The organism is Streptomyces sp. A 4/2 (assembly GCF_940670765.1).
Classification (GTDB): Bacteria; Actinomycetota; Actinomycetes; order Streptomycetales; family Streptomycetaceae; genus Streptomyces.
In genome coordinates this window covers 114,284-170,264 of the sequence record NZ_CALNVW010000001.1, presented here as the reverse complement: position 1 = coordinate 170,264, position 55,981 = coordinate 114,284, and the positions used below count along the sequence as shown (strand labels likewise).

The following is a 55,981-nucleotide window of genomic DNA, read 5'->3' as shown; positions in this document are numbered from 1 at the left end:
CTTCATGGTCCGTGAGACCTCCCAGATGTTCATCACCGGACCGGACGTGGTCCGCGCGGTGACCGGTGAGGAGATCACCCAGAACGGGCTCGGTGGCGCCGACGTGCACGCCGAGACCTCCGGCGTCGCGCACTTCGCGTACGACGACGAGGAGACCTGCATCGCCGAGGTCCGCTACCTCATCTCGATGCTCCCCTCGAACAACCGTGAGAACCCGCCGTCGCACCCCAGCGAGGACCCGGCCGACCGGCGTTCCGAGGTCCTGCTCGACCTGGTGCCCGCGGACGGCAACCGCCCGTACGACATGCACAAGGTCATCGAGGAGCTCGTCGACGACGGCGACTACCTGGAGATCCACGAGCGCTGGGCCCGCAACATCATCTGCGCCCTCGCCCGGATGGACGGACAGGTCGTCGGCATCGTCGCCAACCAGCCGCAGTCCCTGGCGGGTGTGCTGGACATCGAGGCGTCCGAGAAGGCCGCGCGCTTCGTGCAGATGTGTGACGCTTTCAATATCCCGATCATCACGCTGCTCGACGTGCCCGGCTTCCTGCCGGGTGTGGACCAGGAGCACGGTGGCATCATCCGGCACGGGGCGAAGCTGCTCTACGCGTACTGCAACGCGACCGTGCCGCGGATCTCGCTGATCCTGCGCAAGGCCTACGGGGGTGCGTACATCGTCATGGACTCCCAGTCCATCGGCGCCGACCTCACCTACGCCTGGCCCACCAACGAGATCGCGGTGATGGGCGCCGAGGGCGCGGCCAACGTCATCTTCCGCAAGCAGATCGCCGAGGCCGAGGACCCCGACGCCATGCGTGCCCGCATGGTCAAGGAGTACAAGGCCGAGCTGATGCACCCCTACTACGCCGCGGAGCGCGGGCTGGTCGACGACGTCATCGACCCGGCCGAGACCCGTGAAGTGCTCATCGCCTCGCTCGCGATGCTGCGGACCAAGCACGCCGATCTGCCCTCGCGCAAGCACGGCAACCCGCCTCAGTAACCCGCACGCCTCAGCAGAGGAGACACACCTTGAGTACTCCCACCGCCGCCGCATCGCTGCTCCGGGTCGAGAAGGGGCACGCGGAGCCGGAGGAGCTGGCCGCGATCACCGCGATCCTGCTGGCCCGCGCCGGTACGCAGCCCGCGGCCCCGGCCCACGTGAGCCGCTCCACGGCCGGCTGGCGCCGCCTGGAGCGCACGCCGGGATTCCGCGCGCCGCACTCCTGGCAGGGCTGAGCCCCTGGCTTCCGGGCCCTCGCTGCTCCCTCCGGGGAGCGGCGGGGGCCCGTTTCTTGTGTCCCCGGTCCGCCGGGACGAACCAAGCCCGTCCGGCGATCAAGGACACCCTTGGAGCCCCTCCGGCAATTGAAGGAGCCGGGGCGGTGGGGCGGGAGCCCCGCAGGCAGCAGAAGGCCCGCACCCCCGAAGGGGCGCGGGCCTTCGTCGCGTACCGGCCGCGGAGCTACCGCAGGCGGGCCATCAGCGCGTGCTCCACCAGCGTGATCAGCGCGCTCTTCGCGTCCGCGCGGTGTCGCGCGTCCGTGGTGAGGATCGGGGTGTCCGGCCCGATCTGGAGCGCCTCGCGGACCTCGTCGGGGGTGTACGGCTGGTGTCCGTCGAAGCCGTTGAGGGCGATGACGAACGGCAGCCCCGAGTTCTCGAAGTAGTCCACCGCCGGGAAGCAGTCGGCGAGGCGGCGGGTGTCGACCATGACCACGGCGCCGATCGCGCCGCGCACCAGGTCGTCCCACATGAACCAGAAACGGTCCTGCCCGGGGGTGCCGAACAGGTACAGGATCAGATCCTGGTCCAAGGTGATGCGTCCGAAGTCCATGGCCACCGTCGTGGTGGTCTTGTCCCCGGTGTGCGTGAGGTCGTCGATGCCTGCCGAAGCAGACGTCATGACGGCCTCGGTACGCAGCGGGTTGATCTCCGAGACGGCGCCTACGAACGTGGTTTTGCCCACGCCGAAGCCCCCTGCCACCACGATCTTCGCGGAGGTAGTGGAGCGGGCTGCACCGCCGCTAGAGCTTGCGAAGTCCACTGAGCACCCTTTCGAGCAGTGTCACATCTGGCTGGCCGCCGACGGCATCGTCGCCGCCGGGCTGATGAATCGCGACGAGCCCGGCCTCGGCCAGATCGGCGACGAGGATGCGGGCGACGCCGAGGGGAATCGTGAGCAGCGCCGAGATCTCGGCAACGGACTTGATCTCGACGCAGAGTCGGCAGATCCGCTGGTGCTCGGGCAACTGCCCGTGCAACTGCGAAGGTTCTGCCGTGGTGCTGACCAGTGCCTCGATGGCGAGCTGGTAGCGCGGCCGGGTCCGGCCGCCGGTCATGGCGTACGGGCGTACCAAAGGATTGTGGGCCGCGGGAGCCGGATCCGGCTCAGGGGCCCAGTGCGGCTGCACCGGCTGGATACGGGGCGGCTGGTCGTACGGAGAAGGCGGCTGCGGCTCACCGGAGGGGCGACCGTGTCTGCCGGGCGTGGAGGGAAAATCGAAACGGTTCCGGTCGAACTCGCCCGGAGACTGCTGCCCGCCGTAGTAGGGGTGATCGCCTGGTGGTGTTGACACGTTTCCTCCTCCGACTGCCGGTCGCTGTTCCTGTGGAGCCGCGCCACCGCACCATAAGGCGCGGTGGCCAGAAACGCACTGTCTGTTTGCTAGTTGAGAAGGCTGCCCTGCAATTCCGCACGGAGGTCCGGGGTGAGCACGTTGCCCGCACGGTCCACCAGCAGGGCCATCTCGTACCCCACCAGACCGATGTCGGCCTCGGGATGGGCGAGTACGGCCAGCGAGGAACCGTCGGAGACGGACATGATGAAGAGGAAGCCGCGCTCCATCTCCACGACGGTCTGGTTGACATGACCGCCCTCGAAGATCCGGGACGCCCCCGCGGTGAGCGAGGTCAACCCGGAAGCGACTGCCGCCAACTGGTCGGCGCGGTCACGCGGAAAGCCTTCGGACATCGCCAGAAGGAGTCCGTCGGCGGAGACCACCACGGTGTGGGACACCCCGGGGGTGTTGTCCACGAAGTTGGTGATCAACCAGTTCAGGTTCTGCGCCGCCTGGCTCATCGGGCTCACACTAACGCTCCTGGTTGTAGGTGCTGTCAGGACCACTGTGGTGAATCCCGGTGGCCTGACCGTTCGTGTCACTACCTTCATTGCGTCCCCGCAGGACGCCACGGCGCAGGTTGCTCAACCTGCCCCGGACGTCTTCGGGCGCGCGGGAGACCTGGGGGCCGCCCTGCGGGGTCTGTTCAGCCTTGCCCTCGACCAAGTTGGCCTTGGGCACCCGCACGGGGAGGCCGGAGGGGGTGACCCCGCCTGCCTTCGGCTCGCGCAGCTTCTCCGCCCGCTGCCAGCGCTCGTCGTTCGACGACTGCCAGTCCTCGGGTCCGCTGCGTTCCCCGTCCCCACTCTGCTGTTCGGGGTCCGGCTTCGGCGGCTGCGGCTGACCTCCGCGGCGGGGAAGCCCTGCGTCGGTCAGTTCGTGGGAGGTGCTCGGAGACGGTCCCGGACGGGGGAAGCCTACGCGCTCGGAAGCGCTCGCGGGAGCGACCGGAGCAGATTCCGCTTCCGGCTGGTAAGCCGTCCGAAAACCGTCCTGGTACGTGGCCTGACCAGCCCAGTCGTCCTGATGTGCCTGGGGGTCGAACGGGCTGTCGTACGAAGCCTGCTGAGCCGCCGGGGCGAGGTGTCCGGAGTCCGTCGGAACCGGTTCCGCATAGTCAGTTCCGGGGTAGCCGGCGGAGCCCGGGTAGCCGTTCTGTCCGTACGACTCCTGCTGCGGCTGCGCCGGCTGCTGTACGTACTGCGCGTAGTCCTCGTGCTGCGGCTGCTGGTACTGCTGCCGGCCGAACTCGTCCTGCCCGTAACCGGCCTGAGCAGGCGCCTCGTCGCGGAAGAGCGGCCGTCCGCCGCCGGAGGACGGTCCGTCCAGCGCGGGCCGCCCGCGCGGCGGTGCGACGGGCAGCGGCTGAAGGGGCTCGCCGTCGCCGTACCGGGTGTCGTCGAAGCCGAGTTCGGCCGCCGTCGGCGACGGAGCGGTCTCGAAGGACAGCTGTTCCCGGGACTGCTGCTCGGGAATGATCGAGGAGACGTCGAAGTCGTCCGCGGGCAGCGGCTCGCCGCCGCCCCCGTGGGTGATGGCGTCGGGGAGCATGACCAGCGAAGTGGTGCCCGCCTGCTCGCCCGAGGGGCGCAGCTGGACCCGTACCCCGTGCCGGTCGGCGAGGCGGCCCACCACGAAGAGCCCCATGCGCTGCGAGATCGCCGCGTCCACCGTCGGCGGGTTGGCCAGCTTGTGGTTGATGTCCGCGAAGTCCTCGGCGGTGAGGCCGATGCCCTTGTCATGGATCTCGATCATCACCCGGCCGTCCGGCAGCCGGGTCGCGGTGACCCGCACCTTGGTCTGCGGCGAGGAGAACGTGGTCGCGTTCTCCAGCAGCTCGGCGAGCAGATGCACGAGGTCGGTGACGGCCTGGCCGTGGATCTCGGTCTCGGTGACTCCGGTCAGCTCGATGCGCTCGTACGACTCGACCTCCGACGACGCGGCCCGCAGCACATCGACGAGCGGCACCGGCTGGTTCCACCGGCGGCCGGGCTCCTCACCCGCGAGGACCAGCAGGTTCTCACCGTTGCGGCGCATCCGGGTCGCCAGGTGGTCCAGCTTGAAGAGGCTCTCCAACTGCTCCGGCTCGGCCTCGCGGTTCTCCAGCGCGGTGATCAGCGTCAGCTGGCCCTCGATGAGCGACTGGTTGCGGCGCGAGAGGTTGGTGAAGATCGCGTTGACGTTGCCCCGGAGCATGGCCTGCTCGGACGCGAGCCGGACCGCCTCACGGTGGACCTGGTCGAAGGCGCGGGCGACCTCGCCGATCTCGTCCTGGGTGTTGATCGGGATGGGCTGTACGCGGGTGTCCACCCGGCCCGGATCGGTACGCGAGAGCTGGTCGACCAGCGTCGGCAGCCGCTGCTCGGCTATCCCGAAGGCGGCCGTGCGCAGCCGTCGCATCGCGTGGCTCATCTGGCGGGCCATCATCCCGGCCAGCACGAAGGCCGCGAGGAGGGCGACCAGGACGACGGCGCCGTTGGTGACGGCGTCCTTCTTCGCGTCGTGCGAGATCTTCGCCGCGTCCCCGACCGCGTTGTCGACCAGGTGCTTCTCCAGGGCGCTGTAGCCGTTGAACTTCACCCCGGCCGCCGTGCTCCAGGATTCGGCCGTGATGCCCTTGGCCCGCAGCGCGGCGGGGCTCTGGCCCTTGCCGATCTCCGCCGCGATGCCGTCGAACACCGAACCGCCCTTGGACGGCGGCGTCACATAGGACTTCTTCGCGTCCTTGGCCGCCTGCCTGTCCTGGTCGATTCGGGTCCTGCCCGAGGCGGCCTGCGCCGCCATCTCCGACTTCAGGTTGTCGGCGTCGGCCTGGGTGCCGCCGGAGAGGTACTCCTGGAGGGCGATCTGCTCCAGGTAGTTGTACGAGTTGAAGGCGACGACCTGTGCCTGGAAGGTCGCGGGATCCTTGCTGGGCCGCACCAGCAGATGGGTGCCGATGGCCCGCTGAAGCGATTCTGCGGCCTGGGCCAGCTGGATCGCGTAGACCGTACGCCCGTAGCTGGTGATGTTGCCGGTGCCGAGGCCGAGTTCGTTGGAGAACTCCATCAGCGAGTGCTGGACCTTGACGTAGCCCTCTTCGGTCCTCACCGGGTCCATCGCCTGGATGTAGGCGGTCTTGCGCAGCGTGGGGAGGGTGGGTTCCTCGACCCGGAAGAGCTGCAGACGGCGCTGGAGGCCCTTCTTCCGGGGCAGGTTCTTCACCGCGGTGTCGAAGGACTTCGCGGCGTCGTCGGTGCGCCGGTACGCCTCGGCGACGAGCGCGTTGCCGTCGCGGTGGTTGGACAGCAGCGGCTCGGCGCTGATGTCGCGCTCGGCCAGCAGCGCCTCGCTGTACGCGGAGGCGGCCCGTACGACGAGAGCGACCTGCTCGGCGTCCTGCGCCTGGTTCCAGGTGGTGATCGAGTCCTTGACCTGGAATCCGCCCATGACCAGGCCGACGACGACCGGGATGAGGAGGATCGCGTTGAGCTTGGTGGGCACACGCCAGTTGCGAGGCGACAGTCTGCTCCCGCTGCTGCCGAGGTCACCGTCCCCCGAGGGGGTGGCAGCCCCGGTCCTTCCGGCGGAAGACGCAGCCGACCGCGACGGCGGGGTGAAGTTCCCCCGCGTCTGTTCCGCCGCGGAGCTGTTCCTGCTTCGCCTCACTCGACCAACAACCTCTCGGCGTCGGCACCTACGGTGTGCCGTTTTCGTTCAGAGCCGTACTACTCGGGAGTTCGTCGAATTCCAGCACGTCGGGCGGCATGGCTCCAAACAGCTGGAACCAGCCGCACCGAGTGGCGTACGCCTCAGATAAAACGGTCATACAGAGCGAGCCCAGCCAAAAGCAGGGACCGATATGAGCACAGCGACACCGATCGAGTGCAACGGGTGTCCGCAGTCGATGAATTCTCTGTCGAAACGTTATGAACATGGGGGCGGATCGTGTCAAAGGACGCAGCCCGCCCCAGAACACCTACGGCAACTGCCGTATGGGGACGACTACTTGAGACGTGCCATGAGTGCGTGCTCGACGAGGGTGATGAGTCCGCTCTTTGCATCTGCGCGGTGTCGCGCGTCCGTGGTGAGGATCGGGGTGTCGGGGCCGATCTGCAGGGCCTCGCGCACCTCGTCGGGGGTGTACGGCTGGTGTCCGTCGAAGCCGTTGAGGGCGATGACGAACGGCAGCCCCGAGTTCTCGAAGTAGTCGACCGCCGGGAAGCAGTCGGACAGCCTGCGGGTGTCGACCAGCACGATGGCGCCGATCGCGCCGCGCACCAGGTCGTCCCACATGAACCAGAAGCGGTCCTGCCCGGGGGTGCCGAACAGGTACAGGATCAGGTCCTGGTCGAGGGTGATGCGTCCGAAGTCCATGGCGACGGTGGTCGTCGTCTTGTCCCCGGTGTGCGTGAGGTCGTCGATGCCCGCGGAAGCGGACGTCATGACGGCCTCGGTACGCAGCGGGTTGATCTCCGAGACGGCGCCGACGAAGGTGGTCTTGCCGACGCCGAAGCCCCCCGCCACCACGATCTTCGCGGAGGTGGTCGATCGAGCCGCTCCGCCGCTAGAGCTTGCGAAGTCCACTGAGCACCCTTTCGAGCAGTGTGACGTCCGGGGTACCGCCGGCCTCGCCGTTGCCCGGCTGGTGGATGGCCACCATGCCGGCCTCCGCCAGGTCGGCCACGAGGATCCGGGCGACGCCCAGCGGCATCGAGAGCAGCGCCGAGACCTCGGCCACCGACTTGACCTCGCGGCACAGGTGGCAGATCCGCTGGTGCTCGGGGAGCAGGCCCGCGAGATGCACCGGGTCGGCCGTGGTGCTGACCAGCGCCTCGATGGCGAGCTGGTAGCGCGGCCGGGTCCGGCCGCCGGTCATGGCGTACGGACGTACCAGCGGCTGGTTGCCCTCACTGTCGTACGACGCGTCGTGCAGGGCGCCGTACGGATCGTGCGAGGCGGGGGGCGGGGTCATGGATCCTCCGGGCGTGACAGCGGTGAGTCGGAGTGCCGTCTGTTTGGGCCGGTGGGGGGGTCGGGATACGGCCGGACGGTAGGTGAGGAAGGTACGGGCAAAACCTGTGGGTGACGCTGTCTAGTGGAGCAAGCTCCCCTGGAGTTCGGCGCGCAGGTCCGGGGTGAGGACGCTGCCCGCACGGTCGACCAGCAGGGCCATCTCGTATCCGACCAGACCGATGTCGCAGTCCGGGTGGGAGAGCACGGCCAGCGAGGAGCCGTCCGAGACCGACATGAGGAAGAGGAAGCCGCGCTCCATCTCCACCACGGTCTGGGCGACGTCGCCGCCTTCGAAGATCCGGGAGGCACCCGCGGTGAGCGAGGTCAGCCCGGAGGCCACTGCCGCCAATTGGTCGGCACGGTCACGCGGAAAGCCTTCGGACATGGCCAGAAGAAGTCCGTCGGCAGAGACCACCACCGTGTGGGACACCCCAGGGGTGTTGTCCACGAAGTTCGTGATCAACCAGTTCAGATTCTGCGCCGCCTGGCTCATCGGACTCAACTAGTGCTCCTGCTGGTGAGAGGGGCCGGTTCCGGCTTGGCGGCCCTGCTGGATGCCACGCCGGAGATTGGTCAGCCGGCCGCGTACGTCGTCTGGCGCACGCGAAACCTGCGGACCGGCCTGGTGGGCCTGCTGCTGTGCGGTGCCGGGGACCAGATTGGCACGCGGTACCCGTCGGGGCAGACCGGATGTGGTGACACCACCGGCTGCGGGCTTCTTCGCCCGCTCCGCCTGCCGTACGAGTTCGTCGTTGGGAGACGAGCGCCAGGTGGTGCTCGGTCCGCCCTGCCCGGCGGGCTCACGGCGGGGTGCCGGAGAGGCAGCCGCCGTCGGCTGCTGGGGTACGGAGGGTTCCTGCGGCTCGGCGGCCCTCGCGGCCTGCGCGCCGTGGAACCAGTTGGTCTCCAGCGTGTCGTAGAGCGGCGTACGGCCGTCACCGGGATCGGCGGCCGGCGGCAGCGCGTCGTACTGGGGCTGCTGCGGCAGGCTGTGGGGGACGGCGGGACGCGGCAGGCCCGGCGCGGGGCCGTCGTTCTCGCGGTCACGCCGGTTCGGCAGACCGCCCGGAGCCTCCGAAGGGGCAGGCGGGCGCGGTGCGTTGAAGTCCGAGAACTCCGGCCGCGGGAACTGCGCCGTGGACGCGGGGTCCTGCGGCTGCTGCTGCGGCTCCTGGTACTGCGGCTCCTGGTACCCGCCGTCCTGCTGGTGCGGTTCCTGGTGCTGCTGCACCTGGGGCACCTGAGGAATCTGCGGGCGCCGCTGGGGGCCACGGACGTCCGGGCGCTCGAAGACGTCGGAGCGCTCGAACTGGCCGGTGCTCTGCGGCGGCGGCCCGTCGAAGTCCGGACGCTGGAACTCGGCGGTGGATCCCGGGCCCTGCCGCTCGTTGAAGAACGTGTCGGACCCGCCCTGCCGGTCCTGGGAAGGGAATCCGCCGGGCTGGGCGCCATGGGGCGGCGCCCCGTTGGACTGACGCATCGGCCGCAACGGCTGCCGGTACTGCGCACCCGGTCCGCCCGCGTCCGTCTCCTCGTGGCCGCGCGGCACGTCGGGCCCACCGCGCTGCGGCAGTTCGTTGCCCCAGCTCGGGGTCTGCGGGCGCTGCGCCGCCTGCGGCTGGGGGTTACCGCCGGGCAGCTCGGCCCGGGGACCGCCGCTGGGCGGCAGCTGCTGCTGACGTCCCGGCTGAGGCTGGAAGGCGTCGTTCCCCGACTGCTGGGGGAACTGCTGGCCGGGCTGCCGACGCCCGGGACCGTTACCGCCCTGGCCGTCCTGACCGCCCTGGCCCATGCGGCGGGGCATGGGCGCCCCGGCGCCGAAGGCGTTCATCGAAGCGGGGGCCGGCGCCGAAGTGCCCTGCGGCGGACCGGGCTGCTGCGGTGCCCCGCCCTGCTGCGGGCCGCCGGGGTGGATCGAACGGTCTCCGTCGCGGGAGGGCAGCGCGGCGCGCGGTCCGTTCCCCGCGACCTGGCCGCGCGGGGTGCCCGCCGCGACCTGACCACGCGGAGTACCGGCGCCGACCTGGCCGCGCGGAGTACCCGGACCGACCCGGCCGGAGCCGGCCGACGGAGGCTTCTGCCCCATCTGCGGCTGTCCGCCGGGGACTCCGGGCTTGGCCGGGGCCTTCTTGCCGCCCTGGGCGACATCGACGGGCAGCATGACCAGCGCGGTCGTACCACCGGAGTCGGACGGCCTGAGCTGGATGCGGATGCCGTGTCGCAGGGACAGCCGGCCGACCACGAACAGACCCATCCGGCGGGACACCGAGACGTCCACGGTGGGCGGCGAGGCGAGCCGCTCGTTGATCGCCGCGAGGTCCTCGGGGGAGAGACCGATACCGGTGTCGTGGATCTCGACGAGGACCCGGCCGTCGGGCAGCGCGTGCCCGGTGACGCGGACCTTCGTCTGCGGCGAGGAGAACGACGTCGCGTTCTCCAGCAGCTCGGCGAGCAGGTGGACGAGGTCGTTGACCACGCGGCCCGCGACCTCGGTCGCGGGAACCGCCGCCAGCTCGATGCGCTCGTACTGCTCCACCTCGGACGCGGCGGCGCGGAGCACGTCGACCAGCGGCACGGGACGGGTCCACCGGCGGCCCGGCTCCTCGCCCGCGAGGACGAGGAGGTTCTCACCGTTCCGGCGCATACGGGTCGCGAGGTGGTCGAGCTTGAAGAGCGAGGACAGCTGGTCCGGGTCGGCCTCACGCGACTCCAGCTCGGAGATGAGCGAGAGCTGGCGCTGGATGAGGCCCTGGCTGCGGCGCGAGAGGTTGGTGAACATCGCGTTGACGTTGCCCCGCAGCATGGCCTGCTCGGAGGCGAGCCGGACAGCCTCGCGGTGCACGTCGTCGAAGGCCGCGGCGACCTGTCCGATCTCGTCCCGGCTGTGCACACCGACGGACTCGACGGAGGTGTCCACGTCCTGCGGGTCGGTCTCGGACAGCTGCTTGACCAGCTCGGGCAGGCGCTCCCCGGCGACCTTGGTGGCGGTGTCCTGCAGCCGGCGCAGCGAACGGATCATGGACCGGGCGACGACGTAGGCGCCGACCAGCGACACACCCAGGACGAGCACGATCAGCGCGGCGTTCATGATCGCCTCGCTCTCGGCGTCGTTCCGCAGCGAGCGGGCCTTCTGTTCCATCTCGCCGAGCAGCGTGGCCTCGATGGTCTTCATGGCCGTGATGCGGTTGCTGTCCGCGTCGTACCAGTCCTTGTACGAACGAGGGGCCTGGTTGGCCAGACCGCCTTGGTTCTCCAGGACGTGCTTCGCGTACAGGTTGGCCGCCGTGATCTCCGGGTTACCGGTGTCCAACGGGGCGGTCAGCGTCGCGGAGTTGCCCGCGTAGACCAGCTTGAAGGACTTGAGCGCGTCCTCCTCGCTCTGCATCGCGGACTTGGCGAAGAGCCGGTCGCTCTCCTCCAGGTGGCCGTGGTCCTTCTTGTTCGGCGGCAGGGCCGCGGAGATGACCGCCCGCTGGATGGACGCGTACTCCTTGGCGGACGAGAAGGCCGCCAGGGCGCGCGTGCGCTTGATCATCTCGGGGTTGGCGGTCGCCTGTGCCATGTCCTGCGAGAGGCCGAGCAGCGAGTCGATCAGTTCGCTGTACTCGTTGACCGTCTGCGTGGTGGTGGCATTGCCCTGGTAGGCGTCGGCGCGGATGGCCTTGAGGCGGGTCAGCTTGGTGGCGATGCCGCGGAGGCTGCCCCGGATCGACTCGATCGACTCGTCACGCTTGGTGCTGTCGAACTGCGTGGTGCCGTCGAGGAATGCCTTGTCGGCGAGGTCGGTGCGCTTGCGCGGCTCCGCGACGTTGAAGTCGTCGGCCTTCGCGCCGTGTGCCAGCGGACCCGCGGACTTGTCCCGCTCCTCCTGGAGCGCGGCGGCCAGCTCGGTCGCCTGCTTGGTCATCTGGGTGAGCAGCTGCATGTGGTCCAGCTGCTGCATCTTGGTCAGCGAGTCGTCGATGCGCAGCCCGCCGAGGGTGGTCGCGGCGACCACGGGCAGTGCCAGCAGCGACACGAGACGGGTGCTGATGCGCCAGTTGCGCAGGGCTATTCGTGAGCCGGTGCTGACCGGGCCCTTCGACTTCGGAGCAGCCGGGACCGAGGCCGAGGCCGAACCTCTGGACTCACCCGCGCCGGCCGAGGCCGGACCGTGGTTCTGCGGGTTCTGGGCGTGCTGGGGGGAGGAGGCGCGGTCGGTCCCGCCGCGCGGCTCCTGTTCCGCCGCAGCGCTGCCATCCCTCTTGAAACGTCCCTGCACTAGCGTCGCAACCTCTGGACCAGGCGTCCCTCCGCACAGGCGGTGGCACGGTGTCGAGTCGTGGGGCGCGGCGCGCCCCATGGTGGTCGTCAGTGACCGGCGTCTTTACTTTCCCCCTTCACCGCCGCCACTCGGCGCTGCGTTGCGCCCGTCGTGCGCCGGTCCGGTCGTGTCTCCACAAAGACTGCGCGGCAGTGCGTGGAATTCCAGCACAGTGACGGATCTCCAACAAGGGCCAAGTACCTGGCCGTGACCTTATTGACAGGGCGTGAGCGCCGAGTTACCAGGCGTAGAAAGTGATCACGGAGGAATCGGACTTTTGTTTACGTACCGCTTACGGCCGGGGGGTGTCCCAGTCGCGACGATCAGGAGCGGAATGAATGGTTCAGGTACGCAATGTCCCTTTGGTGATAGAGGGTTGAGTGTCTGAAATGCCCCAATTATCCGGTGAGTCGTGAGGAAACTCACACCTGGATCGTTGTCCCCTCCACGCTTCTGCGGGGAATCAGATGTTTAGCCTGACGCTTTACAGGGATGGCGAATCCGACAACCCGGCGCTCCGCGCCCCCGACCGACAGGGCCGAACAAGCAGATGAAGACGACGACGTTGTTCCGCAACACTGCCAACCCCCGCCGCACCACGCTCGCCCACCTCGCGGACGCCGAGCAGCTGCAGCGCCCCGAGCAGCCGGAGCACGCCGTGACCCTGCCCACCGCGACGGCCAACCCCCGCCGCACCATCCTGATGGAAGCACCCGCCCCGACGCAGGTCACCGACGCCGAGTGACGCGGGGTAATCGCGCGGCAGCCCCTCCCCGCCCGAGTTAGCCTGGAGCGTCAGACTCCAGCCAGCCAGTAAGTGAGGGGCGACAGCACTCGTGCGCATCGCCAGATTCTCCATCGACGGCAATGTCGCCTTCGGCGCGGTCGAGGGCGAAGACACCGGCAACGCAGCCGGTCTCGTCCTCGACATCATCAAGGGCATTCCGTACGCCGACTTCGAGCTCTCGGGCACCAAGGTCCCGCTGAGCAAGGTCCGGCTGCTGCCGCCCGTGCTCCCCAACAAGGTCGTCGCCTTCGGCCGCAACTACGCGGAGCACGCGGCAGAACTCGGCAACGAGGTCCCGGACGCCCCGTTCGCCTTCTTCAAGCCCACCACCTCGGTGATCGGCTCCGGCGACGCCATCGAGTACCCCTCCTTCTCCAGCGAGCTGCACCACGAGGCCGAACTGGCCGTGGTCATCGGCCGGATGTGCCGCGAGGTCCCGCGCGAACGCGTCAAGGACGTCATCTTCGGCTACACCTGCGCCAACGACGTGACCGCCCGCGACGTCCAGAAGCGCGAGAAGCAGTGGGCCAGGGCCAAGGGCTTCGACACCTCGTGTCCGCTGGGCCCCTGGGTGGAGACCGACCTCGACCCGTCCGACCTCACCATCCAGGCCACGGTCAACGGCGACCAGCGCCAACTCGGCCGGACCAGCGAGATGATCCACTCCATCGAGGATCTGATCGTCAACATCTCCGACGCCATGACACTCCTTCCCGGAGACGTCATCCTGACCGGCACCCCGGCCGGCGTCGGACCGCTCAACATCGGCGACGAGGTCGCCGTCACCATCGAAGGCATCGGCACTCTCACCAACAAGGTGATCAAGCGTGGCTAACGCGACCGTCCGCGTACGTTTCTGTCCCTCCCCGACCGGCAACCCGCACGTGGGCCTGGTCCGTACCGCCCTGTTCAACTGGGCGTTCGCCCGGCACACCGGCGGCACCATGGTCTTCCGTATCGAAGACACCGACGCGGCCCGCGACTCCGAGGAGTCGTACAACCAGCTCCTCGACTCGCTGAGCTGGCTCGGTCTCGACTGGGACGAGGGCCCCGACGAGGTCGGCGGCCCGCACGCGCCGTACCGCCAGTCGCAGCGCATGGACATCTACGCGGACATCGCGAAGAGGCTCCAGGCCGCGGGCCACGCGTACGACTGCTACTGCACCACCGCCGAGCTGGACGAGCGCCGCGACGCCGCCCGGAAGGCGGGCAGGCCCTCGGGGTACGACGGCCACTGCCGCGACCTCACCGAGGAGCAGACCGCCGCGTACAAGGCCGAGGGCCGTACGTCCATCGTCCGCTTCCGGATGCCCGACGAGACGATCACCTTCGACGACCTGGTCCGCGGTGAACTCACCTTCACCCCGGAGAACGTGCCGGACTTCGGGATCGTCCGGGCCAACGGCGCCCCCCTCTACACGCTCGTCAACCCGGTCGACGACGCGCTGATGGAGATCACGCACGTGCTGCGCGGCGAGGACCTGCTCTCCTCCACCCCGCGCCAGATCGCGCTCTACAAGGCGCTGATCGAACTGGGCGTCGCCAAGCAGATCCCGCTCTTCGGACACCTCCCGTACGTCATGGGCGAGGGCAACAAGAAGCTCTCCAAGCGTGACCCCGAGGCGTCCCTCAACCTCTACCGCGAGCGCGGCTTCCTCCCCGAGGGGCTGCTCAACTACCTGTCCCTGCTGGGCTGGTCGTTCTCCGCGGACCGGGACATCTTCACGGTCGCCGAGCTGGTCGAGAAGTTCGACATCAAGGACGTCAACGCCAACCCGGCCCGCTTCGACCTGAAGAAGGCCGAGGCGATCAACGCCGACCACATCCGGCTGCTGGACGTGAAGGCCTTCACCGAGGCCTGCACCCCGTGGCTGCGCGCCCCGCACGCGAACTGGCCGGAGGAGAACTTCGACCAGGCCGCCTGGGAGGCCATCGCCCCGCACGCCCAGACCCGCCTCACGGTCCTCTCGGACATCACGGCCAACGTCGACTTCCTCTTCCTGGACCAGCCGGTCGAGGACGAGGCGTCCTGGACCAAGGCGATGAAGGGCGACCCGGTCGCCCTCCTCACCACGGCCCGCGCCAACCTGGCCGACGCCGACTGGACCAGCCCCGAGGCGCTCAAGGCAGCCGTCCTGGCAGCCGGCGAGACCCACGGCCTGAAGCTCGGCAAGGCCCAGGCCCCGGTCCGCGTCGCGGTCACCGGCCGCACGGTCGGCCTGCCGCTCTTCGAGTCCCTGGAGATCCTGGGCAAGGAGCGCTCGCTCCAGCGGATCGACGCGGCGCTGGCGAAGCTGTCCGCGTAAAGAACCACCGACAGCCCGGGTGTTGCCGTCCTAGGCTGGAACACATGCAGATACGCGCGATCCTCTGGGACATCGACGACACGATCTTCGACTACACCAGCGCCGACCGCATCGGCATGCGACAGCATCTGGAGGCCGAGGGCCTGCCCGACGGATACGAGTCCGTCGAGCAGGCCCTCGTCCGTTGGCGGGAGATCACCGACCAGTGCTGGGCGCGTTTCTCGGCAGGGGAGACGGACTGGCAGGGCCAGCGCCGCGACCGGGTCCGCTCGTTCACGGGCGGGGCACTGAGCGACGAGGCGGCGGACGCCTGGTTCGCCCGTCATCTCGCCCGCTACGAGGCCGCCTGGGAGCTCTTCCCCGACTTCCTGCCGGCCCTGGACCAGCTGACGGCGGACTACCGCCATGGCGTGCTGTCGAACTCCGCCGCCCACAACCAGGAACACAAACTGCGCACGCTCGGTGTACGGGACCGGTTCGAGGTGCTGGTCTGCGCCGCCGAACTGGGCGTCGCCAAACCCGCACCGGGGGCCTTCCACGCAGCCTGTGACGCCCTGGGGCTCGTACCGGGGGAGGTCCTGTACGTCGGAGATCAGCCGGACATCGACGCGGCCGGTGCGCTCGCCGCCGGACTGTCCGCGGTCTGGCTCGACCGCCAAGATCGCGGAGGGCGGCCCGAACTGGTCCGGATCACCGGACTCGGCCGGCTACCCGGCCTGCTGCGGGGCGATACCCGTTTTGGAGCGCCGTCCACCTTCAGGTAATGTTCTTCTTGCGCCGCCCGACCGGGCCGGAAGGCCGGAGCGGACAGCGCAAGCCGAGCAAGACCCCATAAAGGGGTTGCGCTTTGGTGGGCTATGGTGTAATTGGCAACACAACGGTTTCTGGTACCGTCATTCTAGGTTCGAGTCCTGGTAGCCCAGCGCAAAACCAGTAGTAGCAATCCTTGCAGTACAAGCCCCCGTTGTGTAGCGGCCTAGCACGCTGCCCTCTCACGGCAGTAGCGCCGGTTCGAATCCGGTCGGGGGTACAGATCCTTCCCGTGAGTTCTTCAGGGTCGCACCCGATGAACTTGATGCAGGATCGCTAGGGCCCCCGTTGTGTAGCGGCCTAGCACGCTGCCCTCTCACGGCAGTAGCGCCGGTTCGAATCCGGTCGGGGGTACTCCACCATGGGCTATGGTGTAATTGGCAACACAACGGTTTCTGGTACCGTCATTCTAGGTTCGAGTCCTGGTAGCCCAGCGTAGTTGCTCAACCGCAGTACAAGCCCCCGTTGTGTAGCGGCCTAGCACGCTGCCCTCTCACGGCAGTAGCGCCGGTTCGAATCCGGTCGGGGGTACCCATGAGGAAGGTCCTTCACTTCGGTGAAGGACCTTTTCTGTATGCCGAGTTGGGAATTCGTCGCGGATGAGCGCGGCAGTGGGGGACGGGGGCCGCCACGACGTTGGGGCGGCCTCGGGGACTGGATGTGCGGGTGGGTGGTTCAGCCGGTACGGCGCAGCGCCTCGGAGAGCCTGCCCGCGGCGTCGATGACCGCCTGGGCGTGCATCCGCCCCGGGTGCCGGGTCAGCCGCTCGATCGGTCCCGATACGGAGACCGCGGCGACCACGCGGTTCGACGGCCCGCGTACCGGAGCGGAGACCGAGGCCACGCCGGGCTCGCGCTCGCCGATCGACTGGGCCCAGCCCCTGCGCCGGACGCCCGAGAGCGCCGTCGCCGTGAACCGGGCGCCCTGGAGCCCCCGGTGGAGACGTTCGGGCTCCTCCCAGCCCATCAGGATCTGGGCGGACGAACCGGCCTTCATGGTGAGTGTGGAGCCGACCGGGACGGTGTCCCGCAGCCCCGACAGCCGCTCCGCCGCCGCCACGCAGATCCGCATGTCGCCCTGGCGCCGGTAGAGCTGGGCGCTCTCACCGGTGACGTCGCGCAGATGTGTCAGTACCGGTCCGGCCGTGGCCAGCAGCCGGTCCTCGCCCGCCGCCGCGGCGAGCTCGGAGAGGCGGGGGCCGAGTATGAACCGGCCCTGCATGTCCCTCGCCACCAGACGGTGGTGTTCCAGTGCCACGGCAAGCCGGTGTGCCGTGGGTCGTGCGAGCCCGGTCGCCGCGACCAGCCCGGCGAGGGTGGCCGGACCGGACTCCAGAGCGCTCAATACCAGAGCTGCCTTGTCGAGAACGCCGACGCCGCTAGAGTTGTCCATGCAACGATACTCGCGTCTCACTCTGTGAAACGCAAGTTCAATTTTCCAGGGAACTTGCCAACCTGTAGGGGCGGTCGTACAACGACTCGCAGTTGCCCGCCCGGTACGGGGGTTCGGACGGGGACGCCCGATTTCTAGTTGGGCCGGCGAAGGCGCCGGCCGGAGGGAAAGCGATGGGTAGGACACTCGCGGAGAAGGTCTGGGACGACCATGTCGTCAGGCGCGCGGAAGGCGAGCCCGACCTCCTCTTCATCGATCTGCACCTGCTGCACGAGGTGACCAGCCCGCAGGCGTTCGACGGCCTGCGCCAGAACGGCCGGCCGGTGCGGCGCCTCGACCTCACCATCGCCACCGAGGACCACAACACCCCGACCATCGACATCGACAAGCCCATCGCGGACCCGGTCTCCCGGGTCCAGCTGGAGACACTGCGCAAGAACTGCGCGGAGTTCGGCGTGCGACTGCACCCGCTGGGCGACGTCGAGCAGGGTGTCGTCCACGTCGTGGGGCCGCAGCTGGGTCTGACCCAGCCGGGCACCACGGTGGTCTGCGGTGACAGCCACACCTCCACCCACGGTGCCTTCGGAGCGCTGGCGTTCGGGATCGGCACCTCGCAGGTCGAGCACGTGCTGGCGACCCAGACGCTGCCGATGGCCCGCCCCATGACGATGGCCATCACGGTCGAGGGCGAACTGCCCGACTCCGTCACGGCCAAGGACCTGATCCTGGCGATCATCGCCCGGATCGGCACCGGCGGTGGCCAGGGCTACATCCTGGAGTACCGCGGCTCCGCCATCGAGAAGCTCTCGATGGAAGCCCGCATGACCATCTGCAACATGTCGATCGAGGCGGGTGCGCGGGCGGGCATGATCGCCCCCGACCAGACCACCTTCGACTACCTCCAGGGCCGCGACCACGCCCCGCAGGGCGCGGACTGGGACGCGGCGGTCGAGTACTGGGAGACCCTGCGCACCGACGACGACGCGGTCTTCGACGCCGAGGTGTTCATCGACGGCGCCGAACTGGCCCCGTTCGTCACCTGGGGCACCAACCCCGGCCAGGGCGCCCCGCTTTCCGCCAGCGTCCCCGACCCGGCTTCGTACGAAGACGCCTCGGAGCGTCTGGCCGCCGAAAAGGCCCTGGAATACATGGGGTTGACCGCCGGGCAGCCGCTGCGTGACATCAAGGTCGACACGGTCTTCGTAGGTTCCTGCACCAACGGCCGTATCGAGGACCTGCGCAACGCGGCGGCCGTCCTGGAAGGCCGCAAAGTCGCCGACGGGGTACGGATGCTGGTCGTCCCGGGCTCGGTACGCGTCGCCCTGCAGGCCGTCGAGGAAGGCCTGAACAAGGTATTCACCGCGGCGGGCGCCGAATGGCGGCACGCGGGCTGCTCGATGTGCCTGGGCATGAACCCGGACCAACTCGCGCCCGGCGAGCGTTCGGCGTCCACCTCCAACCGTAACTTCGAGGGCAGGCAGGGCAAGGGCGGCCGTACGCACCTGGTCTCCCCGCAGGTGGCCGCCGCCACCGCCGTGCTGGGCCGGCTGGCCTCGCCGGCCGACCTGTCCGACGCTCCGACCCTCGTGGAGGCCTGATTTCCATGGAAGCTTTCACCAAGCACACCGGCCGGGTCGTCCCGCTGCGCCGCGGCAACGTCGACACCGACCAGATCATCCCGGCCCACTGGCTGAAGAAGGTCACCCGCGACGGCTTCGAGGACGGGCTCTTCGAGGCCTGGCGCAAGGACCCGCAGTTCGTGCTCAACCAGCCCGAGCGCAAGGGCGCGACGGTGCTGGTCGCGGGTCCCGACTTCGGTACCGGCTCCTCCCGCGAACACGCGGTGTGGGCCCTGCAGAACTACGGCTTCAAGACCGTGATCTCGTCCCGGTTCGCCGACATCTTCCGCGGGAACTCGCTCAAGAACGGGCTCCTGACGGTGGTTCTCGACCAGAAGATCGTGGACGCCATCTGGGAGCTGACCGAGGCCGATCCGACCGCCGAGGTCACGGTGGACCTGGAGAGCCGCCAGGTGCTCGCGGAGGGCATCACCGCCGACTTCGAGCTCGACGAGAACGCCCGCTGGCGGCTGCTGAACGGCCTGGACGACATCAGCCTCACCCTTCAGAACGAAGCGGACATCACGGCTTACGAGGCGGCCCGACCGGCCTTCAAGCCGCGTACAATTAACGCCTGAGCAGCACTTATTCAGGACTGCGCCCCCTGCCAGCCGGCAGGGGGCGCAGTCGCTTGTTGAGCCCCCGTCGGGCGACAACTCGCCCCAGATGGCACAATCGGCGCATGGGACGCGACAACCAACTCAAGCTCTACGCGGAAGTCGCCGAACAAATGAAAGAAGCGCACACAAGGGTGCGTGAACTGCAAGTCCCGGAGGGCGTAAGGATGGCGCTGTCCCGGAAGCTGTTGGTCATCACGGCCACGGCGAAGCACGATCTCACCGATGCAGCAACGCGGCTGGACCGGTTGATGAAGGACCTCGACGAGGGTCGATTCCCCGATGGCAACTCCCTTGGTGCAACTCCGCAGCGGTTGAGTTCGTTGCGGCACAAGGGTGATTAGACCGTTTCGTGTTTGATTTGCGGTATATATCTGCCTAACGTGCGAAAAAGCCTGAACAGTTTCGTTCGGGCAATGTCTCCGAAGGGGAAGACGTGAACAAGGCGCAGCTCGTAGAGGCCATTGCCGACAAGGTCGGTGGCCGCCAGCAGGCCGCAGACGCTGTCGATGCCGTACTGGACGCGATCGTCCGCGCAGTTGTCGGCGGCGACCGTGTATCGGTCACCGGCTTCGGCTCGTTCGAGAAGGTCGACCGTCCGGCCCGTTACGCCCGCAACCCGCAGACGGGTGAGCGCGTACGGGTCAAGAAGACCTCGGTGCCGCGTTTCCGCGCGGGCCAGGGCTTCAAGGACCTCGTCAGCGGCTCGAAGAAGCTCCCGAAGAACGACGTGGCCGTGAAGAAGGCGCCCAAGGGCAGCCTCTCGGGCGGTTCTTCCACCCGTACGACCGTCAAGAAGGCCGCGGCCAAGAAGGCCACCGCCGCCAAGAAGACGGCCGCGAAGAAGACCACGGCAGCGAAGACCGCCGCCAAGAAGACGGTGGCGGCCAAGAAGGCCACCACGGCCAAGAAGGCCACCACGGCCAAGGCGGTCGCGAAGAAGGCCGCCCCGGCGAAGAAGGCCACTGCGAAGAAGGCCACCGCCAAGAAGACCGCGCCGGCCAAGAAGACCGTGGCCAAGAAGGCGCCCGCGAAGAAGACCACGGCGCGCAAGACCACCGCCAAGAAGGCCACCGCCAGGAAGAAGTAGGCGGCACGGGCCACCCACGCGTCGGGCCGGACTCCTTCGGGAGTCCGGCCCGCGGTGCGTTCTGCCGTGTGTCGTGCTGCGTGCGCGGGCTGTGCGCGGGTTTCAGAAGGTCTGGAGCGTCACCAGCGAGATGTTCAGGGAGTCGCCCTCGCCCGTCGTCTCGATCCGTACCCGCTGTCCGGGCCGCAACAGTCTCAGGCCCCCCGCGTCGAAGGCCGGGGCGCCGAAAGCCACCGGGGTGCCGTCGTCGAGCAGCACGCTGCCGCTGCGGGACTCGGAGTCGTACGTGTACGCGGTCGCCTGCATGCCCGAAGCTTACGACCTGGTGCGCGACAGAGGTCGGGCTGCCGGCGCCGGCCCGGACCGTCACCCCGCCGTGGCCGCGTACCGTACGGCCGTGTGCGGGCCGAGGCCCAGGGCCACCGCGGCCAGCAGATCGTCCCCGGTGTCCACGTCCTGGCGCACCGAACGGACGTCATCGAGAAGTATTTCCACCGCTCCCGACGCGGAATGCCGGGCCCGTGAAAGGCCACCGAAAGCCGGGATCAATTCCGTGCCCGGCGTCGCTGTCAGTAAAGTCGTGCCGATTCCCGCGGCGTCCGTCAGAAATGCGCGGGGAAAATCAGCGGCCCGTTCGAGTACCCGCAGCAATTCCTCCGGGCGCAGCGCCGGAAGATCGGCATTCAGTGCTGCCACGGCCGCACCGGGGCGCAGCGCACGGACCGAACGCGCACCGTGCGCCAGCGCCGGGTTGAGCCCGCTCGCGGAGATATCCGGCACAATCCGGGCACCCAGTGCGGCCAGTTCCACCGCGGCCAGTGCGTCGTTGGTGACGACGGCCACATCACGTACCGCGGAACAAGCCAGCGCCGCCGCCACCGTGTCCTGCGCGAAGGCCAGCGCGAGCCCCGGGCGCACCGCGTCGGACGCCGCCGGTGCGAGTCTGCTCTTCGCCAGCGCCAGGGGCTTCAGGGGTACCACCAGGGACCAGTTGACGGTCCGATCCATGTTCGGCATCGGCCCCATTGTGGCCTGAGCCCGCGATACCGGGCGGGCCGGGCCGGGCGTACGGTGTTCTCGACAGAGCAGGGGCCTGGGGCGAGACGTGACGTGTTCGACAGCCAGGCAGAGTTGAGGTCCTAGTGGAAGGTGTCCGGGTGTCCCGCCGCAGAATCGGCTTCTGGTACCGCCTCGCGGCGGTCATTGCTAAACCGCCGTTGCTGGTTCTGTTCAAGCGGGACTGGAGCGGAATGGAGCACATGCCGGAGGACGGCGGCTTTATCACCGCGGTCAATCACAACTCGTATCTCGACATGTTCTCCTACGGTCACTTCCAGTACAACACGGGCAAGGTGCCCCGCTTCCTGGCGAAGGCGGCGCTGTTCAAGGTCCCGGTGGTCGGGATGCTGCTGCGCGGTACCGGGCAGATCCCGGTCTACCGCGAGTCCTCCAACGCCTTCGGTGCTTTCCGGGCCGCTGTGGACGCCGTGCAGCGTGGTGAGTGCGTCGCCTTCTACCCCGAGGGCACCCTCACCCGCGACCCCGGCCAGTGGCCGATGACCGCGAAGAACGGGGTGGCGCGGGCCGCGCTGCTCACCAGGGCGCCGGTCATTCCGGTGGCCCAGTGGGGCGCCAACCTGGCCATGCCGCCGTACGCCACCGAGAAGAAGGTCCGCTTCTTCCCGCGCAAGACGCTGGAGGTGAAGGCCGGACCGCCGGTCGACCTCAGCCGGTTCGACGGCGTGGAACCCACCCCCGAGGTGCTCCGGGAGGCGACCGAGACCATCATGGCCGCTGTCACCGCCCTGTTGGAGGAGCTGCGCGGGGAGAAGGCGCCCGCCGAACCGTACGACCACCGCAAGGCCCGCGCAACAGCGCGGCGCAAGGCCGCAGGAGAGGGCACCAAGTGACGCGAGTAGCCGTCTTCGGCAGTGGATCCTGGGGCACGGCCTTCGCCGTCGTCCTGGCCGACGCGGGCTGTGACGTGACCCTCTGGGGGCGTCGCGCCGGTCTCGTCGACGCCATCAACACCACCCGGACCAACCCCGACTACCTGCCGGGGATCGAACTCCCCGCGACGGTACGGGCCACCACGGACCCCGCGGAGGCCGCCCGCGACGCCGAGTTCACGGTGCTCACCGTGCCCTCGCAGACGCTGCGCGCCAACCTCACGGACTGGGCGCACCTGCTGCACCCCGGCACCGTCCTCGTCTCGCTGATGAAGGGCGTCGAACTCGGCACGGCCAAGCGGATGAGCGAGGTGATCGAGGAGGTCGCCAAGGTCCCCGCAGAGCGTGTCGCCGTACTCACCGGGCCCAACCTCGCCCGGGAGGTCGCCGGCCGCATGCCCGCCGCCGCCGTGGTCGCCTGCCAGGACGAAGCGGTGGCCCGGCGCATCCAGGCCGCCTGCCACACGTCGTACTTCCGCCCGTACACCAACACCGACGTCGTCGGCTGTGAACTCGGCGGCGCCGTCAAGAACGTGATCGGTCTCGCCGTCGGGATCGCCGACGGCATGGGCCTGGGCGACAACGCCAAGGGATCGCTGATCACCCGCGGCCTGGCCGAGACCACCCGGCTCGGGCTGGCGATGGGCGCGGACCCGCTGACCTTCTCCGGCCTCGCGGGCCTGGGCGATCTGGTCGCCACCTGTTCGTCACCGCTCTCGCGCAACCACACCTTCGGCACCAACCTCGGCCGTGGCATGACGCTCCAGGAGGCCATCGCGGCCACCAGCCAGACGGCCGAAGGCGTCAAGTCCTGTGAGTCGGTGGCCGATCTGGCCCGGCGACACGACGTCGAAATGCCGCTCACGGAAACCGTTGTGGACATCGTCCACAACGGGAAGGCGCCGGTCGTCGCGCTGAAGGAACTGATGTCGCGCAGCGCCAAGGCCGAGCGACGCTGAACTCGGCACGTACCAGCAGGTACCCTCAACGCGATATGAGCAGCGAGAACTCCTCCCAGAGCCTTGAGCAGCAGCGTCGTAAGCCGCGTGTGGCGGTCGTCTTCGGCGGGCGCAGCTCCGAACACGCCATCTCGGTGGTCACCGCGGGCGCGGTGCTGCGCGCCATCGACCGTACGAAGTACGACGTGCTGCCCATCGGCATCACGACGGACGGCCGCTGGGCGCTGACCGCGGACGATCCCGACCGGATGGCCATCACCGACCGCACCCTGCCGACGGTGGCCGAGATCGCCGAGCCCATCGAGGGCGGCGTGGTGCTCTCCGTCGACCCCGGCAACCGTGAGGTCGTCTACAGCGAGCCGGGCTCGGTGCCCAAGGCGCTGGGCGACGTCGACGTGGTCTTCCCGGTACTGCACGGTCCGTACGGCGAGGACGGCACCCTGCAGGGTCTGCTGGAACTCTCCGGTGTGCCCTACGTCGGCGCGGGCGTGCTCGCCTCCGCCGTCGGCCAGGACAAGGAGTACATGAAGCGGGTGTTCATCTCCTTCGGGCTGCCGGTCGGCCCGTACGAGGTGATCCGGCCCCGCGAGTGGAGCCGGGACCCCGCCGCTGCCCGCAAGAAGATCGTGGACTTCGCCGGTGAGCACGGCTGGCCGCTCTTCGTGAAGCCCGCCCGGGGCGGTTCCTCGATGGGCATCACCAAGGTCGACTCGTTGGCGGGCCTGGACGACGCCGTCGAGGAGGCGCAGCGCCACGACCCGAAGGTGCTCGTCGAGTCGCTGCTGCGCGGCCGTGAGATCGAGTGCGGGGTGCTGGAGTTCCCGGACGGACCGCGGGCCAGCGTGCCCGCCGAGATCCCGCCGGTCACCGCGCACGACTTCTACGACTTCGAGGCGAAGTACATCCCCGGGGAGTCCGCGGCCGGTCTGGTGCCCGCGCCGCTGACCGCCGAGCAGACCGCCGAGGTGCAGCGGCTCGCGGTCGAGGCGTTCGACGCGGTGTCCTGCGAGGGCCTGGTGCGCGCCGACTTCTTCCTCACCGAGGACGGCGGGTTCGTCATCAACGAGATCAACACGATGCCGGGGTTCACCCCGATCTCCATGTACCCGCGGATGTGGCAGGAGAGCGGCGTCAGCTACCAGGAGCTGGTGGACCGGCTGATCCAGGCCGCGCTCGACCGCTCGACAGGGCTGCGCTGAGCAGGGCTTGCCGCCGGGCCGTCCGGTCCGGCGGGGCCCGGCGGTCCGGGACAGGTTCTAGAGGCTGGACGGATCCGTCTTCTTGATGGCGCTCGCGAAGTCGGAGAGCGGGGTGACGTCATGGGCGTACTTCTGCCCCAGGGTCACCTCGACGTAGGCCTTGCGGTAGGTGGTCGTGAACCGCGGGCCGTCGGCCCGCTGTTCCAGCATCCAGTTGACCCCGTCCGCCTCGACCGCCTTGGCCTGCGGATCGTCCATCCCGTCGGGGCGCGGGACACCGCAGCGCAGTACGATCGCCGCATCCCCCCATCCCGCGGTCAGTTCGGACTTCGGCGCCAGCTCGGAGCGGTTCTGCCCCGCGACGGTCTTCGGCAGCTCCTTGTCGAGTGCCCTGCACAGCTCGACCTGGTCCGCGGGCGGCTCGGGAACCGCGACCGATGTCGCGTCGTCCGTCGATGAGCAGCCCGCGGCAGCCAGCAGCAGGGCCAGGGCGGAAAGCGTCAGGAGCCGATGGCGGGAAGACGTCACCGGCCCAGCGTAGACGGGGGCTAGATGTGCACGACCGGGCAGGTCAGGGTTCGTGTGATGCCGTCCACTTGCTGGACCTTGGCGACCACCATGCGGCCGAGTTCGTCGACCGTGTCGGACTGCGCCCGGACGATCACGTCGTAGGGGCCGGTCACGTCCTCGGCCTGGATCACCCCGGGGATCTTGCCGACGAGCTCGGCGACGGCGGTCGCCTTGCCCACTTCGGTCTGGATGAGGATGTACGCCTGTACCACGGAACCTCCAAGGCGGCCACGAGGATCATGTGGGGGATAAAGGGACGCCACGGTATCGCGTCGTTCCGGGCAGCGGGGAGACCTGCGCGCCCGGCAGTGCCACGCGTTCGGGGCGTATGGGATACAGGGTTGACGTACCCGATTGACGGTACCTACAGCAGTGACGGCCCGCGACCGCGAGTGGACCGGGGCCGAAGGGGTACGGCGATGCGCTGTCCGCACGGGGACGCCGTCCCCTGCCGGGACCGCGCCCGGGGCCCCGGCGGGAAACAGCCGACAAGCAGGCCGGACCTGATGTCCGGGATCACGATGAGAGGCGAGGGGCGATGAAGGGCACTGTGGGGGAGCTCGGGGAGTTCGGGCTGATCAGAGAGCTCACCTCCCGGCTCACGACCACGCCGGCGGTACGGCTGGGACCGGGCGACGACGCCGCGGTCGTGGCCGCACCCGACCGGCGGGTGGTCGCCAGCACGGACATCCTGCTCGAAGGGCGGCATTTCCGCCGGGACTGGTCCACGGCGTACGACGTGGGCCGCAAGGCCGCCGCGCAGAACCTGGCGGACATCGCGGCCATGGGCGCGGTGCCCACCGCGATTCTGCTGGGCCTGGTGGTGCCCGCCGAACTCCCGGTCACCTGGCCGACCGAGCTGATGGACGGCATCCGCGACGAGTGCCAGGTGGCCGGCGCGGCCGTGGTCGGCGGTGATGTCGTACGCGGCGAGACCATCACCGTCTCCATCACCGCCCTCGGTGACCTCCGCAACCACGAGCCGGTCACCAGATCCGGAGCCATGCCCGGCGATGTCGTCGCCGTCACCGGGTGGTTGGGCTGGTCGGCCGCCGGTTACGCGGTGCTCTCCCGCGGATTCCGCTCGCCGCGCGCCTTCGTCGAGGCGCACCGTCGCCCCGAACCGCCGTACCACGCGGGCCCCGCGGCTGCCGGACTCGGCGCCACCGCGATGACCGACGTCAGCGACGGGCTGGTCGCCGACCTCGGTCACATCGCCGAGGCCAGCAAGGTCCGGATCGACCTGCGGGCCGGGCTGATCGATGTCCCGACCCAGATGAGCGACATCGGCCAGGCGGTCGGTGTCGACCCGCTCCAGTGGGTGCTCACCGGGGGAGAGGACCACGCGATCGTGGCGACCTTCCCGCCGGACGTGAAGCTGCCCGCCCGCTGGAAGGTGATCGGCGAGGTGCTCAACCCGTCGGCGCTGCCCCATGTGACGGTCGACGGAGCGCCGTGGACCAGCAAGGGCGGCTGGGACCACTTCGGGGACGACCCCTCGTGACGGCGCCCCCGCTGGTCCTCACCGTCGCCGGATCGGACTCCGGCGGCGGTGCGGGTATCCAGGCCGACCTGAAGACGATGCTGGCGCTGGGCGTGCACGGGATGAGCGTGCTCACCGCGGTCACCGCACAGAACTCGCTGGGTGTGCACGGGGCGTGGGAGCTGCCCGCAGACGCCGTACGCGCCCAGTACCGGGCCGTGGTCGACGACATCGGCGTGCAGGCGGTGAAGACCGGAATGCTGTCGTCAGCCGAACTCGTCGAGACGGTCGCCGCGCTGCTGTCCGGGACGGACGCCCCGGTGGTCGTCGATCCGGTGGGGATCTCCAAGCACGGGGATCCGCTGCTCGCGGCGGAGGCGCTCGAATCCGTACGGACCGAGCTGCTGCCCACGGCGACGGTCGCGACGCCCAACCTGGACGAAGTGACCCAGCTCACCGGCGTACGGGTGGAGTCGGAGGCGGACCTGCCACGGGCGGCGGCGGCCGTACTGGCCCACGGCCCGAAGTGGGTGCTGATCAAGGGCGGCCATCTCGCGGGCGACGCGGTCGATCTGCTGACGGACGGCGGCGAGGAGCACTGGCTGCGGGCGCCCCGCTACGACAACCGCCATACGCACGGCACCGGGTGCACGCTGGCCTCGGCGGTCGCCTCGTATCTGGCGCACGGCCGTGCCGTACCCGACGCGGTCGTCGCGGCCAAGGAGTACGTCACGGGTGCCATCGCGGCCGGCTTCCCGCTGGGGGCCGGCATCGGCCCGGTGGACCACGGCTGGCGGCTGCGCTCCGCGTAGACGGCGTGCGGGCATGAGACAGCGTGCGGGCATGAGAAAAGCCGGTCCACCGAGGTGGACCGGCTTTTCAAGGCAACCGCAAGGGGCTGCGCAACGACGAACCGTCGGCGTTAGCGCGAGACCTTGCCGGCCTTGATGCACGATGTGCAGACGTTGAGCCGCTTCGGCGTCCGACCGACCACGGCACGCACGCGCTGGATGTTGGGATTCCAGCGACGCGGCGTACGGCGGTGCGAGTGCGAAATACTATTGCCGAAGCCCGGCCCCTTGCCGCAGACGTCGCAGTTGGCAGCCACGGGTCACTCCAAAGACTTCAGATGCACTTACAGTGAATTCCGGCGCGCCGGAATCATTAACTGAAGTGGCGGTACCGGGGGAATGGCCCGATTCTCATCGGGCAACCGAAGCAGCATACAACGACTGCGTCGGTAGAACGAAACTACCATGACCCGCACCGCTCCCTTCCCGGCAGCCTCTCCCGGACCCGGGTCTACCCTGCGGTGCAACCCCGCTGCTCAAGGAGGCTCCAGGTGCCGCAGCTGCCCGACGAGATGGACGCCGTCGTGGTCCGCACCTGGTGCTCACTGGCGCTCGAAGCGCTGGGCAGGGACCGCGAGGAGATCGACGCGATCAACGTCTATCCGGTCGCGGACGGGGACACCGGCACCAACCTGTACCTGACCGTGGAATCCGCTGCTCAGGCGGTGGAAGCGGTCTTCACCGCGCACGGGACCGTGGACGGCGCATCCGCTCCCGCGCTGGCCGACGCGATGGGGGCCATGGCGCACGGCGCGCTCATCGGCGCCCGGGGCAACTCGGGGACGATCCTGGCCCAGTTGCTGCGCGGCATGGCCGAGGTCCTCGGTACTCCGGCAGGTGACGATGATCACTCACAACTGCTGAGCGCCGCACTTCGCCGGGCGGCCGAATCGGCGTACCAGGCGGTCGCCCACCCCGTGGAGGGCACCGTCCTGACGGTGGCCACGGCAGCGGCCGAGGCGGCCGTCGTGGCCGGTGGCTCGGGAGGCGGCTGTACGGCGGTCGCGCGCGCGGCCCACGAGGGGGCGCGCGCGGCACTGGACGCGACCCCCGGACAACTGGCCGTGCTCGGGCGTGCGGGCGTGGTGGACGCGGGCGGGCGCGGCCTGGTCGATGTGCTCGCCGCGCTGGCCGGGGCGTTCTCCGGCGAGGCCCCGGTGGCCGAGCGGCGGCGGGCCGCGCCGGTCCTGCCACCCCACTTCACCGAGGACTGCCCGGCCGACGGCGGACCGGCCTTCGAGGTGATCTACCTCCTGGAGGCGGCGGACGACGCGGTGGCCCGGCTCCGTACCCGGCTCGACGCGCTCGGTGACTCACTCGTCGTCGTCGGCGGCGACGGTCTCTGGAACGTCCATGTGCACGTGAACGACGCGGGGGCGGCCGTGGAGGCCGGGGTCGACGCAGGACGCCCCTACCGGATCCGCATCACCCACTTCGGCTCCGCCGGAACACCCGAGCGCGAACAGGTACAGCGCGCGGTCGTCGCGGTCGTGCCCGGCGAAGGCCTGGCAGGGCTGTGCCGGGAGGCGGGCGCGACCACGGTGCTCGCCCGCCCCGGGGAGCCGCCCGCGAGCGGCGAACTGGTCGACGCGATCCGGCGCGCACACGCCCGGGAGGTCGTCCTGCTGCCCAACGACGCGGCGCTGCGGCACACGGCCGCCGCGGCGGCGGAACAGGTCAGGGCGGAGGGCGTACGGGTGGCGCTCGTCCCCACCCGGGCGGCTGTCCAGGGAGTCGCGGCCCTGGCCGTGCACGAGCCCGAACGCCGCTTCGACGAGGACGTGGTCGCCATGACGGCCGCGGCGGGCGCCACCCGCTACGCCGAACTGGCCGTCGCCGAGCGGCAGTCCTGGACGAGCGCGGGGATCTGCCAGGCGGGCGACGTACTGGGCCTGATCGACGGCGATGTCGCCGTGATCGGGGCGGACCTGGCCACGACGGCGGAGACGGTGCTGCACCGGATGCTGTCCGCAGGCGGCGAACTGGTCACGCTGGTACTGGGCGACGGGGTGCCGGTGGCTGTCGCCGACCGGCTGGAGGCGTTCGTACGGGGCGGGCACCTGGCGGTCGACACGGTGGTCTACGACGGCGGCGTGCAGGCGGCGCCGCTGCTCATCGGCGTGGAGTAGGCGCAGTGGGCGGAGCGGCACGGAGCCCGGCCCGCCGCCCCGCCCCCGCACCCCCCGTCCCCGCATCCCCCCGTCCCCGCATCCCCCCGTCCCCGCACCCCGCGCCGGGAACCACCCGCTGTCACACCCATGGTGTGCAATGGACCTTGTGCCCGCGCTCGACGAACCACTCAAGAACACGCTCGGAGCCCCCACCGCGAAGGTGATGGCCGAGCACCTCGACCTGCACACGGTCGGCGACCTCCTGCACCACTACCCCCGCAGATACGCGGAGCGTGGCGAGCTGACCCCGCTCGCCGAACTGCCCCTGGACGAACACGTCACCGTCTTCGCGCAGGTCGCCGACGCCCGGGTGCTGACCTTCAACCAGGGCAGGGGCAAGCGTCTGGAGGTGAACATCACCGACGGGAGCGGCCGTCTCCAGCTCGTCTTCTTCGGCAAGGGCATCCACAAGCCGCACAAGGAGCTGCTTCCCGGCCGTCGTGCGATGTTCGCGGGCAAGGTCTCCAAGTTCAACCAGAAGCTCCAGCTCGCCCACCCCACGTACGAGCTGCTGGACGACGACACCGACGCGGACGCCGTGGAGGCCTGGGCGAACGAACTGATCCCCATCTACCCCGCCTGCAAGGGCCTGGAGTCCTGGAAGATCGCCAAAGCGGTCTCCGCGGTGCTGCCCAGCGCCCGGGAGGCCGCCGATCCGCTGCCGCCCGCGCTGCGCGACGGACGGGGGCTGACCACGCTGCCCGAGGCGCTGCTGAAGGTCCACCGCCCGCAGTCCAGGGCCGATGTCGCCGTGGCACGGGACCGGCTGAAGTGGGACGAGGCATTCGTCCTCCAGGTCGCGCTCGCCCGACGGCGGCACGCCGAGACCCAACTGCCCGCCGTGGCAAGGAAACCCGTACCGGGCGGGCTGCTCGACGCCTTCGACGCCAAGCTGCCGTTCACCCTCACCGAAGGGCAGCAGAAGGTCAGCGCGGAGATCTTCGGCGAGCTCGCGGCCGAGCATCCGATGCACCGCCTGCTCCAGGGCGAGGTCGGTTCCGGGAAGACGATGGTCGCGCTGCGGGCCATGCTCGCGGTGGTCGACGCGGGCGGTCAGGCCGCGATGCTCGCGCCCACCGAAGTGCTCGCGCAGCAGCACCACCGGTCCATCACCGAGATGATGGGCGAGCTGGCCGAGGGCGGGACACTGGGCGGCGCCGAGGAGTCCACCAAGGTGGTCCTGCTGACCGGCTCCATGGGGGTGCCCGCCCGCCGCAGGGCGCTGCTCGACCTGGTCACCGGCGAGGCCGGGCTCGTCATCGGGACGCACGCGCTGATCGAGGACAAGGTGCAGTTCCACGACCTGGGCCTGGTGGTCGTCGACGAGCAGCACCGGTTCGGGGTGGAGCAGCGCGACGCCCTGCGCGGCAAGGGCAAGCAGCCGCCGCACCTGCTCGTCATGACGGCGACGCCCATTCCCCGCACGGTCGCGATGACGGTGTTCGGCGACCTGGAGACCTCGGTCCTCGACCAGCTTCCGGCGGGCCGCTCGCCGATCGCCACCCACGTCGTACCGGCCAAGGACAAGCCGCACTTCCTGGCCCGCGCCTGGGAGCGGGTGCGCGAAGAGGTGGAGAACGGACACCAGGCCTACATCGTGTGCCCGCGCATCGGGGACGGCGAGGACGAGCCGAAGAACAAGAAGCGGGCCGCCGGGGACGAGCCGGAGGCGGACAAACGGCCGCCGCTCGCCGTGGTGGACATCGCCGGACAGCTTTCCGGGGGCCCGCTGAAGGGACTGCGCATCGAGATGCTGCACGGCCGGATGGCGCCCGACGACAAGGACGACGTGATGCGCCGTTTCGCCGCGGGGGAGGTGGACGTGCTGGTCGCCACGACCGTCATCGAGGTCGGCGTCAACGTCCCCAATGCCACCGCCATGGTGATCATGGACGCTGACCGGTTCGGCGTATCCCAGCTGCACCAGCTGCGCGGCCGGGTGGGCCGCGGCTCGGCACCCGGTCTCTGTCTGCTGGTGAGCGAGGCCCACGAGGCCGGCCCCTCCCGGGCCAGACTCAGCGCGGTGGCCGCCACGCTCGACGGCTTCGAGCTCTCCCGCATCGACCTCGAACAGCGCCGTGAGGGCGACGTGCTGGGCCAGGCGCAGTCCGGTGTGCGGTCCTCGCTGCGGATGCTCGCCGTCATCGAGGACGAGGAAGTCATCGCCGCGGCCCGTGAGGAGGCCGCCAGGGTCGTCGCCGCCGACCCCGAGCTGACGAACCTGCCCGAACTGAGGACCGCGCTGGACGCCCTCCTCGACCAGGACCGCGAGCAGTATCTCGACAAGGGCTGAGAGACTGACGGGACAGGAGCCCGACCAGGACTGACTCCGCTCACCGAGAAGGACTGAGATGACCCGCGTGATCGCCGGTACGGCCGGCGGGCGCCGCCTCGCCGTTCCGCCGGGCAACGGCACCCGCCCCACATCCGACCGCGCGCGCGAAGGGCTCTTCTCGACCTGGGAAGCGCTCCTCGGCACCCTGGAGGGGACCCGGATCGCCGATCTGTACGCGGGATCCGGCGCCGTCGGTCTGGAGGCGCTCTCCCGCGGCGCGGTGCACGCCCTGCTGGTCGAGGCCGACGTCCGGGCCGCGGCGACCGTCCGTGACAACGTACGCACCCTGGGTCTCCCCGGGGCGGAGGTACGGACGGGCAAAGCGGAGCAGATCGTGACGGGACCGGCGCCCGAAGCCCCGTACGACGTGATTTTCCTCGATCCCCCGTACGCCGTGACCGATGGCGATCTTCGCGAGATCCTGCTCACACTCCGTGCCCAGGGGTGGCTCAGCGGCGATGCCCTCGTCACGGTGGAACGGAGCACACGAGGCGGAGAATTCAAGTGGCCCAAGGGTTTTGAGCCTTTGCGGGCCCGTCGCTACGGCGAGGGCACGCTTTGGTACGGTCGCGCCGCCTTTACGTGCGAAGACGCACGATGACCGGACCCGGGAACGAGGGACTTCAGTTGCGCCGCGCCGTCTGTCCGGGGTCGTTCGACCCCATCACCAATGGACACCTCGACATCATCGCCCGAGCGTCGAAGCTGTACGACGTCGTACATGTGGCCGTGATGATCAACCAGTCGAAGCACGGTCTGTTCTCCATCGACGAGCGGATCGAGCTGATCCGTGAGGTGACCGCCGATCTCGGGAACGTCGAGGTCGAGTCCTTCCACGGCTTGCTCGTCGACTTCTGCAAGCAGCGCGACATCCCGGCCATCGTGAAGGGGCTGCGTGCCGTCAGCGACTTCGACTACGAGCTTCAGATGGCCCAGATGAACAACGGGCTCTCCGGTGTCGAGACGCTGTTCGTCCCCACCAATCCCACCTACAGCTTCCTCTCGTCCAGTCTGGTCAAAGAGGTCGCGACCTGGGGCGGAGACGTCTCGCACCTGCTGCCGTCGCTCGTCCACGAGGCCCTGGTGCAGCGCCTCGGCGAGAAGCGATGAACTGACCATGCGTCACCCGGTGTCGGGCGGGCGCCGACTGGCCGTACAGTCGTCCCCGTCCGTCTCCAGGCCGGAAGAACAGGTGGCGAGCACACGGTGGACGTGCAGAAGAAACTCGACGAGATCGTCGACACGGTCGGCAGCGCCAGGTCCATGCCCATGTCGGCCTCCTGCGTGGTCAACCGCGCCGAGTTGCTGGCGATGCTCGAAGAGATGCGCGAGGCCCTGCCGGGGTCCCTGGCGCAGGCACAGGAACTGATCGGCGGCCGCGAGCAGATGGTCGAGGAGGCCCGTATCGAGGCCGACCGGATCATCGAGGCGGCCCATGCCCATCGCGGCTCCCTGATCTCCGACACGGAGGTCGCCCGGCAGTCCCAGGACGAGGCCGACCGCGTCCTCGCGGAGGCCCGCCGGGACGCCGAGGAGATCCGCGCCGAGGCCGACGACTACGTCGACTCCAAGCTGGCGAACTTCGAGGTCGTCCTCACCAAGACCATCGGCTCCGTCGACCGCGGGCGCGAGAAGCTGCTCGGCCGCGGCCCGGGTCTGGACGAACAGGGGTACGAGGACCCGGAGGCCCCGGAGCGCAGTCACGACCCGGAGACGCTCAGGGAGCGGGCCGACGAGTACGTCGACACCAAGCTGGGCGCCTTCGAGGCCGTACTGGCCAAGACGCTCGAAGCGGTGGGGCGCGGCCGGCAGAAGCTGCACGGCCGGGTCGCCTCCGACGAGCTCGGTGTACACATGGCCGAGCAGGACGAGATGGGCCACCGGCACAGCAGCGACGCGGACTTCCTGTCGGACCTGGCCGAGCCGCAGCCGGCCGTCCCGGCTCAGCAGCCCGCGTCGATGCCCGCGCCGCTGGCGGCCCAGGCGCAGCCGGAGGCCCTTCCGCAGCGGCAGGCCGAAGTCCCGGCCCAGCAGACGTACGACCCGTACGGCTATCAGCAGCCCCAGCAGCCCCAGCAGCAGGACCCCTACGCGTACCAGCAGCAGTACGGATACCAGCAGGACCCGTACGGCTATCAGCAGCCCCAGCAGCAGGACCCCTACGCGTACCAGCAGCCCGAGCAGATCCAGCCGCAGCAGCTCCCGCAGCAGGCCCCGCAGCAGAGCGCCCTCGACGAGACCAGCCTCTTCGACACGAGCATGATCAACCTCGATCAGCTCCGCGAGTACGAACAGGGACGCTAGGAGCTTTCCGGTCCCGAAGGGGCCGATTGGGTCTATGGCGGCCGGTCCAGTATCCTGGCTCTTCGGTCGCCCGTATCTCCGCGATCCGTGCTGCCCGTTCCGATGGTCTCCGGACGGTTTCCGACGTGGCGGCGCCCTATTCTTCAGCGATCCGAAAGCAGGAAGAGCCCTGAACGCCCGCCTCGACCACCGCAACCCCCTCGTGTTCGACACACACGAGCTGGGTCGGCGTCCCGGTGCGCTCCAGCGGCTCACCCGCTCGGTCGCAGCCCCCAAGGATTTCGGTATCGAAGGGGTCATCGGAGTGCCCGAGGGCGCTCCGGTCGAAATCCAGCTCCGCCTTGAGTCGGTCATGGACGGGGTGCTTGTCACAGGCACCGCCCGTTCATCCGCCAAGGGGGAGTGCGTAAGGTGTCTGGAGCCGCTGGAGCGAGAGCTCGAAGCGGATTTCCAGGAGATGTTCTCGTACCCCGAAGCCGACGACCGGGGCCGCAGCAAGAAGGCGGACCCGGCTGACAGTGCCGACGACGAGGACGAGGAAATCACCCCACTTGAGGACGGCTTGTTCGACCTCGAACCCGTGCTGCGTGATGCGGTGGTGCTCGCACTGCCGATGCAGCCGGTGTGCCGGGAGGATTGCGCCGGCCTGTGTTCCGAATGCGGAATCAGGCTGGACGACGAACCCGGTCACCACCATGACGCCGTCGACGCACGTTGGGCGGCGCTGCAGGGACTCGTCGGGACCGGCCAGGTCGACGAGAAGGACAACGTTGACGGCGCCGAGCCTGGCGTCGACGAGAAGCAGGAGAAGTAGCCGTGGCTGTTCCGAAGCGGAAGATGTCGCGCAGCAACACGCGCCACCGCCGGTCGCAGTGGAAGGCTGCGGTCCCCACCCTGGTTACGTGTGAGCGTTGCCAGGAGCCGAAGCTCCAGCACATCGCGTGCCCGAGCTGCGGCACCTACAACAAGCGCCAGGTCCTCGAGGTCTGAGCGGCTGGTGAGAGGCGCAATGTCTGACGTCAACAAGACGGACAATGCCTCGTCCCACACGCTTCTGGAAGGGCGGCTCGGGTACACACTCGAGTCCGCCCTTCTGGTGCGTGCGCTGACCCACCGTTCGTACGCGTACGAGAACGGCGGTCTGCCCACCAACGAGCGACTGGAGTTCCTCGGGGACTCCGTGCTCGGCCTGGTGGTCACGGACACGCTCTATCGCACCCACCCCGATCTCCCGGAGGGCCAGCTGGCCAAACTCCGGGCCGCGGTGGTCAACTCGCGTGCGCTCGCAGGGGTCAGCCGTGGGCTCGAACTCGGTCTCTTCATCCGGCTCGGCCGCGGTGAAGAAGGCACGGGCGGGCGGGACAAGGCGTCCATTCTCGCCGACACCCTGGAAGCGGTGATCGGCGCCGTCTATCTCGATCAGGGCCTCGAAGCGGCATCGGAGCTGGTGCACCGGCTTTTCGACCCCCTCATCGAGTTGTCCTCCAACCTCGGCGCGGGCCTGGACTGGAAGACCAGTCTTCAGGAACTCACCGCAAGCGAAGGTCTCGGGGTTCCGGAGTACCTGGTCAGTGAGACCGGTCCGGACCACGAGAAGACCTTCACCGCTGCTGCTCGCGTCGGTGGTGTCTCGTACGGCACCGGCACCGGCCGCAGCAAGAAGGAAGCGGAACAGCAGGCGGCGGAATCCGCGTGGCGTGAGATCAGCGCCGCGGCGGAAGAGCGTGCGGTGGCGGCCAGGACCGCTGCCGACGCCCCCGAAGAGGACGCCGACACCTCTTCGGCCCCTGCCGCCGGTACGGCTTCGGCCTGACGCCGGTTCTTTCCCCGCCCGTCCCCTCACGGGGGCGGGCGGTTCCGCATGCACCGGCCATCGTCGCGTTGACCGGCCAGACCTTCGGAGGATCAGTCGTGCCCGAGTTGCCCGAGGTGGAAGTCGTCCGGCGCGGGCTGGAGCGCTGGGTCACCGACCGTACCGTCGCCGAGGTGCAGGTGCTGCACCCTCGTGCCGTACGCCGTCACACCGCGGGCGGCGAGGACTTCGCGGCGGCGCTGCGGGGCCATCGGTTCGGGGTGGCGAGCCGACGGGGGAAGTACCTCTGGCTGCCGCTGGCGGACACCGACTCCTCGGTCCTCGGCCATCTCGGGATGAGCGGACAGCTCCTCGTGCAGCCCGAGGACGCCACCGACGAGAAGCATCTGCGGATCCGTATCCGGTTCGACGACACCCTGGGCACCGAGCTGCGCTTCGTCGACCAGCGCACGTTCGGCGGGCTCTCCCTGCACCCCAACACCGCGGACGGGCTGCCGGACGTCATCGCGCACATCGCCCGCGATCCGCTGGACGAGAAGTTCGACGACGCCGCGTTCCACACGGCGCTGCGACTGCGCCGTACCACCATCAAACGCGCTCTGCTCGACCAGTCGCTGATCAGCGGGGTGGGCAACATCTACGCGGACGAGGCGCTCTGGCGCTCGCGACTGCACTACGAGCGCCCCACCGCCACCCTCACCCGCCCGCGCACCGCGGAACTCCTCGGTCACGTACGGGATGTGATGAACGAGGCGCTCGCTGTCGGCGGCACCAGCTTCGACAGCCTCTACGTCAACGTGAACGGTGAATCGGGCTACTTCGAACGGTCGCTGGACGCCTACGGGCGCGAGGACGAACCATGCCGCCGCTGTGGCACCGCCATGCGCCGCCGCCCCTGGATGAACCGGTCGAGCTACTTCTGCCCGCGCTGCCAGCGCCCACCGGCCGGCTCGCTCTAGAAGGCTCCGGCTGGAAGGCTCCGACCTGCTGGAATCCAGTGAGTGCGCTTCGGGGCCCCGGAACGCTACGCGCGCTCCTGCGGATCGCCGTGCGCCGAGTCGTACCGCCCGCGTGCTGTGAGTACTTCGTCCATCCGCCCCTCGACGAGCTCGATCAGCCCGAGCAGCCGCTCCGCGACATCGTGGCCCAGGGCCGTGAGTTCGTAGTCGACGCGGGGCGGATTGGTCGGCTGCGCCTCGCGGTGCACGAGGCCGTCACGTTCCAGCGCGTGCAGCGTCCGGGAGAGCATCTTCTCGCTGATGCCGTCGACGCGCCGGCGCAGCTCGTTGAAGCGCAAGGGGTGCTCGTGCAGGGCGCCGACCGTCAGGCTGCCCCAGCGGCCCGTGACGTTCTCCAGGGTGCCGCGCGAAGGGCACGCTCTGGCGAACACGTCGAACGGCAGGTCGGCGGCGCTGTCGTCGCGAACCGTGCTTTCCATACGGCCAGCCTACTGCGGTACCGCGCCGCGGTTCAGAAGCCGAAGTCCTGGGTCCACCAGGGACCGCCGGACCCGAAGTGCACGCCGACGCCCAGCGTCTTGAAGTCGCAGTTGAGAATGTTCGCGCGGTGGCCCGGACTGTTCATCCACGCGTTCATCACCGCGGTGGCGTCGCTCTGCCCCTTCGCTATGTTCTCGCCGCCCAGACCCGTGACCCCGGCCTTGTCGGCCCGGTCCCAGGGGGTGGCGCCGTCGGGGTCGGTGTGGTCGAAGAAGCCGCGCGCCGCCATGTCGTCGCTGAAGGCCCCGGCCAGCGCGGCGAGGTCGCCGTCGGCCTGTACGGGCCGGCAACCGGCCTGCGCCCGCTGCTGGTTGACCAGGCTCAGCACCGCTGCCGCCGCCGCGCTCTCGGAGCTGGTCGCTGCCCGGGGCCGCGCGGACTCCGTACGCTCGGGCATCGCAGTGGTGGTACGGGTCGGGGCGGCGCTGTGCGCCGCGGCCCCGCTGCTCTGCTTCGCCTTCGGGCCGGTCCGTTCCGAGGGGGAATCCGAGGGCGAACCGGAGACCTTCTCCTTACGTGGCGACGGAGCGGCCGACGGCGCGTGGGCGGAGGCCGAGCCGGTCGGGGCGGAGGGGGTGCCCGATGCAGGTGTGGCGGACGATCCGCCCTGCGTCTGGAGGTCCGGCACCCCGTCGGCGCGCACCTGGTCACTGCCGCCGGAACCGCCCACCGTGTAGGTGTCCCCGCCGGGCAGCAGCCCTGATGCCATGGCCACGGCGCCGACCGCGACGGCGGCCGACACCCCCAGCAGCCCGGTGCGTACGGGCGTGGCCTTCCGCTCCTTGCGGCGCGCGCGGCCGTGGTGCGAGCTGTCCGGGGCCGCCGGGTGGTCAGGGGCGGGCGCCGGTACGGCGGCAGAGCGACGATGGCGTCCCACAGGCGGTGCCTTCCTCAAGCTCGACGTCAACGAAATTCACCCGTACGGGTGAGGCGCATTGGGTCGGGACTGTAGTCCATGAGGCGTGGGGGCGAGGTGCGGGTGAGCCGATTGGCCGGTTAGCGTTTCGGCTATGAACGAAGATGCACGGCTTACCGCCTGGGTGCGCGGCAAGGTCCAGGGAGTGGGTTTCCGCTGGTTCACCAGGGCCAATGCGCTGGAGATCGGTGGCCTCACCGGATTCGCCCTCAATCTGGAGGACGGCAGAGTGCAGATCGTGGCCGAGGGCCCGCGCGAGAAGTGTCACCTTCTGCTGGAGTGGCTGAGGTCGTCCGACACACCCGGCAGAGTCGACGGTGTCACTGAGATCTGGGACACTCCGCGCGGTGGGTACGCGACCTTCGCGATCCGCTGACCCGGCCGGGGCGCGCCGGACGGACCATCTGCCCCTGGCATATACGTAAGGCAGAAAATGCCTGGTGGTTGCCAAGAAGCGCACTCCGTGCCAGGCTGCGGCGGTAGCGATGATCTCCACGCCCTCAGGGCCCCGCAGGAGAGCCGCACCGCAGGTCGCCCTGCCGTGCGCCCCCGGGTCTGCCCTTCGATACGGGCTGTGATCGTGTTGACCGTCAAACTTTTTGGTGAGACCCTGGAAGCCCCGCGCACCTCAGCTGCTTGGCAGTAGGAAAACGCAGAGACTCTAGAGGCTGCCGAGTACCGCGGGTGCGATTCCCCCTATGACCCGCCACTTCTCCGGTCGGTCACTCAGTGTGGAGGACCATCCATCATGGCAAAGGCGCTTCTCGGTTACGTCGGCGGTTCCGACCCGCGACTTCTCTCCGAGATGCGACGGCTTCAGCAGCGCGTCCAGGACCTCGAATCCGAGCTCGTACGGATTCAGTCCGAGAACGACGCGCTGGCCGCCGCTGTTCAGCACCACGGAGACTCGTTGCTCGACGGTATCGACATCGACGTACCCCACGCGGAGCCTGCGCTCACCTGACCGAAGCCTCACAAAGGAAGCCCCATAAGGGACGGTCGGGCTGATCCGTCAGCCGCTTGAGATCCAATGCGCAAGGATATGCAAGGGACGCTTCGGCGTCCCTTCTTTCTGCTCACTCTCCCCCGCTTGCCGATGACCGCATCACGCAGACGCGGACTTCCCCCGCTGTACATCGCTTCGTCGCGCGTACGTCCTTTACCGTCTGATGTGCCCTGCACCTTCGTGGGTGAAACCGACAGTGAAAGGTAGAGTCCGACGGCGTGCACCTCAAGGCCATGACCCTGCGCGGGTTCAAATCCTTTGCCTCGGCCACCACACTGCGGTTCGAGCCGGGCATCACCTGCGTCGTGGGGCCCAATGGATCAGGTAAATCCAATGTGGTCGACGCGCTTTCCTGGGTCATGGGCGAGCAGGGGGCGAAGTCGCTGCGCGGCGGCAAGATGGAAGACGTGATCTTCGCCGGGACGACCGGCCGGCCGCCGCTGGGACGCGCCGAGGTCTCGCTCACCATCGACAACTCGGACGGCGCGCTGCCCATCGAGTACGCCGAAGTCACGCTCACCCGGATCATGTTCCGCAACGGTGGCAGCGAATACCAGATCAACGGCGACACCTGCCGGCTGCTCGACATCCAGGAATTGCTCTCGGATTCCGGTATCGGCCGTGAGATGCACGTCATCGTCGGGCAGGGCCAGCTCGACTCCGTCCTGCACGCCGACCCGATGGGGCGGAGAGCCTTTGTCGAAGAGGCGGCGGGCGTGCTCAAGCACCGCAAGCGGAAAGAGAAGGCGCTGCGGAAGCTGGACGCGATGCAGGCCAACCTCGCGCGTGTCCAGGACCTGACCGATGAACTGCGGCGCCAGCTCAAGCCGTTGGGGAGGCAGGCCGCGGTCGCCCGGCGCGCCGCCGTCATCCAGGCCGATCTGCGCGACGCCAGACTGCGGCTGCTCGCCGACGACCTGGTGACGATGCGGGAGGCCCTGCGCACCGAGATCGCCGACGAGGCCGCGCTGAAACAGCGCAGGGAGACGGCCGAGGCGGCGCTGAAGGCCGCGCTGTCCCGCGAGGCAGGCCTGGAGGACGAGGTGCGGCGGCTGGCGCCACGGCTCCAGCAGGCCCAGCAGACCTGGTACGAACTGTCGCAGCTGGCCGAACGGGTGCGTGGCACCGTCTCGCTCGCGGACGCGCGCGTGAAGAGCGCGTCCGCCGCCCCGGACGAGGAGCGGCGGGGGCGCGACCCCGAGGAGATGGAGCGCGAGGCCGCCAGGATCCGGGAGCAGGAGGCCGAACTGGAGGCCGCGCTCGAATCGGCGGAGCGCGCGCTGGAGGACACCGCCGCCCACCGGGCCGATCTGGAGCGGGACCTGGCGGCCGAGGAGCGCAGGCTCAAGGACGCGGCGCGGGCCATCGCCGACCGGCGCGAGGGTCTCGCCCGGCTGCACGGGCAGGTCAACGCGGCCCGCAGCAGGGCGGGTTCGGCCCAGGCCGAGATCGACCGGCTCGCCGAGGCACGGGACGGGGCGCAGGAACGGGCCGTCGCCGCGCAGCAGGAGTACGAGCAGCTCAAGGCCGAGGTGGACGGCCTCGATGTCGACGACCGGGAGCTGGCCGACCGGCACAGCGCGGCGAAGACCGCCCTCGTGGAAGCCGAGGCCGGGCTCACCGCCGCCCGGGAGGCGGCGACGGCCGCCGAGCGCAAGCGCGCCGCGGTGGCGGCCAGACACGAGGCGCTGGCGCTGGGGCTGCGTCGCAAGGACGGTACGGGCGTCCTGCTGGGAGCCGAGGACCGGCCCGAGGGTTTGCTGGGTCCGGCCGCCGAACTGCTGACGGTGACGGCCGGGTACGAGGTCCCGGTGGCGGCGGCACTGGGCGTCGCCGCCGACGCGCTCGCTGTGCGCGACCCGGCCACGGCCGCGGACGCGATCCGGCTGCTGCGGAAACGGGACGCGGGGCGGGCGACGCTGCTGCCCGGTACGGCCGCGGCGCCGCAGGAGAACCGGGTGAACGGGCTTCCCGGCCAGGCCGCAGGGGAGAGCGGAGCACCCGCGGCCGACGCCGTGATCCCGTCCCCGTCCCCGTCCTCGTCCCTGTCCTCTTCCCCGGACACCATCCCCGGACAGCACACCGCATCGGACGGCCCGGCGCCGGTGGCACTTCCCGGGCAGGCCGGCGGGGACACATCTGGCGCCGTGGCGCGCGTGGCGGGGACCGACGGCGCAGGCAGGGGCCGCACGGAGCCACCGTCCGACGGGCTGTCCGGCGAACCGTCCGCAGGGACGTCCGCCGAACTGTCGGGCGAACCGGCGCAGCACCCCCGCAGCACCGTCCCGCTCGTCGCGCCCCTCGCCGTGGATCTCGTCGACGGGCCCGCCGGGCTACTGCCCGCCGTACACAGGCTGCTGCGGGACATCGTGGTCGTAGGGACGCTGGAGGACGCCGAGGATCTGATCGCCGCCCGTCCCGGACTGACCGCGGTCACCGCCGAGGGAGATGTCCTCGGGGCGCACTTCGCGCACGGCGGGTCCGCGGGCGCGCCCAGTCTGCTCGAAGTCCAGGCGTCCGTCGACGAGGCCGCCGCCGAACTGGCCGATCTGGCCGTGCGGTGCGAGGAACTGGCGGCGGCCCAGCACACCGCGGGCGAGCGTCGTACGGAGTGTGCGGCCCTCGTCGAGGAACTGGTGGAGCTGCGGCGCGCCGCCGACCGGGAGAAGTCCGGTGTCGCCCAGCAGCTCGGGCGGCTGGCCGGGCAGGCGCGCGGTGCGGCGGGCGAGGCCGAGCGGTCGGCGGCGGCTGCTGCCAAGGCGCAGGACGCGCTGGAGCGTGCGACCGGTGAGGCCGAGGAACTGGCCGAGCGGCTGCTGGTGGCCGAGGAAGCGAGCCCCGTCGGGGACGAGGAGCCGGACACCTCCGTACGGGACCGGCTGGCCGCCGACGGCGCCAACGCCCGGCAGACCGAGATGGAGGCGCGGCTCCAGGCCCGTACGCACGAGGAGCGCGTGAAGGGGCTCGCGGGGCGGGCCGAGTCACTCGACCGGGGAGCGCGCGCCGAGCGGGAAGCGCGGGCGCGGGCCGAGCAGCGCCGGGCCCGGCTGCGTCAGGAGGCCGAGGTGGCGTCGGCCGTCGCGGACGGCGCCCGGCAGTTGCTCGCCCATGTCGAGGTGTCCCTCGTACGGGCCGAGCAGGAGCGGGCCGTGGCCGAGGCCGCGAAGGCCGGGCGCGAGCAGGAACTGGTGGCCGAGCGGAACCGCGGCCGGGACCTCAAGGGCGAGCTGGACAAACTCACCGACTCGGTCCACCGCGGCGAAGTGCTGGGCGCCGAGAAGCGGCTGCGGATCGAGCAGTTGGAGGAGAAGGCCCTGGAGGAGCTGGGTGTGGAACCGGCCGGTCTGGTGGCGGACTACGGGCCGGGCCAGCCGGTACCGCCGTCCCCGGCCGCGGAGGGCGAGGAGTTGCCCGACGACCCGGACCACCCGCGGAACCAGCCCGTGCCGTTCGTCAGGGCCGACCAGGAGAAGCGGCTCCGGTCGGCCGAACGGGCGTATCAGCAACTCGGGAAGGTGAATCCGCTCGCCCTGGAGGAATTCTCGGCCCTGGAGGAGCGGCACAAGTTCCTCTCCGAGCAGCTGGAGGACCTGAAGAAGACCAGGGCCGACCTGTTGCTGGTCGTGAAGGAGGTCGACGAGCGGGTCGAACAGGTCTTCACCGAGGCGTACCGCGACACCGCCCGCGAGTTCGAAGGGGTCTTCGCACGTCTCTTCCCCGGCGGCGACGGGCGGCTGGTCCTGACCGACCCCGACAACATGCTGACCACCGGCATCGACGTCGAGGCCAGGCCCCCGGGCAAAAAGGTCAAGCGCCTCTCGCTGCTGTCCGGCGGGGAGCGTTCGCTGACCGCCGTGGCCCTGCTGGTGTCGATCTTCAAGGCCAGGCCGAGCCCTTTCTACGTGATGGACGAGGTCGAGGCCGCGCTGGACGACACCAATCTGCAGCGGCTGATCAGGATCATGGAGGAACTCCAGGAGAGTTCCCAGCTGATCGTGATCACTCATCAGAAGCGGACGATGGAAGTGGCCGACGCGCTCTACGGCGTTTCCATGCAGGGCGACGGGGTGTCCAAGGTCATCAGCCAGCGCCTGCGCTGAGAGGACAGCGTCCGGCGGGCTCTCCACCTGCCGGTCCGCCGAGTGGTGACCTCCCGGAAGCTGTGACCAACTGGAGGGGCTCGTACCCCCATGCCCGTCCTAGCGGACGTGCCCGAGGAGTTCATGTGACCAGCACGGCGACACCGCAGCCCGGGGGCAGTCCGGCTGCCACGGAGCACCTCGCGCACGTCATCTTCATCACCGCGGCTGCCGCCATGGGCGGGTTCCTCTTCGGTTACGACAGCTCTGTGATCAACGGTGCGGTCGAGGCCATCCAGAGCCGCTACGACATCGGGTCCGCCACCCTGGCCCAGGTCATCGCCATCGCGCTGATCGGCTGTGCGATCGGCGCCGCCACCGCGGGCCGCATCGCCGACCGCATCGGACGGATCCGGTGCATGCAGATCGCGTCGGTGCTGTTCACCATCAGCGCCATCGGCTCCGCGTTGCCCTTCGCTCTCTGGGACCTGGCCATGTGGCGGATCATCGGCGGCTTCGGTATCGGGATGGCCTCGGTGATCGGTCCCGCCTACATCGCCGAGGTCTCACCGCCCGCCTACCGCGGCCGGCTCGGGTCCTTCCAGCAGGCGGCGATCGTCATCGGTATCGCCGTCTCGCAGCTCGTCAACTACGGCATCCTGCAGGCGGCCAACGGCAACCAGCGCGGACAGCTGCTGGGCGTCGAGGCCTGGCAGGTGATGCTCGGCGTCATGGTCATCCCGGCCGTCATCTACGGTCTGCTCTCCTTCGCGATCCCCGAGTCCCCGCGCTATCTGATCTCGGCGGGCAAGGAGGCGCGGGCCAAGCAGGTGCTGGCCGACGTCGAGGGCACGGACATCGATCTGGACGCCCGCGTGGCCGAGATCGAGCACGCCATGCGGCGCGAGCACAAGTCGACCTTCAAGGACCTGCTCGGCGGCGGCTTCTACTTCAAGCGGATCGTCTGGATCGGTATCGGCCTCTCCGCCTTCCAGCAACTCGTCGGCATCAACGTGGCCTTCTACTACTCGTCGAGGCTGTGGCAGTCGGTCGGCATCGACCCGACGACCTCGTTCTTCTACTCGTTCACGACGTCGATCATCAACATCATCGGCACCGTCGTCGCGATGATCTTCGTCGACAGGATCGGCCGCAGGCCGCTCGTGCTGATCGGTTCCGTGGGCATGGTCATCGGACTCGCGCTGGAGGCCTGGGCCTTCTCGTACCACCTGGTCCACGGCAAGCTGCCGACCGCCCAGGGCTGGGTCGCCCTGATCGCGGCCCACTGGTTCGTCTTCTTCTTCGCGATGTCCTGGGGTGTGGTCGTCTGGGTGCTGCTCGGCGAGATGTTCCCCAACAAGATCCGGGCCGCCGCCCTGGGTGTGGCCGCGTCCGCCCAGTGGATCGCCAACTGGGCGATCACGGCCAGCTTCCCGAGCCTGTCCGACTGGAATCTCTCCGCGACGTACGTCATCTATACGTTCTTCGCGGCGCTCTCGATCCCGTTCGTGCTCCTGTTCGTGAAGGAGACCAAGGGTAGGACGCTGGAGTCCATGGGCTGACCGCAGCGCCCCCACTCCGCCACCCTGCTCAGCTCTTCAGCCGGGGCAGTACCTGTTCGGCGAACAGCTGGAGGCTGCGCCGGCCCTCGTCCACCGGCATTCCTCCGCACAGCGGATGCAGGACCAGGCTGTCGGCGCCGGACTCGGCCAGCGCCACGCACGCGTCGGGTGTGACGACCCGGTAGATCCCTTCGGCGCGCAGTTCCGCCACGGTGTCCGCCGACGAACGCACTGCGGACCGGATGTCCTTGGACTGCCAGGAGGAGTACGTCCGCGCCTCGTGCAGGAAGTGCTCGCCGTACTCGGCCCAGACCCGGTCCGGGTCCTCGGCCACGTGCAGCAGCGGGACCTCCGCCGCGGGCATCATGCAGAACCCGTCGGTGCCGTGCTCGGCGCGCTGTTCGTGGTAGTACGCCTCCAGCTCGGGCAGATGCGCGCTCGGGAAGAGCGGCAGCCCCAGCCGGGCCGCCCGGCGGGCCGCCGCCCGGGACGAGCCGCCGACGAGCAGCAGCGGATGGGGCTGTGTGTACGGACGCGGAGTAACCCGGACGGTGCGCCCCCGGTACTCGAACGGTTCGCCGGTCCAGGCGTTCAACAGGGTTTCCAGCAGCTCGTCCTGGAGTTTCCCGCGCCTGCCCCACTCGGCGCCCAGCTGCGCGTACTCCTCCTGCCGGTACCCGATGCCCGCGACCGTCACCAGGCGGCCCGCACTGATCAGATCCAGTACCGCGATGTCCTCCGCGAGCCGCAGCGGGTCGTACAGCGGGCCGATGATCGCCGAGACGGTGACCGCGATCCGGCGGGTGGCGCCGAAGACGGAGCCCGCGAAGACGAAGGGGGAGGGCAGCCAGTTGTTGGCGACGCCGTGGTGTTCCTCGGTCTGGACGGTGTCGATGCCGTGGCCGTCCGCGTACACGGCCATCTCCAGGGCGGCCCGGTAGCGGGTCGAGAGGGACTCGGGAGTCGCCCGGGGATCGACGAGATTGAACCTGACGACTGTGAAGGCCATGACGGGAAGTCCCCCTTCGCCGGGTGGGAGCTGGCGAAGGGGGACGGTAGCTGACGTAGCGTCAGATGGGTAGGGTCGCGGGCTCACGGTCCGCGTCCGGCCCGCTGACGTCCGCCTTCGGCTTCGGGAGTACGGCGTAGAGCGCGGCCGAGACCAGGATGGTGACCACCCAGCCGAGGCCGTTGCGGCCGAGCCAGCTGTCCGCGAACGGTCCGCTGAACCACGCGGAGTCCGCGGTGCCCGCCCGGGTGAACAGCATCCCGGTGATCAGCGCGGCGAGCCAGGCGCCGACGGCGGCGGGGCTGAACCCGCCCCGGTACCAGTAGGCGCTGGTCCGGGTGGTGTCCATCAGGGCCACCGCGTCGTACCTGCGTCCGCGCAGCATGTCCGCGCCGAACACCCCTATCCAGGCGGAGAAGGCCACGGCGAGCAGGGAGAGGAAAGCGATGAAGGAGCCCAGGAAACTGGTGGCCGCCAGCATCAGCACCAGCCCGAGCACCACGCTGATCACGGCGTTCACGGAGACCGCCCAGGCGCGGGGGACCTTGATGCCCAGCGTCAGCGCGGTGAAACCGGCCGAGTACATCGACATCGCGTTGATCAGGACCATGCCGACCAGGGCGATCAGCAGATACGGCACCGCGATCCACATCGGCAGGACCTTGCCCAGGAAGGAGACCGGGTCGGCAGCGCCCGCGAGGTCCGGGGTGGAGACCGCCATCACGGCGCCCATCAGCACCATCGGCAGGACGACGATGCCCGCGCCGCCGATCGACGCGCCGATCATGCCCGCGCCGGAGGAACGCCGCGGCAGGTACCGCGCGAAGTCCGGGCCCGACGGGACCCAGCTGAGACCGCCCGCGGCGATCAGGCCGATACCCGCGACCAGCGACGCGGTGGTACCGGCGGGCTTGGCGAACACGGCCGACCAGTCGGTGTCGGCGATCAGATAGACCAGCACCAGGGCGGAGAAGGCCCCGAAGAGATACGTGGACCACTTGTTGCACACGTGCAGGGCGTTGATGCCGAGGCCCGAGATCAGGAACGTGGCGGCGACGAACAGCACCAGGGTCACGACGATCAGCGGGGTGTTGCTGTGGATGCCGAAGCAGATGTCCAGCACGGTCAGCAGCGCGTACGCACCGGTCACCGCATTGATCGTTTCCCAGCCCCAGCGGGCGATCCAGATCAGCGAACCGGGCAGCAGATTGCCGCGCTGTCCGAAGACCGCACGCGACAGCGCCATGCCGGGAGCGCCGCCGCGCTTTCCCGCGATGCTGATGAAGCCGACCAGCCCGTAACTGATCACCGGGGCCGCGAAGGCGACGATCAGCGCCTGCCAGAAGTTCAGTTTGTCGGCGACCACCAGACTCGCGCCCATGGCGAGCAGCAGCACGCTGATATTGGCGGCGACCCAGGTCGGAATGAGATCGCGGACACGGCCTTTGCGTTCGCTGTCCGGGACCGGTTCGAGACCGCGGGTTTCCACCGCGCCTTCGGTAACGTCGGAGGCGTGGGGCATGGGGGGCTCCGTGCAGGCGTGAGGGGGAATGGGGGAGGTGACGCGCGTAGAAGGCGACATCATCGTAGGGGCGCCGCGAATTTTTCACATAGAGGATTTAGTCCCTTGTGTGATCCTGCGAAGGCTCGTGCGGCCGGGCTGTGAATGATCGCTGACCGGTGACTGATACTGGGTGGGTTATGGAAATCGTCATCCTTGCTGTAGTCATCGCCCTGGTCGCTGTCGGCGCGATCAGCGGGCTCGTGGTCAGCAGCCGCAAGAAGAAGAAGCAGCTGCCCACGGCACCGCCGAGTGCGCCGACCATCACAGCGCCCGCCGAACCGCAGGTCGGCGAGGAAGCTGCCCCACCGCGCGACGAGTCGCGCCGCACCATCGAAGAGGTGGAGCTCCCGACGGCCGACGAGGCCGCAGGGACGCCCGTCGCCGTCGAGGACCCGGTCGTCGCGGAGCCACTGGCTCCGCAGATCGAGATCCCGGAGCCCACCGAGGGCCGTCTCGTACGGCTGCGCGCCCGGCTCGCCCGCTCGCAGAACTCGCTCGGCAAGGGACTCCTCACCCTGCTCTCCCGGGACAACCTCGACGAGGAGACCTGGGAGGAGATCGAGGACACCCTGCTCACCGCGGATGTCGGTGTCGCGCCGACCCAGGAACTGGTCGAGCGGCTGCGCGAGCGGGTCAAGGTCCTCGGCACCCGTACACCGCAGGAGCTGCGCACCCTGCTGCGTGAGGAACTGCTGAACCTGCTCGGTACGGACTTCGACCGCGCGGTCAGGACCGAGAGCGGTCTGGACACCCCGGGTGTCGTGATGGTCGTCGGCGTCAACGGCACCGGCAAGACCACCACCACCGGCAAGCTCGCGCGCGTGCTGGTGGCCGACGGCCGCAGCGTGGTGCTCGGCGCGGCCGACACCTTCCGGGCCGCCGCCGCGGATCAGCTCCAGACCTGGGGTGACCGGGTCGGGGCGCGTACCGTGCGCGGTCCCGAGGGTGGCGACCCCGCGTCCATCGCCTTCGACGCGGTGAAGGAAGGCATCAAGGAAGGTGCGGACGTCGTCCTCATCGACACCGCGGGACGGCTGCACACCAAGACCGGGCTGATGGACGAGCTCGGCAAGGTCAAGCGCGTCGTGGAGAAGCACGGCCCGCTGGACGAGGTGCTGCTCGTACTGGACGCGACGACCGGGCAGAACGGCCTGGTGCAGGCGCGGGTGTTCGCGGAGGTCGTGGCGATCACCGGCATCGTGCTGACCAAGCTGGACGGCACCGCCAAGGGCGGCATCGTGATCGCGGTCCAGCGGGAACTCGGCGTACCGGTGAAGCTGGTCGGTCTCGGTGAAGGACCGGACGACCTGGCGCCGTTCGAGCCGGAGGCGTTCGTGGACGCCCTGGTCGGAGACTGACATCCGTCGCACGAAGGCCCCGTCGCACGGTGCGGCGGGGCCTTTTCCGTACCCCTTCGCCAAGCCGGGCCGTGCCGGGCTGATCAGGCGGACAGCTGGCGGTGGCAGATGTACGCCAGGGTGCCGAGCAGCAGCCGGGCCTGCGGCGGGCCACCGGCCGTCTCCAGCGACGGCGGGCGCAGCCAGCGGGCCGGGCCGAGCCCCGCGTGGTGCGACGGCGGGGCGGTGATGTGGTCCCCGGGGCCCAGACAGTGCAGATCGAGGTCCGCGTCGTCCCAGCCCATGCGGTAGAGCAGTTCGGGGAGTGCGCGGGCGGCCCCGGGAGCGACGAAGAACTGGGCGCGTCCGTCCGGTGTGGCACTGACCGGGCCCAGGGGGAGCCCCATCCGTTCCATCCGGACCAGGGCCGTGCGCCCGGCGGGTTCGGCGACGTCGATGATGTCGAAGCGGCGGCCGACCGGCAGAAGGACCGCAGCGCCCGGCGTCTCGGACCAGACTCTGGTGGCCTCGTCGAGTGTGGCCCCGGCCGGAACCTCCGGGGTGAATCCGAGCGGGTGGGCGCCCGGCGAGGCGCACAGCGGGTCCCCGCAGGAACAACTCCCGGACACGGCGCGAGCGCCCGGGACCACGTCCCAGCCCCACAGTCCGGTGAACTCGGCCACGGCCGTGCCCTCCGGTGTGCGGCTGCGACGCCGTGTGCCGGAGCGGATGTCCCGGATGCCGCCGATGGTGAAGCCCATGCCCCCTCCAACAGGTCGAACTCGTCGGTGGTTACGACCTGGAGTCTCTCCGTCACTCTACGTCGCAAACACCCTGGTCCCGGCGGTGTGGAGTGACGAGGGTGGTGGTGCGGAACGGCTCGCGCGCCCCGGCGCACACCGCTCCGCCCGCCTCTGATCGTCAGGTATCCAGTCAATCGCGCCCGGAGGCGGGCGGGTTCATTCGTGGGGGTGGCGAATGGTGGCGTTTCCGGGATCGACCTCGCCGGGTCAGTGATCGTGGGATTACGTTCAGTGCACGAACCCTCGGATCCAGTGCCCGCTCGGGTATGCCGGGGGCAAGTCGGTTCTCTGTTCGACAGGGCGCAAGCGCCGGACAGTGGACCTCAACTCACGGCATTCTGATATGGGTTGGCGTAATGAGGCTTCAGCGGGATGGGGGCGTTCCAGTGGGCGGCAGTGGCGACGGCAGTACGAGTGCCGGCAAGCGCCCGAACGAGCAACTGGGTTCGTGGTTCGTGCGCAGCGGCTGGTCGAAGGGGGAGCTGGCCCGCCAGGTGAACCGCCGGGCGCGGCAGATGGGCGCCCATCACATCAGCACCGACACCTCGCGGGTGCGGCGCTGGCTCGACGGCGAGCAGCCGCGCGAGCCGATTCCGCGCATCCTCTCGGAACTCTTCTCCGAACGGTTCGGCAGCGTGGTCGCCATCGAGGACCTGGGGCTGCGCGCGGCGCACCAGTCACCCTCGGTGTCCGGTGTCGACATGCCGTGGGCGGGCCCGCAGACCGTCTCCCTGCTCAGCGAGTTCTCGCGCAGCGACCTGATGCTCGCGCGGCGCGGATTCCTCGGTACCTCACTGGCGCTGGCCGCCGGTCCGACGCTCATCGAACCGATGCAGCGCTGGCTGGTACCCACACCCGGGGGCGAGCCCGTCGCCGAGGAGCCGGCGGGTCACTCGCGGCGCCCGTCCAAGCTTTCCGAGCCCGAGCTCGAACTCCTGGAGTCCACCACGGCGATGTTCCGCCAGTGGGACGCGCAGTGCGGCGGCGGACTGCGCCGCAAGGCGGTGGTCGGCCAGCTCCACGAGGTCACCGACCTGCTCCAGGAGCCGCAGCCCGTGGCCACCTCGAAGCGCCTGTTCCGCTGCGCGGCCGAACTGGCCGAGCTGGCCGGGTGGATGAGTTACGACGTGGGGCTCCAGCCCACTGCGCAGAAGTACTTCGTCCTCGCCCTGCACGCCGCCAAGGAGGCCGGGGACAAGCCGCTCGGCTCGTACATCCTGTCCTCCATGAGCCGCCAGATGATCCATCTGGGCCGCCCCGAGGACGCGTTGGAACTGGTCCATCTCGCGCAGTACGGCAGCCGTGAATGCGCCACCCCCCGCACCCAGGCGATGCTGTATGCGATGGAGGCCCGCGCATACGCGAACATGGGGCAGCCCAGCAAGTGCAAACGGGCCGTGCGGATGGCCGAGGACACCTTCTCGGACGCGGGCCTGGACGGCGAGCCGGAGCCGGACTGGATCCGCTTCTTCTCCGAGGCCGAGCTGAACGGCGAGAACGGCCACTCGTTCCGCGATCTCGCCTATGTGGCGGGCCGCAGCCCCACCTACGCCTCGCTCGCCGAACCCGTCCTGGACAACGCGGTCGCGCTCTTCGGCAAGGACAACGAGCACCAGCGCTCCTACGCCCTGAACCTCGTCGGCATGGCCACGGTCCAGCTGCTGAGGCGGGAGCCCGAGCAGTCCACCCGCTTCGCCGGGGAGGCCCTGGAGATCGCGGGGCGGATCCGTTCCGAGCGGGTGAACACCAGGCTCCGCAAGACCGTCGCCACGGCGGTGCGGGACTTCGGGGACGTGCCCGCGGTCATCGCCCTCACCGACCGTCTCGCCGAACAACTGCCGGAGACCGCGGAAGCGGTCTGAGCAGCACCCGAACCCCGGCCACGACAGCTCACCCCGTGATGCCCGACTCGGCTCCCCCGCGCCAGGTCACCAGGGTGGTTGTCGTGGCCGGTCCACGCTGTGCGCAGGGTATCGGCGGACACCCGGGCCGACCCCGCGCTTCATCCGGGCGTAACACGCCCGTCCTCTTCGTCACTGCGGCGAAACATCGAGTGGCATCGTCGGAAACCGCGCTGCGTCAGTCTCGTGGCGCATAACCGGCTCGCACCTTCCCGCGGCTTCCCCGCAGCCCCGCCCGCCCGCGGGCCGCACCGACGACGAGGAGACGCCGATGCCCTCAGGCATCATGACCCTTGCTGCAGATGCCCCGAAACTGTCATCTGCCAACACCGGGTTCATGCTCATCTGCTCCGCCCTGGTGATGATCATGACACCGGGTCTCGCCTTCTTCTACGGAGGCATGGTCCGGGTCAAATCCACCCTGAACATGCTGATGATGAGCTTCATCAGCCTCGGCATCGTCACGATCCTCTGGGTGCTGTACGGGTTCAGCATCGCCTTCGGCACCGGCAACGGATTCCTCGGCTGGTCCAAGGACTACCTCGGGCTCAGCGGCATCGGACTCACCGAGCTGTGGCCCGGCTACACCATCCCGGTGTACGTCTTCGCCGTCTTCCAGCTGATGTTCGCGATCATCACACCCGCGCTGATCAGCGGTGCACTGGCCGACCGGGTGAAGTTCACCGCCTGGGCGCTGTTCATCACGCTGTGGGTCACCCTCGTCTACTTCCCCGTAGCGCACTGGGTCTGGGCCTCCGACGGCTGGCTCTTCAAGAAGGGGGTCATCGACTTCGCCGGCGGCACAGCGGTCCACATCAACGCCGGAGCGGCGGCACTCGGCGTGATCCTGGTGATCGGCAGGCGGGTCGGCTTCAAGCGGGACCCGATGCGCCCGCACAGCCTGCCGCTGGTGATGCTCGGCGCCGCCCTCCTGTGGTTCGGCTGGTTCGGCTTCAACGCCGGATCCTGGCTGGGCAACGACGACGGCGTCGGCGCGGTGATGTTCGTCAACACGCAGGTCGCCACCGCCGCGGCGATGCTGGCCTGGCTCGCGTACGAGAAGATCCGGCACGGCTCCTTCACCACCCTCGGCGCGGCCTCCGGCGCCGTCTCCGGCCTGGTCGCCATCACCCCGTCCGGCGGCGCGGTCAGCCCGCTCGGCGCCATCGCGATCGGTGTCGTCGCGGGTGTGGTGTGCGCCATGGCCGTCGGCCTCAAGTACCGCTTCGGCTTCGACGACTCGCTCGACGTCGTCGGCGTCCACATGGTCGGCGGGATCCTCGGCTCGCTGCTCATCGGCTTCTTCGCCACCGGCGGGGTGCAGTCCGACGTGGCGGGCGTCTTCTACGGCGGCGGCTTCCACCAGCTCGGCATCCAGGCCATCGGGGTGTTCTCGGTCCTCGGGTACTCCCTGGTCGCCTCCGCGGTCCTGGCCTTCCTGATCGACAAGGCGATGGGGATGCGGGTCACCGAGGACGTCGAGGTCGCGGGCATCGACCAGGATGAGCACGCCGAGACCGCGTACGACTACAGCGGCGCGGGCGGCGGCTCCCGTACGGCCGTACCCACGGCGGACACCGGGACCAGGGACAAGAAGGCCGTGGCAGGGACCAGGAACAAGAAGGTGGACGTATGAAGCTCATCACCGCAGTCGTGAAGCCGCACCGCCTCGACGAGATCAAGGAGGCCCTGCAGGCCTTCGGCGTCCAGGGGCTCACGGTCACCGAGGCCAGCGGATACGGACGCCAGCGCGGCCACACCGAGGTCTACCGCGGCGCCGAGTACACCGTGGACCTGGTTCCGAAGATCCGTATCGAGGTCCTCGTCGAGGACGCGGACGCCGAACAGCTCCTCGATGTCGTGGTGAAAGCCGCCCGGACCGGCAAGATCGGGGACGGCAAGGTATGGAGCATTCCGGTCGAAACGGCGATCCGTGTCAGGACCGGCGAACGCGGTCCGGACGCACTCTGAACGATCGAGAGACGGGAGCTGCCGGGTGACTCGTACGGATGGGACGACCGGTCAGGCGGACGAACAGGGACCCGGCGGCTACGCGGCGGCCCGGCTGCGCCTCCTCCAGGAGAAGGCGCGGTCCGGGCCGCCGCGCCGTTCCGCGCTCGCCCGGCTGACGGACGACTGGGCGGGCGCGCTCTTCACCGCCGCGGCCACCTCGGCCGGGGTGCGCGGCGCGGCCCTGGTCGCCGTCGGCGGGTACGGACGCGGTGAGCTGTCGCCGCGCAGCGATCTGGACCTGCTGCTCCTGCACGACGGAAAGGCGGACACGGCCGCCGTCGCCGCCCTCGCGGACCGGGTCTGGTATCCGGTGTGGGACCTGGGGCTCGCGCTGGACCATTCCGTACGCACCCCGGGCGAGGCGCGGAAGGCCGCGGGCGACGACCTCAAGGTCCAGCTCGGGCTGCTCGACGCCCGCCACGTCGCGGGGGATCTCGGGCTGACCACCGCGCTGCGGACGACCGTGCTCGCCGACTGGCGCAACCAGGCGCCCAAGCGGCTGCCCGGACTGTACGAGCTGTGCCAGGAGCGGGCCGAGCGCCACGGCGAGCTCCAGTTCCTCCTCGAACCCGACCTCAAGGAGGCCAGGGGAGGGCTGCGGGACGCGACGGCGTTGCGGGCCGTCGCCGCTTCCTGGCTGGCCGACGCCCCCCGCGAGGGGCTCGACGGAGCCCGCAGGCACCTCCTCGACGCGCGAGACGCGCTGCATCTGGTGACCGGCCGGGCCACCGACCGGCTCGCCCTCCAGGAACAGCAGCAGGTCGCGGCGGAGCTGGAACTGCTGGACGCCGATGTGCTGCTGCGTGAGGTGTACGAGGCGGCACGCACCGTTTCGTACGCGAGCGACGTCACCTGGCGCGAGGTCAACCGCGTCCTGCGCGCCCGCTCCGCGCGCCCCCGGCTGCGGGCCCTCCTCGGCGTGGGCGGCAGGCCCGCGGCCGAGCGGACCCCGCTGGCGGAGGGGGTCGTCGAGCTGGAGGGCGAGGTGGTGCTGGCCCGCACGGCCAGGCCCGAGCGTGACCCCGTACTGCCCCTGCGGGCCGCCGCCGCGGCGGCCCAGGCCGGACTGCCGGTCTCGCTGCACGCCGTGCGGCGCCTGGCCCACGACGCACGCCCGCTGCCCGTGCCCTGGCCGGCCGAGGCGCGCGAACAACTGGTCACCCTGCTCGGCGCGGGCGAGTCCATGGTGCCGGTCTGGGACGCGCTGGAGGCCGAGGGCCTGATCACCGCGCTGCTGCCGGACTGGGAGCGGGTGCGGTGCAGGCCGCAGCGCAACCCCGTACACACCTGGACGGTGGACCGGCACCTCGTCGAGGCCGCGGTCCGGGCGTCGTCACTCACCCGCCGGGTGGGCCGCCCCGACCTGCTGCTCGTCGCCGCGCTGCTGCACGACATCGGCAAGGGCTGGCCCGGTGACCACTCGGTCGCCGGTGAGGTCATCGCGCGGGACGTGGCGGGCCGGATCGGCTTCGACCGTACGGACGCCGAGGTGCTCGCCACGCTCGTACGGCACCATCTGCTGCTCGTCGAGACCGCGACCAGACGCGATCTGGAGGACCCTGCGACGGTGCGTTCGGTGGCCGAAGCGGTGAAGTCCGCCCCCACTCTGGAGCTGCTGCATGCGCTGACCGAGGCAGACGCCCTGGCGACGGGGCCCGCGGCCTGGTCGTCCTGGCGGGCATCGCTGGTGGCCGGTCTGGTCAAGAAGGTGGCCGCGGTCCTGGCGGGCGAGACCCCCGACGAACCCGAGCCCGCCGCTCCGGGAGCGGAACAGGAACGGCTCGCGGTCGAGGCGGTGCGCACCGGCGGTCCGGTCCTGGCCCTGCACGCCCGCACGGAGACCCGGCCCGGCGACGGCGCGGTCACCGGCGCCCCCGAACCGGTCGGCGTGGAACTCCTCATCGCCCTTCCCGACCAGCCGGGCGTCCTGCCGGCCGTCGCGGGGGTCCTGGCACTGCACCGCCTGACCGTACGCGCGGCCGACCTGCGCGCCGTCGAACTGCCCGAACCGGTCGGGCGGACGGCCGTCCTGCTGCTGAGCTGGCGGGTGGCCGCGGAGTACGGATCGCTGCCGCAGGCGGCGCGGTTGCGCGCGGATCTCGTACGGGCGCTGGACGG

At 69.8% G+C, this 55,981-nt stretch carries 52 protein-coding genes and 5 tRNA genes (1 of these 57 only partly in view); 38 read left to right on the top strand and 19 right to left on the bottom strand.

The genetic code is table 11. The features are described 5' to 3' along the window. Together NBY69_RS00795 and NBY69_RS00790 are read left to right on the top strand one after the other, a co-directional pair. On the top strand, positions 1–1,003 hold a 1,003-nt coding region (locus NBY69_RS00795; protein ID WP_284347814.1), incomplete at its 5' end, for a carboxyl transferase domain-containing protein. A gap of 29 nt (positions 1,004–1,032) precedes the next feature. Continuing rightward, complete coding sequence (locus NBY69_RS00790) at positions 1,033–1,239, top strand: acyl-CoA carboxylase subunit epsilon (protein ID WP_250297604.1); 207 nt, start codon at positions 1,033–1,035, stop codon at positions 1,237–1,239. A gap of 226 nt (positions 1,240–1,465) precedes the next feature. Here NBY69_RS00790 and NBY69_RS00785 read toward each other — a convergent pair whose 3' ends face one another. From NBY69_RS00785 to NBY69_RS00750, 8 genes are all read right to left on the bottom strand, one after another. After that, positions 1,466–2,047 carry an ATP/GTP-binding protein gene (locus NBY69_RS00785; RefSeq protein WP_250297603.1) on the bottom strand — a complete coding sequence of 194 codons (582 nt, stop codon included), beginning with the start codon at positions 2,045–2,047 and terminating at the stop codon, positions 1,466–1,468. Beyond that, positions 2,028–2,579, bottom strand: a complete 552-nt coding sequence (locus NBY69_RS00780) for a DUF742 domain-containing protein (protein WP_250297602.1) — start codon at positions 2,577–2,579, stop codon at positions 2,028–2,030. The genes NBY69_RS00785 and NBY69_RS00780 overlap by 20 nt, the downstream gene beginning before the upstream one ends. An 89-nt stretch (positions 2,580–2,668) precedes the next feature. Beyond that, the gene (locus tag NBY69_RS00775; protein WP_250297615.1) at positions 2,669–3,082 is read right to left on the bottom strand and encodes a roadblock/LC7 domain-containing protein; all 414 of its coding nucleotides are present in this window, start codon (positions 3,080–3,082) and stop codon (positions 2,669–2,671) included. Positions 3,083–3,092: 10 nt separating this feature from the next. Then, entirely contained in the window at positions 3,093–6,269 is a 3,177-nt protein-coding gene (locus NBY69_RS00770) for a nitrate- and nitrite sensing domain-containing protein (protein ID WP_250297601.1), read from the bottom strand. Between the two features lie 336 nt (positions 6,270–6,605). Beyond that, on the bottom strand, positions 6,606–7,187 hold the full coding sequence (locus NBY69_RS00765; RefSeq protein WP_250297600.1) for an ATP/GTP-binding protein: 582 nt from the start codon (positions 7,185–7,187) through the stop codon (positions 6,606–6,608). After that, positions 7,168–7,575 (bottom strand): DUF742 domain-containing protein, encoded by a 408-nt coding sequence (locus NBY69_RS00760; RefSeq protein ID WP_250297599.1) that lies wholly within the window; start codon positions 7,573–7,575, stop codon positions 7,168–7,170. Before NBY69_RS00760 ends, NBY69_RS00765 begins: the two co-directional genes overlap by 20 nt. Before the next feature lie 120 nt (positions 7,576–7,695). Continuing rightward, complete coding sequence (locus tag NBY69_RS00755; protein ID WP_250297614.1) at positions 7,696–8,109, bottom strand: roadblock/LC7 domain-containing protein; 414 nt, start codon at positions 8,107–8,109, stop codon at positions 7,696–7,698. 9 nt (positions 8,110–8,118) lie between these two features. Next, a complete protein-coding gene (locus NBY69_RS00750) occupies positions 8,119–11,877 on the bottom strand; it encodes a nitrate- and nitrite sensing domain-containing protein (protein WP_250297597.1) in 3,759 nt (1,252 codons plus the stop codon). 592 nt (positions 11,878–12,469) lie between these two features. Between NBY69_RS00750 and NBY69_RS00745 the strand changes: the two genes are divergently transcribed. The 9 genes from NBY69_RS00745 (at position 12,470) to NBY69_RS00705 (ending at position 16,353) form a co-directional block, all read left to right on the top strand. After that, positions 12,470–12,664, top strand: a complete 195-nt coding sequence (locus tag NBY69_RS00745) for a hypothetical protein (RefSeq protein WP_250297595.1) — start codon at positions 12,470–12,472, stop codon at positions 12,662–12,664. A gap of 91 nt (positions 12,665–12,755) precedes the next feature. Beyond that, positions 12,756–13,541, top strand: a complete 786-nt coding sequence (locus tag NBY69_RS00740; RefSeq protein ID WP_250297594.1) for a fumarylacetoacetate hydrolase family protein — start codon at positions 12,756–12,758, stop codon at positions 13,539–13,541. Further along, entirely contained in the window at positions 13,534–15,012 is a 1,479-nt protein-coding gene (gene gltX, locus NBY69_RS00735) for a glutamate--tRNA ligase (protein ID WP_250297592.1), read from the top strand. The genes NBY69_RS00740 and gltX overlap by 8 nt, the downstream gene beginning before the upstream one ends. 44 nt (positions 15,013–15,056) lie before the next feature. After that, positions 15,057–15,776, top strand: a complete 720-nt coding sequence (locus NBY69_RS00730; protein ID WP_250297591.1) for an HAD family hydrolase — start codon at positions 15,057–15,059, stop codon at positions 15,774–15,776. A gap of 87 nt (positions 15,777–15,863) precedes the next feature. Then, a tRNA-Gln gene (locus NBY69_RS00725) sits at positions 15,864–15,935 on the top strand. Positions 15,936–15,969: 34 nt separating this feature from the next. Further along, positions 15,970–16,042 (top strand) — tRNA-Glu (locus NBY69_RS00720). A 61-nt stretch (positions 16,043–16,103) separates the two neighbouring features. After that, positions 16,104–16,176, top strand: a tRNA-Glu gene (locus tag NBY69_RS00715). An 8-nt stretch (positions 16,177–16,184) separates the two neighbouring features. Further along, positions 16,185–16,256 (top strand) — tRNA-Gln (locus NBY69_RS00710). A 24-nt stretch (positions 16,257–16,280) separates the two neighbouring features. Continuing rightward, positions 16,281–16,353, top strand: a tRNA-Glu gene (locus NBY69_RS00705). A gap of 144 nt (positions 16,354–16,497) precedes the next feature. On the opposite strand, the gene ndgR is transcribed toward NBY69_RS00705, so the two are convergent. Further along, positions 16,498–17,214 carry an IclR family transcriptional regulator NdgR gene (gene ndgR / locus NBY69_RS00700; protein ID WP_250297589.1) on the bottom strand — a complete coding sequence of 239 codons (717 nt, stop codon included), beginning with the start codon at positions 17,212–17,214 and terminating at the stop codon, positions 16,498–16,500. Positions 17,215–17,387: 173 nt separating this feature from the next. Between ndgR and leuC the strand changes: the two genes are divergently transcribed. The 4 genes from leuC to NBY69_RS00680 all read left to right on the top strand — a co-directional run bounded on the left by leuC (position 17,388) and on the right by NBY69_RS00680 (position 20,540). Then, complete coding sequence (gene leuC / locus NBY69_RS00695; RefSeq protein ID WP_250297587.1) at positions 17,388–18,812, top strand: 3-isopropylmalate dehydratase large subunit; 1,425 nt, start codon at positions 17,388–17,390, stop codon at positions 18,810–18,812. A 5-nt stretch (positions 18,813–18,817) separates the two neighbouring features. Next, on the top strand, positions 18,818–19,411 hold the full coding sequence (gene leuD, locus NBY69_RS00690; protein ID WP_250297585.1) for a 3-isopropylmalate dehydratase small subunit: 594 nt from the start codon (positions 18,818–18,820) through the stop codon (positions 19,409–19,411). A 104-nt stretch (positions 19,412–19,515) separates the two neighbouring features. After that, positions 19,516–19,794: a hypothetical protein gene (locus tag NBY69_RS00685; RefSeq protein ID WP_250297583.1), complete on the top strand. Its 279-nt coding sequence runs from the start codon at positions 19,516–19,518 to the stop codon at positions 19,792–19,794. Positions 19,795–19,886: 92 nt separating this feature from the next. After that, positions 19,887–20,540 carry an HU family DNA-binding protein gene (locus NBY69_RS00680; protein WP_250297581.1) on the top strand — a complete coding sequence of 218 codons (654 nt, stop codon included), beginning with the start codon at positions 19,887–19,889 and terminating at the stop codon, positions 20,538–20,540. Positions 20,541–20,642: 102 nt separating this feature from the next. Here NBY69_RS00680 and NBY69_RS00675 read toward each other — a convergent pair whose 3' ends face one another. Next, on the bottom strand, positions 20,643–20,846 hold the full coding sequence (locus NBY69_RS00675; protein WP_250297580.1) for a hypothetical protein: 204 nt from the start codon (positions 20,844–20,846) through the stop codon (positions 20,643–20,645). Positions 20,847–20,906: 60 nt separating this feature from the next. After that, positions 20,907–21,557: a 2-phospho-L-lactate guanylyltransferase gene (gene cofC, locus NBY69_RS00670; RefSeq protein ID WP_250297579.1), complete on the bottom strand. Its 651-nt coding sequence runs from the start codon at positions 21,555–21,557 to the stop codon at positions 20,907–20,909. A 140-nt stretch (positions 21,558–21,697) separates the two neighbouring features. Here cofC and NBY69_RS00665 point away from each other — a divergent pair, with 140 nt between their 5' ends. From NBY69_RS00665 to NBY69_RS00655, 3 genes are read left to right on the top strand one after another with little or no spacing between them, the layout of a single operon-like run. Then, a complete protein-coding gene (locus NBY69_RS00665; protein ID WP_250297577.1) occupies positions 21,698–22,450 on the top strand; it encodes a 1-acyl-sn-glycerol-3-phosphate acyltransferase in 753 nt (250 codons plus the stop codon). Continuing rightward, the gene (locus NBY69_RS00660; protein WP_250297575.1) at positions 22,447–23,448 is read left to right on the top strand and encodes an NAD(P)H-dependent glycerol-3-phosphate dehydrogenase; all 1,002 of its coding nucleotides are present in this window, start codon (positions 22,447–22,449) and stop codon (positions 23,446–23,448) included. The genes NBY69_RS00665 and NBY69_RS00660 overlap by 4 nt, the downstream gene beginning before the upstream one ends. 35 nt (positions 23,449–23,483) lie before the next feature. Then, complete coding sequence (locus tag NBY69_RS00655) at positions 23,484–24,647, top strand: D-alanine--D-alanine ligase family protein (protein WP_250297573.1); 1,164 nt, start codon at positions 23,484–23,486, stop codon at positions 24,645–24,647. Positions 24,648–24,704: 57 nt separating this feature from the next. Here NBY69_RS00655 and NBY69_RS00650 read toward each other — a convergent pair whose 3' ends face one another. Together NBY69_RS00650 and NBY69_RS00645 are read right to left on the bottom strand one after the other, a co-directional pair. Beyond that, positions 24,705–25,175 carry a DUF3515 domain-containing protein gene (locus NBY69_RS00650; protein WP_250297572.1) on the bottom strand — a complete coding sequence of 157 codons (471 nt, stop codon included), beginning with the start codon at positions 25,173–25,175 and terminating at the stop codon, positions 24,705–24,707. A gap of 20 nt (positions 25,176–25,195) precedes the next feature. Further along, positions 25,196–25,429 (bottom strand): Lrp/AsnC family transcriptional regulator, encoded by a 234-nt coding sequence (locus NBY69_RS00645; protein ID WP_250297571.1) that lies wholly within the window; start codon positions 25,427–25,429, stop codon positions 25,196–25,198. A 326-nt stretch (positions 25,430–25,755) separates the two neighbouring features. On the opposite strand from NBY69_RS00645, the gene NBY69_RS00640 reads away from it, so the two are divergent. Together NBY69_RS00640 and thiD are read left to right on the top strand one after the other, a co-directional pair. Beyond that, positions 25,756–26,721 (top strand): thiamine-phosphate kinase, encoded by a 966-nt coding sequence (locus NBY69_RS00640; RefSeq protein ID WP_250297569.1) that lies wholly within the window; start codon positions 25,756–25,758, stop codon positions 26,719–26,721. Further along, positions 26,691–27,512, top strand: a complete 822-nt coding sequence (thiD, locus tag NBY69_RS00635; protein ID WP_374211174.1) for a bifunctional hydroxymethylpyrimidine kinase/phosphomethylpyrimidine kinase — start codon at positions 26,691–26,693, stop codon at positions 27,510–27,512. Before NBY69_RS00640 ends, thiD begins: the two co-directional genes overlap by 31 nt. A gap of 110 nt (positions 27,513–27,622) precedes the next feature. On the opposite strand, the gene rpmB is transcribed toward thiD, so the two are convergent. Continuing rightward, the gene (gene rpmB / locus NBY69_RS00630; RefSeq protein WP_028426177.1) at positions 27,623–27,808 is read right to left on the bottom strand and encodes a 50S ribosomal protein L28; all 186 of its coding nucleotides are present in this window, start codon (positions 27,806–27,808) and stop codon (positions 27,623–27,625) included. Between the two features lie 234 nt (positions 27,809–28,042). Between rpmB and NBY69_RS00625 the strand changes: the two genes are divergently transcribed. The 9 genes from NBY69_RS00625 to mutM all read left to right on the top strand — a co-directional run bounded on the left by NBY69_RS00625 (position 28,043) and on the right by mutM (position 37,133). Beyond that, the gene (locus NBY69_RS00625; protein ID WP_250297567.1) at positions 28,043–29,680 is read left to right on the top strand and encodes a DAK2 domain-containing protein; all 1,638 of its coding nucleotides are present in this window, start codon (positions 28,043–28,045) and stop codon (positions 29,678–29,680) included. Positions 29,681–29,819: 139 nt separating this feature from the next. Next, entirely contained in the window at positions 29,820–32,015 is a 2,196-nt protein-coding gene (gene recG / locus NBY69_RS00620) for an ATP-dependent DNA helicase RecG (protein WP_250297565.1), read from the top strand. Between the two features lie 58 nt (positions 32,016–32,073). After that, entirely contained in the window at positions 32,074–32,658 is a 585-nt protein-coding gene (rsmD, locus tag NBY69_RS00615; RefSeq protein ID WP_250297564.1) for a 16S rRNA (guanine(966)-N(2))-methyltransferase RsmD, read from the top strand. Positions 32,659–32,684: 26 nt separating this feature from the next. Next, positions 32,685–33,167 carry a pantetheine-phosphate adenylyltransferase gene (gene coaD, locus NBY69_RS00610; RefSeq protein ID WP_250297613.1) on the top strand — a complete coding sequence of 161 codons (483 nt, stop codon included), beginning with the start codon at positions 32,685–32,687 and terminating at the stop codon, positions 33,165–33,167. 96 nt (positions 33,168–33,263) lie between these two features. Next, entirely contained in the window at positions 33,264–34,361 is a 1,098-nt protein-coding gene (locus NBY69_RS00605; RefSeq protein WP_250297562.1) for a cell division initiation protein, read from the top strand. A 169-nt stretch (positions 34,362–34,530) separates the two neighbouring features. Further along, positions 34,531–35,175: a DUF177 domain-containing protein gene (locus tag NBY69_RS00600; protein ID WP_250297612.1), complete on the top strand. Its 645-nt coding sequence runs from the start codon at positions 34,531–34,533 to the stop codon at positions 35,173–35,175. Between the two features lie 2 nt (positions 35,176–35,177). Next, positions 35,178–35,351, top strand: coding sequence for a 50S ribosomal protein L32 (gene rpmF / locus NBY69_RS00595; protein ID WP_250297561.1), 174 nt, complete (start codon positions 35,178–35,180; stop codon positions 35,349–35,351). A 19-nt stretch (positions 35,352–35,370) separates the two neighbouring features. Then, a complete protein-coding gene (gene rnc, locus NBY69_RS00590; protein ID WP_250297559.1) occupies positions 35,371–36,174 on the top strand; it encodes a ribonuclease III in 804 nt (267 codons plus the stop codon). A gap of 98 nt (positions 36,175–36,272) precedes the next feature. Next, positions 36,273–37,133 (top strand): bifunctional DNA-formamidopyrimidine glycosylase/DNA-(apurinic or apyrimidinic site) lyase, encoded by an 861-nt coding sequence (gene mutM, locus NBY69_RS00585; protein WP_250297558.1) that lies wholly within the window; start codon positions 36,273–36,275, stop codon positions 37,131–37,133. Positions 37,134–37,198: 65 nt separating this feature from the next. On the opposite strand, the gene NBY69_RS00580 is transcribed toward mutM, so the two are convergent. Both NBY69_RS00580 and NBY69_RS00575 read right to left on the bottom strand, forming a co-directional pair. Next, positions 37,199–37,612, bottom strand: a complete 414-nt coding sequence (locus NBY69_RS00580; RefSeq protein ID WP_250297557.1) for a helix-turn-helix domain-containing protein — start codon at positions 37,610–37,612, stop codon at positions 37,199–37,201. 32 nt (positions 37,613–37,644) lie between these two features. Continuing rightward, a complete protein-coding gene (locus NBY69_RS00575; protein WP_250297556.1) occupies positions 37,645–38,550 on the bottom strand; it encodes a CAP domain-containing protein in 906 nt (301 codons plus the stop codon). Positions 38,551–38,683: 133 nt separating this feature from the next. Here NBY69_RS00575 and NBY69_RS00570 point away from each other — a divergent pair, with 133 nt between their 5' ends. From NBY69_RS00570 to NBY69_RS00555, 4 genes are all read left to right on the top strand, one after another. Continuing rightward, positions 38,684–38,965, top strand: a complete 282-nt coding sequence (locus NBY69_RS00570; RefSeq protein ID WP_250297555.1) for an acylphosphatase — start codon at positions 38,684–38,686, stop codon at positions 38,963–38,965. A 372-nt stretch (positions 38,966–39,337) separates the two neighbouring features. Beyond that, positions 39,338–39,553: a hypothetical protein gene (locus NBY69_RS00565; RefSeq protein WP_250297553.1), complete on the top strand. Its 216-nt coding sequence runs from the start codon at positions 39,338–39,340 to the stop codon at positions 39,551–39,553. 260 nt (positions 39,554–39,813) lie between these two features. Continuing rightward, positions 39,814–43,695: an AAA family ATPase gene (locus tag NBY69_RS00560; protein WP_250297552.1), complete on the top strand. Its 3,882-nt coding sequence runs from the start codon at positions 39,814–39,816 to the stop codon at positions 43,693–43,695. 125 nt (positions 43,696–43,820) lie between these two features. Continuing rightward, entirely contained in the window at positions 43,821–45,236 is a 1,416-nt protein-coding gene (locus NBY69_RS00555; protein ID WP_250297551.1) for a sugar porter family MFS transporter, read from the top strand. A gap of 28 nt (positions 45,237–45,264) precedes the next feature. Here the strand turns inward: NBY69_RS00555 and NBY69_RS00550 are convergent, their stop codons facing one another. Then, positions 45,265–46,245: an LLM class flavin-dependent oxidoreductase gene (locus tag NBY69_RS00550; protein WP_250297550.1), complete on the bottom strand. Its 981-nt coding sequence runs from the start codon at positions 46,243–46,245 to the stop codon at positions 45,265–45,267. 61 nt (positions 46,246–46,306) lie between these two features. Next, entirely contained in the window at positions 46,307–47,767 is a 1,461-nt protein-coding gene (locus NBY69_RS00545) for a cytosine permease (RefSeq protein ID WP_250297549.1), read from the bottom strand. A 179-nt stretch (positions 47,768–47,946) separates the two neighbouring features. Here NBY69_RS00545 and ftsY point away from each other — a divergent pair, with 179 nt between their 5' ends. Then, complete coding sequence (gene ftsY, locus NBY69_RS00540; protein ID WP_250297548.1) at positions 47,947–49,167, top strand: signal recognition particle-docking protein FtsY; 1,221 nt, start codon at positions 47,947–47,949, stop codon at positions 49,165–49,167. Between the two features lie 83 nt (positions 49,168–49,250). On the opposite strand, the gene NBY69_RS00535 is transcribed toward ftsY, so the two are convergent. Next, positions 49,251–49,907: a bifunctional DNA primase/polymerase gene (locus NBY69_RS00535; RefSeq protein ID WP_250297547.1), complete on the bottom strand. Its 657-nt coding sequence runs from the start codon at positions 49,905–49,907 to the stop codon at positions 49,251–49,253. 428 nt (positions 49,908–50,335) lie between these two features. Between NBY69_RS00535 and NBY69_RS00530 the strand changes: the two genes are divergently transcribed. The 4 genes from NBY69_RS00530 to NBY69_RS00515 all read left to right on the top strand — a co-directional run. Beyond that, the gene (locus NBY69_RS00530; RefSeq protein WP_250297546.1) at positions 50,336–51,811 is read left to right on the top strand and encodes a hypothetical protein; all 1,476 of its coding nucleotides are present in this window, start codon (positions 50,336–50,338) and stop codon (positions 51,809–51,811) included. Between the two features lie 310 nt (positions 51,812–52,121). Beyond that, positions 52,122–53,486, top strand: coding sequence for an ammonium transporter (locus tag NBY69_RS00525; protein WP_250297545.1), 1,365 nt, complete (start codon positions 52,122–52,124; stop codon positions 53,484–53,486). Then, positions 53,483–53,821 carry a P-II family nitrogen regulator gene (locus NBY69_RS00520; RefSeq protein WP_250297544.1) on the top strand — a complete coding sequence of 113 codons (339 nt, stop codon included), beginning with the start codon at positions 53,483–53,485 and terminating at the stop codon, positions 53,819–53,821. Before NBY69_RS00525 ends, NBY69_RS00520 begins: the two co-directional genes overlap by 4 nt. Positions 53,822–53,846: 25 nt before the next feature. Further along, positions 53,847–55,981, top strand: the 5' portion of a protein-coding gene (locus NBY69_RS00515) for a [protein-PII] uridylyltransferase (protein WP_250297543.1). Its footprint extends 337 nt past the window's final position; the window shows 2,135 of its 2,472 coding nt (coding positions 1–2,135); the start codon lies at positions 53,847–53,849; the stop codon falls past the right edge of the window.

Excerpts from the sequence above, each read along its gene's own strand:
- NBY69_RS00760 (WP_250297599.1), bottom strand. The coding sequence starts at position 7,575 with ATGACCCCGCCCCCCGCCTCGCACGATCCGTACGGCGCCCTGCACGAC.
- NBY69_RS00730 (WP_250297591.1), top strand. The coding sequence starts at position 15,057 with ATGCAGATACGCGCGATCCTCTGGGACATCGACGACACGATCTTCGAC.
- NBY69_RS00755 (WP_250297614.1), bottom strand. The coding sequence starts at position 8,109 with ATGAGCCAGGCGGCGCAGAATCTGAACTGGTTGATCACGAACTTCGTG.
- NBY69_RS00565 (WP_250297553.1), top strand. The coding sequence starts at position 39,338 with ATGGCAAAGGCGCTTCTCGGTTACGTCGGCGGTTCCGACCCGCGACTT.
- ftsY (WP_250297548.1), top strand. The coding sequence starts at position 47,947 with ATGGAAATCGTCATCCTTGCTGTAGTCATCGCCCTGGTCGCTGTCGGC.
- NBY69_RS00775 (WP_250297615.1), bottom strand. The coding sequence starts at position 3,082 with ATGAGCCAGGCGGCGCAGAACCTGAACTGGTTGATCACCAACTTCGTG.
- NBY69_RS00640 (WP_250297569.1), top strand. The coding sequence starts at position 25,756 with ATGAAGGGCACTGTGGGGGAGCTCGGGGAGTTCGGGCTGATCAGAGAG.
- ndgR (WP_250297589.1), bottom strand. The coding sequence starts at position 17,214 with ATGGACAACTCTAGCGGCGTCGGCGTTCTCGACAAGGCAGCTCTGGTA.
- leuD (WP_250297585.1), top strand. The coding sequence starts at position 18,818 with ATGGAAGCTTTCACCAAGCACACCGGCCGGGTCGTCCCGCTGCGCCGC.
- NBY69_RS00535 (WP_250297547.1), bottom strand. The coding sequence starts at position 49,907 with ATGGGCTTCACCATCGGCGGCATCCGGGACATCCGCTCCGGCACACGG.
- leuC (WP_250297587.1), top strand. The coding sequence starts at position 17,388 with ATGGGTAGGACACTCGCGGAGAAGGTCTGGGACGACCATGTCGTCAGG.
- NBY69_RS00525 (WP_250297545.1), top strand. The coding sequence starts at position 52,122 with ATGCCCTCAGGCATCATGACCCTTGCTGCAGATGCCCCGAAACTGTCA.
- NBY69_RS00675 (WP_250297580.1), bottom strand. The coding sequence starts at position 20,846 with ATGCAGGCGACCGCGTACACGTACGACTCCGAGTCCCGCAGCGGCAGC.
- rsmD (WP_250297564.1), top strand. The coding sequence starts at position 32,074 with ATGACCCGCGTGATCGCCGGTACGGCCGGCGGGCGCCGCCTCGCCGTT.
- NBY69_RS00580 (WP_250297557.1), bottom strand. The coding sequence starts at position 37,612 with ATGGAAAGCACGGTTCGCGACGACAGCGCCGCCGACCTGCCGTTCGAC.
- NBY69_RS00685 (WP_250297583.1), top strand. The coding sequence starts at position 19,516 with ATGGGACGCGACAACCAACTCAAGCTCTACGCGGAAGTCGCCGAACAA.
- NBY69_RS00655 (WP_250297573.1), top strand. The coding sequence starts at position 23,484 with ATGAGCAGCGAGAACTCCTCCCAGAGCCTTGAGCAGCAGCGTCGTAAG.
- recG (WP_250297565.1), top strand. The coding sequence starts at position 29,820 with ATGGACCTTGTGCCCGCGCTCGACGAACCACTCAAGAACACGCTCGGA.
- NBY69_RS00520 (WP_250297544.1), top strand. The coding sequence starts at position 53,483 with ATGAAGCTCATCACCGCAGTCGTGAAGCCGCACCGCCTCGACGAGATC.
- rnc (WP_250297559.1), top strand. The coding sequence starts at position 35,371 with ATGTCTGACGTCAACAAGACGGACAATGCCTCGTCCCACACGCTTCTG.
- cofC (WP_250297579.1), bottom strand. The coding sequence starts at position 21,557 with ATGCCGAACATGGATCGGACCGTCAACTGGTCCCTGGTGGTACCCCTG.
- NBY69_RS00545 (WP_250297549.1), bottom strand. The coding sequence starts at position 47,767 with ATGCCCCACGCCTCCGACGTTACCGAAGGCGCGGTGGAAACCCGCGGT.
- NBY69_RS00745 (WP_250297595.1), top strand. The coding sequence starts at position 12,470 with ATGAAGACGACGACGTTGTTCCGCAACACTGCCAACCCCCGCCGCACC.
- NBY69_RS00570 (WP_250297555.1), top strand. The coding sequence starts at position 38,684 with ATGAACGAAGATGCACGGCTTACCGCCTGGGTGCGCGGCAAGGTCCAG.
- NBY69_RS00550 (WP_250297550.1), bottom strand. The coding sequence starts at position 46,245 with ATGGCCTTCACAGTCGTCAGGTTCAATCTCGTCGATCCCCGGGCGACT.